Origin of the sequence: Blastopirellula retiformator, assembly GCF_007859755.1 — a bacterium.
GTDB classification, from domain to species: domain Bacteria; phylum Planctomycetota; class Planctomycetia; order Pirellulales; family Pirellulaceae; genus Blastopirellula; species Blastopirellula retiformator.
This window is the reverse complement of sequence record NZ_SJPF01000002.1, coordinates 866,623-924,293: the sequence shown is the minus strand read 5'-3', so window position 1 is coordinate 924,293 and position 57,671 is coordinate 866,623. Positions and strand designations below refer to the sequence as shown.

Here is a 57,671-nt window from a genome sequence, read left to right as displayed (position 1 = left end):
AAACGCTGGCCGATGCGATCGGGTTTCCGTTTCGCTATGTGCCGGAGCGTAAAGAGTACGCTCATCCGGCGCTGCTGACGCTGTGCACTCCGGACGGACGCATTTCTCGCTACATGTATGGCGTCGATTTTCCGCCGCAAACGCTTCGCCTGTCGCTGGTCGAAGCGAGCGAAGGGAAGATCGGCACGACGACCGACCGCTTTCTGCTGTTTTGCTTTCACTACGATCCAACCACCGGCGCCTATGGGCCGACGGCTGCGAATATTATGAAACTCGGCGGGGCGGCCATGTTGGTCGCATTGCTGGCGTATCTCGTTCCGTATTGGGCGGCCAACTATCTCCGCAAACGCAAACAAGCGGCGGAAGCGTCCGATCCGAACCTGCCCGTCCAAGAGAACATCTCTGTCACCACGCGCTAAAGCATGATGAATTTGCTCAGCACTTTATCCTTGTTGGCGGAAGCCGGCAGCCTGTTCTTCACGCCGTCGAACTCGGTGTTCGCGCCGGAAGTGGACAACTTGTTCGACCTGATCTACTGGATCTCGGCGTTCTTTTTCGTCTTGATCGTCGCGGTGATGGTCTACTTCGTCGTGATGTACCGTCGCCGTCCAGGACATTCGGTGCAGCCTTCGCCGTCGCACAACAACGTGCTGGAAATCACCTGGTCGGTGTTGCCGTCTTTTCTGCTGGTTCTCATCTTCGTGATGGGGTTCACCGGCTACATGAACATTCGCACGCCTCCGGATGACGCCTACGAAATCCACGTTTACGCCAAGAAGTGGTCGTGGCTGTTCCAATACCCCAACGGGGCGGAGTCGAGCGATCTGCACATTCCGGTCGGTCGTCCGGTCCGCTTCATCCTGGAATCGGAAGACGTGATCCACAACATGTTCGTGCCCGCTTTCCGCACGAAGATGGACTGCGTGCCGGGGCGTTATAATGAAATCTGGGTGCTGGCCGATCATTCGACCGGGACCGGCATCAAGGACGAAGATCACGAACCGACTTGGCTGTTCTGCGCCGAGTACTGTGGTCGCGATCACTCGAACATGAAAGCCAAAGTCTTCGTCCATGAGACCGGCGACTTCGACGCGTGGGTGGCGAAAGCCGCCAACCTGTACGAAGGCCGCACGATGGCCGAAGTGGGTGAACTGCTGTACAAGCGGAAGGGCTGCATCAGCTGCCATTCGATCGACGGAACGCGCAAGTCGGGGCCGTCGTTTAAGGGAGGTTTTGGTACCGCCCACAAAATGGCGGACGGCAGCGAAGTCGTCATGGACGAGAATTACATTCGTGAATCAATTCGGGACCCACGCGCCAAAGTGGTCGCCGGGTACGAGCCGGTCATGCCGGTCTTCCCCAGTTCGCGGCTGAGCGACAAAGACATCACCGCGATTTCCGAATTTATCAAGAGCCTTAAGTAACGAGATTTCCCATGAGCGTTGGCGCCACGCCAGATCGTTTTCAAGCCGCCGATGTCGACGGCGCCCATCACCGGGAAGACAACTACCTGTTGGCTTCCAGCGGGCTGGGTTCATGGTTGGTTACTCTCGATCACAAGCGGATCGGGGTGATGTACCTCATCGGCATCATGGCCTCGTTCTTCCTCGGCGGCATCTTCGCATTGGTGCTCCGGGCGGAGTTGTTCACCGGCCAGAAGCTCTTCCTGTCGGAAGACGCCTACAACCAGATGTTTACGCTGCACGGGGCGGTGATGACCTTCTTGTTCATCATTCCGAGCATCCCGGCGGCGCTGGGCAACTTTATGTTGCCGATCATGCTGGGGCAAAAGGACGTCGCGTTTCCGCGAATGAACCTGGCGAGCTTCTACCTGTGGATCATCGGCGCCGTCTTCTTCCTGTGTGCGATCGTCTTCGGCGGTCTCGACACCGGTTGGACGTTCTATACCCCGTACAGCATCACGACCAGCACCCGCGTCATCTTGGCGTTGTTGGGCGTGTTCGTGCTCGGCTTCAGCTCGATTTTCACCGGGCTCAACTTCGTGGTGACGATCAACACGATGCGTCCGCACGGAATGAGCTGGTTTAAGATGCCGCTGTTCCTGTGGGCCCTGTACGCCACGTCGATCATTCAGTTGCTCGCCACGCCGGTTCTCGGCATCACGGGCCTGCTGCTGATCGCAGAGCGTGCCCTGCGGATCGGTATTTTCGATCCGGAATTGGGCGGCGACCCGGTGTTGTTCCAGCACTTCTTCTGGTTCTACTCGCACCCGGCCGTGTACATCATGATTTTGCCGGCGATGGGGATCGTCAGCGAACTGGTCGCCGTCTTTAGCCGCAAGCATATCTTCGGTTACCGCTTTATTGCGTATAGCTCGATCGCGATCGCCTTGCTGGGCTTCCTGGTTTGGGGGCACCACATGTTCGTCAGCGGTCAGTCGCAACTGGCGGCGGTCGTCTTCAGCGGTTTGACCTTTAGCGTGTCGATTCCGTCGGCGATCAAGGTCTTTAACTGGCTGTCGACGATGTACAAGGGATCGATCAGCCTGGCGACGCCGATGTGCTACGCCTTGTCGTTCATCTTCCTGTTTACGATCGGCGGTCTGACCGGCCTGTTCCTGGGCGCCTTGTCGACCGACATTCAACTGCACGACACCTACTTCGTCGTCGCTCACTTCCACTATGTGATGATGGGCGGTACGTTGGTCGCGTTCGTCGGCGGCTTGTACTACTGGTGGCCGAAGATGTTCGGCGTGATGTACAACGAAAACGCGGGACGCTTGTTCTGCCTGATCGTCTTCCTGGGCTTCAACCTGACCTTCTTCCCGCAGTTCATCATGGGCTCGCGAGGAATGCCGCGTCGGTATGCCCGGTATGTCGAAGAATTTCAGATCTACCACCAGCTCTCGACGATGGGCGCCTTCCTGCTGGGGATCGGCATGGTCGGTGCGATCGCGGTGCTGATCTACTCGCTTTACCGCGGTAAGAAGGCTCCGGCCAATCCTTGGGGCGCCGCGACGTTAGAGTGGATGTGCAGCTCGCCCCCGTCGCTGCATAACTTTGAAGAGCCGCCGGCTGTCGGTGATCCCTACAATTACGACAATTTGCGTTACGATGAACGGGAAGGCGGATATGTCGTCGTGCCCGGAGCCGCAAAAAAAACGTCTAGCCACTGATGGAAACAAGCACGATGACGGTCGCTGAGTCGACGCACGAAGATGGTCACGGGCACGATCACCCGGAACACCTAGCGCATCATTTCCAATCGCCGCGTCAGCAATATGACGCCGGTAAGCTCGGAATCTGGATGTTCCTGATCACGGAAATCCTGTTCTTCAGTGGGATGTTTTGCGCCTACGCCGTTTACCGTTCGCTGCATCCGGAAATCTTTACCGATGCGGCCAAAGAGCTGAACACGATGCTCGGCGCGTTCAACACCGTCGTGCTGATCGTCAGCAGCTTTACGATGGCCTGGGCGGTTCGCGCCGCCCAGCTGAGCCAGAAGAAGCTGTTGGTGGTGTTGCTATGGCTGACGCTGATCTTGGCTGGCGTCTTCCTGGGCGTGAAGTCGATCGAATACGGCGAGAAGTTCCAGCATGGGCTCTACCCGGGCATGTTTAACCGCTTTGCCCAAGAGCAATACCCCGAAGCCACCAAGGCGGCGCTGAGCGTCTATGTCTCGACCGAAGCTCCGGCCCCCGCGGCTGAAGAAGGAGCCGAAGGAGAGGCCCATGGCGATTCGACCGCAACCGGTGAAGAAACGCACGAAGGCGAAGCGCACGGTGAGGAGCATGCTCATGACGATCACGAACATGACGAGCATGCGGAGCACGCCGAGGGTGACGGCCATCATGGCGGAGCGGAAGGCGTTCGCGACATTCACATTTTCTTCGGCATCTATTACATGATGACCGGGGTTCACGCGCTCCATATCATCGGCGGTATGGGAGTGATCGGCTGGCTGATCTTGCGTGCCCATCGCGGCGAGTTTAGCAGCGAGTATTTCGGACCGGTCGACTTCACGGGGCTGTACTGGCACCTTGTCGACTTGATCTGGATTTTCCTGTTCCCGCTTCTGTACCTGATTCACTAAACGGAAGATCGACGCGATGAGCGATCACGCACACTCCACTGACGATGCGCACGACGACCACGGCCTCGCTCACGTGATGCCGATGAGCACGCTGATCGGCACCTTTGTGGCGCTGCTGGTGTTGACTGGCGTCACGGTTGGAATTTACGAAATCGACTTTGGCGATATCGACATTTGGGTCGCCATGGGAATCGCCACGCTGAAGGCGACGCTGGTCGGCGTCTACTTCATGCACTTGCGGTATGAAAAGCCGTTCATCACCCTGTCGTTCGTTTTCTCGCTGGCCTTTGTCGCGTTGTTCCTTGCGATCACGCTGCAAGATACCTACCAGTACGAACCGCAGGTCGAAGCCCAGCACAATGCCCGCATTCTCGAGGCGGGCGAATAGCTTCGGCCGCACTCCCTTGCGGATTGAACGCCGATAGGAGTCCATTCCATGCTTAAGGATTCTTTTTCGGTTCTGCCGATGCGTCGCGAGATGTACCAGGCCCGGCTCGGGTTCCTGCTCTTCATCGCGACGCTGTCGATCTTCTTCGCCGCTAGTTTGGTCGCTTACCTGCTGGTTCGGTTTAGCGACACGTCGCAGCGGGCCGAGACCTACAGCAACGTTCCGGTTGGTCTGTGGGTGAGCACGCTGTTCATGTTCGGCGTCGGCTATTCGCTGCATCGCGCCGTCGCCGCGATCCGGTTCGAGAAGCAGGTCCTGTTTCGCCGCTGGCTGCTGTCTGCCGGCGGCCTCGCGATCGTGTTTCTCGTCTTTCAGGCGATCGGGCTATGTCGTCTCTTGGCCGAGCATCAAGCCCTGGGAGACAATGTGCAGATGTACGGACTGATGTTCGTGCTCATTTTTCTGCATGCGCTGCATGTGATTGGCGGTCTGGCGACCTTGGCGATGATCACCAACCGGGCTTGGCACGGCGGCTACGACCATGAAAGCTACGTCGGCGTCGCCATTTGCGCCGACTATTGGCATTTTCTCGACGCCGTGTGGGTCGTCATGCTGATCACGTTTGCGATCACTGGGTAACGCCGTTCTAGCCGCCGGCGATCGTTTCCAGGTCTTCCCACCGCTCCATCGCGGCCAGCACTTCGTCGCCGATGGCGTCGAGCCGCGTGGTGATCTTCTTGATCTCGTCAGGCGACTTTTGGTAGAAGGCCGGGTCGGCCATCGTCTCTTGCAGTTGGGCCTGTTCCGCTTCCAGAGCCTCGATCTTGCTGGGCAGCTTTTTTAGCTCTTGCTGCTCTTTGTTGGTCAGCTTGCGGGCTCGGCCGGCCTCTTTCTTGTCGGGCTCTTTGGCGACCGGTTTGGCGGGCGCCGATTTCGCCGCTTCTTCGATCCGTTTTAGCTGAGCGAGCCAATCGTCGTAGCCGCCGGCGTATTGTTTGACGACGCCGTCTCCCTCAAAGGCGATGGTCGACGTGACGACGTTGTTGAGGAAGCTACGATCGTGGCTGACCACGATCAGCGTTCCTGCGTAGTTGACGACCAGGTCTTCCAGCAGTTCCAGCGTGTCGGCGTCGAGGTCGTTCGTCGGTTCGTCGAGGATCAGCAGGTTCGACGGTTTGGCGAACAATCGAGCCAACAAGAGCCGGTTCCGCTCGCCACCCGAGAGATGCTTGATCGGGCGATGCGACTGTTCCGGCGTAAACAGGAACTCCTGCAGGTAGCCGATCACATGCTTCGATTTGCCGTTGATGTTGATGAATTCGTTCTCTTCGCCGATGTTCTCACGCAGCGTCTGCTCTTCGTTCAGGGCCGCATGCAGCTGATCGAAGTAAGCGATCTCGACCTTGCTGCCGACGGTGACGTCGCCCGAGTCCGGTTGCAGCTCACCCAGCAAGATCCGCAGCAGCGTCGTCTTGCCGACGCCGTTGGGGCCGAGCACGCCGATCTTGTCTCCCCGCATGATCGTGGTCGAAAAATCGCGGCAGATCACCAGGTCTTTGAAGGCGTGGCTGATGTTCTCGGCGTGGATCACCTTTTGGCCGGAACGATCGGCTTGTTGAACGTCGAACTTGACCGTGCCGACGCGCGAACGGCGGCTCTGGTATTCTTCTCGCAACTTTTTGAGGGCCCGGACGCGGCCTTCGTTGCGGGTACGGCGGGCTTTGATTCCCTGGCGAATCCAGGTCTCTTCGATCGCCAGCTTTTTGTCGAACAGGGCGTTCTGCTTTTCTTCCGCTTCCAGGGCCGCCTCTTTGCGAACGACATAGTCGCTAAACCCGCAGGCCCAACTGGTCAGGTTGCCGCGGTCGATGTCGACCACCCGCGTCGCCAGCTTTTTGGCGAACGTCCGGTCGTGGGTGACGAAGACGATCGTGCCGTCAAACGCCATCAGGAAATCTTCGAGCCACAGGATCGATTCGATGTCGAGGTGGTTCGTCGGTTCGTCTAACAGCAACACGTGCGGCTTGCTGGCAAGCGCCTGGGCGAACAAGGCCCGCCGTTTCTTGCCGACCGAAAGCTTGGCGAAGTTGGCGTCGCCGTCGAGCTTGGTCGCTGAAATCGCCTGCTCAACCCACTGGTGCTGGTTCCAGCCATCTTCCATGTCCAGCTTGTGCTGCAGCTGATCAAGCCGCTGGATCTCTTCGTCCGAGGCGCCTTGGGCGATTCGCTGGGTCAGGTGATGGTACTCGGCCAGCGTTTCGCCCATTTCTCCCAGGCCCGACGTGACCAGGTCGTAGACCGATTGGTCTTCGCCGGCGGTCGCCGTTTGCGAGAGGGTCGCCACGCGGACGTCAGGGCCAACGACAACGTCGCCCGAGTCGGTCGCTTGCTTGCCGGCCAGCATTCGCAGCAGCGTCGACTTTCCGGTTCCGTTGCGACCGACCAGACAGATCCGCTCCCCAGGCTCAATCTGCAGATTGGCTTGATCCAGAAGGGGGGCGGTGTGAAAGGAAATCGAAACGTCTCGAACAGAAATTAACGCCATTGCGGTCCTTCGAAAATCTCACTTATCGTCCGAATTTGATTGAACGCATCTTCGTCGACTAGAATAGGGCCTTCATCGGCCCACCCCAGCCTTCCGCATTCACCCCTTAAGGACGAATCATGCTCCGATACTTGTTGCTTTTCCTGGCGGCGATGACTCTTGCCAGCAGCTCGCTGGCAGCCGCAGAGCGACCCAATTTTATCATTATTATCGGAGATGACGTGGGGTGGAATGACATCGGCCCCTATGGACATCCTCATGTCAAAACGCCCAACCTGGATCGGATGGCGAAGGTGGGGATGCGTTTCGACGCGGCGTTCTTGACCTGCAGCTCCTGTAGCCCGAGTCGCTGCAGCATTATGACCGGTCGCTTTCCGCACAACACCGGCGCCGCCGAACTGCATATGCCGCTGCCGGCCGACCAGATCGTCTTCGCCGGATTGCTGAAAGAAGCAGGCTATTACACCGGGGCGGCCGGCAAATGGCATCTCGGCAAACCGGCCGAAGTGAATTTCGACCGCATCATGGGAGGAGGCCCCAGCGGCTGTGAGAATTGGGAGAAAATGATCAGCGAGCGTCCGATGGACAAGCCGTTCTTCTTCTGGCTCGCCTCGTTCGACGCCCATCGTCCCTACAAAGAAGGAACAATCGACCAACCGCATGGTCGTCAGGAGATCGTCGTTCCGCCGTTTCTGCCCGATGAGCCGCCGGTTCGCGACGACCTGGGGATGTATTACGACGAGATCTCGCGGCTGGACGACTACACTGGCAAGGTGATGGCGCTGCTCAAGAAGCAGAACGTGCTCGACAATACGTTTATCCTCTTCATGGCCGACAATGGACGTCCCTTCCCGCGCAGCAAGATCACGATCTACGACAGCGGCGTCAAGACGCCGTTCATCGTGCAGTGGCCCGGCCATGTCAAAGCGGGCGCCACGACCGACAGCCTGATCAGTTCGATCGACATCGCGCCAACCATTTTGCAGCTGGCCGGATTGCCGGTCGGTCCCAGCTTTCAAGGCAAGTCGTTCGCCCCGATCTTGGAAAATCCCAAGGCCCAGACCCGAGACTATGTCGTCTCGGAGCACAACTGGCACGACTACAAAGCGTTCGAACGCAGCGTCCGCTCGAAACAGTTTCTCTACATCTACAACGCATTGCCGCAACTGACTGGTTCGCCGCCGGCTGACGCGGTCAACAGTCCGACCTTTCAAACGATGCTGAAGTTGGAGGCCGAAGGGAAATTGCCTGCCGATCAACGTGGCCCGCTGGTGGCGCCGCGCCCGCAGGAAGAGTTGTACGAAGTCGTCGACGACCCGTATCAGCTAAAGAACCTGGTCGATGACCCGGCGTATGCGAAGACGCTGGCGACGATGCGGCAAGAGTATCAAGCGTGGAAGAACCGCACCGAAGACGAAATGACGGCCCAACTGACGCCGGACAAGTTCGATCGCCGCAGTGGTCAACGGCTTCCGGAGTTTCAGAACAAGAAGAAGCGACAACCGAAAAAGAAGTAGTCAGCTGCCTTACAGCTTCGGAATCGGCGTCGGGGGCGGAGCAGGAGCATTGCCGCGGCGTCGTGGGAAGCGCGTCGTGTCAAAGAACGAGGGAACCAGCTGGATGCCGAAACCGCGCTCCAGCTCCCACTTCGCTCGCGACGCCCAGGGCGTGCCGGGATGTTCGGCGATGATCTCGTTCAACAGCTCGCGCGAGTGTTCGATATCGGCCTTGGTGATTGACTCGGCCGATAGCTTGTTGACGGTGTCGAGCGACCAGCCGCGGAACTCATGTTTGGGAGTCGGCGGCTGGGGGACTCGCGGCGGATTCTTGACGAACTCGGTCACGTAGGCGCCATACTCGTAGGCCCGCACGCGATAGGCGAGCAGCTGCGCGTAGAGCAAATCGTAGTTCGCTTGCTGGCGAACGTTCGGCGACGCGTCACGCAGTGGCGCCGCTTTTTCGATCGCCGCGATCGCCTTGTCGAGGTAGTCGATATAGGTCAGCATCTTCGCCTGTTCCATGCGGACCTGCGTCGACAGTTGCTCGAAGTCGGCCGAGAAGAAGCGGCGGATCTCAATGACGTTGGCGACCGACGCTTCGTACGGGTTGAGGTCGTAGATCACCTTCGAGAGAACCGCCTGCAGCGGATCTTGCATCGCGTCCCGCATCTGATCGCGGCGGGGACGCAGATCGGGGCGATACGGTTCCATCGCGGCGACGTCATAGCGACGATCGTTCAGTTCGTTGATGTTCTTTTCTTCGCCAGGCAACATGAAGAAGATGCCGCCGGTCTCTTTGGCCAGCCGAACTTGCTCGTAGGGGCCATAACCGCTGGGCATGGCGTCGCGGCGAATGCCAAAGCCGTCGGTCTGCAACTGTTCGACGATCGCCGTTTCGGGACCGCGATCGATCGGCAGCAGATGAATGTTGCCGTTTTGCGGATCTTCCCAGCGAACCTGCGCCTCGGGATAGCCGAACATCGCTTCACGACCCAGAACGTAAACGCGGCTGTCGGCGCGGCGACAGGCTTGAATCGCCTCTTCCAGGTAGCGCTGATTGTTGTCGTCGTTTCCGCTTTCGTCGGTGACCAGCACGATCGCCAATTGCCGTTTCGAGATCTGGGCGTAGCGGCGATGGCGTTTGACCGCTTCCATAATCGCCTGGCAGGTCAGCTCTTCGCCGCTGGGGTCGACCGGCACTTCGGCGATCGCTTCGTCAATCTCTTCGCGATTGCTGGTCGGCGTGCGGGTATGCAGTTCAAACCCAGAGCCATAGCTGGCGACGCCGGTGGTTAGCGCTTCGTCCTTGGCGACGCCTACCAGGCCCAACTCGTCGTAGACCCGATGGATCCGCTGACGGATTTTCAGCTGGTCGTCCTTCATGCTTTCCGACTGATCAAACAGCCAGACGACGGCGACTTCTCCTTTGTCGAGCATCCAGACCAACTCTTGAGTCAGCCGGTCCATCGCTTCGTTGTAATCGCCGACCACGACGTTGGCGACGCCCTGCGTGCCGACCGGCAGCTCTTTCATCAGCGTGTCGTTCGGCTTGTTCAGCAGCTGCATTTCGACCTGCGTGACGTCGGGGCCAAGCATGTCTTCCAGCAGCTTCGTTTCCAACTGCGGCGCGGCCAGCGAAGCCGGCGCCATGCCGGAAAGTCCCGAGACCGCACTCGGCATCGACGTGATCGACATCTCGGTCGCCAGATGTTCTAGCTCATCCAGCTCGTCCTCCAAGGGACGTTCCAGCGGCTCTTCGACCACATCATCCAGCACCACGGCATGGTCGGCGCGATCGATGGGCGGATCAAACGTGACCAGCGCCAGCAGGATCACCAGCGACATGTGGAAGATCAACGAGGCGAGAAACGAGCTGCTCCCCTTTAGCAGATTGCCCGACGCCGGCTGAGCGTCCCCGAACTCGGGCACGTCGAGCGGCGGCTGGCCAGCCGGCATATGGATTGGTACAGGTGCCTGAGACATGAATTGCTAGTAGGCGTGGGGGGATTGCTAGGGGAAACTAAAGCTCCGCCATTAGTTATCTTACGGCGTAAAGCGGAATTCTCCAAAGGCTTTGTTTCTAATCGATTGCCCGGAAAGGAGCTGCGCCGATTTTCGGGGGGGCCGCATCGCTTCGCACGACGCGACTATTCGGTTTGCGCAAGAGAGAGATATTCCGTGGCTGCGGAAAAAGCGCAGGAGAGAAGTTGCCCAGCAAGATAGCCGGGCGACTGTCGCTGGCAAGCTACAGCTACAGCTTCGGCACCGGGATCTTGGGGGCGTTCTTCGAGTTCGGGAACTTGCTGCCGTCAAAGATCCAGGCCGAGAATCGGCAGCCAAAGCCGCGATTCAGCTCCCATTTGGCCCGTTCGGCCCACGGTGTGCCTGTGTATTCGTTCATGATCTCTTTGAGGAGCTCTGACGCCTGGGCGACGTCGTCGCCGGTCAAATCCTCGGCAAGAAGGCGCTTGGTGGTGCCGCGCTGCCAGGCGCGAAACTCATGCTTGGTCGACGGGAGCTTCGGCTGCTGCGGCGCTTGCTGGATGAACGCCGTCGCCGCCGCTCCATACTCGTAGGCCCGGGCACGATAGGTCAGCAACTGAGCGTACAGCAAGTCGTAGTTCGCCTGTTGGCGGTAAGAGGGAGATCCGTCCCGCAGCGGTTTCGCCTTCTCGACTTCGACGATCGCGCGGTCGAGGTACTGCACGTACGGTTTCAACTGCGATAGCTCGACCTTCACCTGCTCGACCAACTCGGGGAACTTGGTTGAGTAGCGGTGCCGGATTTGGACGATGTCGGCGACTTCTTTGTTGTACGGATTGAGGTCGTAGATCACCTTGCTCATCACGGTCTGAAGCGGATCTTTCAGCGCTTCGCGCATCAAATCGTCGCGCTGCCGCAAATCGGGGCGATACGGCTCCATCGCGGTGACGTCGTACTTGAAGTCCTTCAGCCCGACCAGATTGGTCTCTTCGCCGGGAAGCATAAAGAAGATGCCGCCGGTTTCTTTCGCCAGGCGGACTTGTTCGTACGGGCCGTAGCCGCTGGTGAGCGAGTCGTACCGCTTGCCGAAGCCGTCGGTCTGCAACTGTTCGATCAAGCCGGTCTCGGGGCCGCGATTGATCGGCAGCCAATGGACTTCGCCGGTGTTGGGGTTTTGCCACCGCACATGCGAGTAGGGATAGCCGAACATCGCTTCGCGTCCCATGGTGTAAACGCTGCACTCAGCGATCTTCGCCGTTTCGATCGTCTTTTCGAGGAGCTGTTTGTTCCCTTCCGGATCGCCGCTCTCGTCCGAAACGAGAATCACGGCCATCTTCCGCTTCGCCTTCTGGGCGTAACGTTTATGCCGTTCGATCACTTCCATCACGGCCGGCAACGTCATCTCTTTGCCGGAAGCGTCGACTGGAATGCTGGCGATCGCCGCGTCGATTTCTTTACGATCGCTGGTGGGCGCCTGGGTATGCATCTGAAAGTTGGCGCCGTAACTGGCGACCGCGGTGGTCAGCGCTTCGTCCTCTGAAGAGCCGACGATACCCAACTCGTCATAGACGCGGCCGATCCGTTCGCGAATCTTGGCCTGGTCGTCTTTCATGCTTTCCGATTGATCGAAGACCCACAGAACGACCACTTCTCCTTTGTCGAGCATCCAGACCAGCTCTTGGGCGATCCGGTCCATCGCTTCGCTATAGTCTTTCACGACCGCGTTGGAGGCGCCTTGGGCGCCGACCGGCAGTTCCTTCATCAAGGTCTCGTTCGACTGCGTCAAGACTTGGATGTCGACAAACGAGACGTCCGGAACGCTGTCGCCGTCCAGCAGTTCGGTCACCATCTCTGGCGCCGACAGGGATGCTGGCGCCGTGCCGGACATGCCGGCTAGCTCTTGCGGCAAACTGGCGACGCTCATCTCGGTCGCCAGATCGGTGATTTCCTGGAGCTCATCTTCCAATTGCCGCTGGAGCGGCAGGTCGACCGATTCCTCGAGTACGATTTCTCGCACGCCGTCGTCGGGCGTCGGGTCGAAGGTGAGCAAAGCGAGGATGACGACCGCCGCCAGGTGGAAAATCAGCGACGTCATGAACGAACTGCTGTCGCGGATGATTGCGCCGTAACTTCTTCGCGGCGTTCGCGTTGCGTCTTCGCTTGCCATGAGTATGGTCCAGAAAGGTCGACGACGGAAAAGCAGGTGGCAACGACTAGCTTAGGCGAGGGGAGGGAAAAAGTAAAGTTTCTAATTCTTTCGTTTTCGGCTGTCGCGCGCCGCTGGCCCAAAACCGGTTTCTAGGAATTGCTCTAGAACGGACTCCGCTGATTTGGTAATCGAGGTGACAGCGTTGGAAGTATTCGCCGCCAAACGGAGTAGGTCGCTGTGTCAATTGTCCGAAATCTCTTTGTCCTGGGGCTGATCGTCTGCGTCGGTTATTCGGGCTACGTGATTTATTTGACCCACTACGCCGGATTGAATTCGACGGAAGACGAGGCCAGCTACGACGAAGCGCCCCTCTTCGCGCCGCAGTCGTTCTCCTCGCTCGACAAACAGACGCCGCAGGCGCCGACGATCGTGCTGTCGACCAACCCGGCGCCGGAGATTTCGCTTCCCAGCGCCGCCGAAATCGCTCCGCCGACCATGACGGCCGCCAAGATTGAGACGCCGGAGACGACCGCCCAGCTTGCCGACGAACTGCCGAAATCGCCCCCCGTCGAAGGTTGGAAATCGCGGCCGACCGGCGAGCTTATCATGGAGGCGGAAAAGAACCTGACGGATGGAAAACCCTTTCTCGGCTACCGAATGTTGTCGACCGCCCTACAGCGAGAAGACCTCAGCGATGATCAGCGCCGGCAACTGTTGGCGACGCTGCAGCCCTTGGCGGACAAGATCGTGTTCGCCCCGCACAAACATCTGGCGCTGCCGGCCGTGACGGTCAAAGGGGGCGTCACGCTAGAAAAAATTGCGACAGAACGTCAGCTGCCGCTGTCGCTGTTACGCGCGATCAACGGACTGGAAGCGGAACAGCAGCCGGAAGCGGGCGACGCTTTGAAGGTGATCGACGGACCGCTAACGTTGCGTTTAGACGCCGATCGCAATGAGCTTACGCTGTGGACCGGCAGTGGTTTCGCCCGGTCTTTCGCCATCCACCAATTGCCGGCCGAGATTCAAAACGGTCGTAGCCAACTGCTGCGGACCGCCGACGAAGAGAAGACGACGCTGGCGGTCGCCGATGTGACGCTCTACGATAGCTCTGCCGAGTCGAGCGAACTGCCGTGGCAACAGTTGGTCGGTCTGCTCGACGACGAAACGACGCTGATCGTCTCTGGCGTTGACCCGGCTCCGGTCGAACCAATCGTGACCCAGCCGCCGATGAGCGAGGCCCAGGTCGTATCGGCGGAAATGCCCGCGAAAGAAACGACGGCGCCGGTTGAGGAATTCTCACCGGAAAGTGCGGCGCCGATTGACGCGCTGCGGGTCGAAGTCTTTTCGCCACCCAAGTCGATCGCCGTCGGCAAAGGCGCCAACTTCGGCTTGCGAATCGTCAACCTCAGTGATAAGCCGGCGCCCGACGTCTCGGCGATGATCTTCTTCTCGGAAGGGCTCGAGCCGATAAAGCTGGAAGGCGCCGAGGGACGACTGGCCGTTGGCCAGGCCGCTTTTCAGCCGATGACGCTTGCTCCGCGGGGGCATGTCGACCTGGAGATTCTCGCGACGGTCAACGAGCATGGCCGGCAGATCTATCGCGTCGAAGTTCGCTGCGACGCGTGGGAATCGCACCTGGTGTCGGAAGTCGCCGTGTCGGCGCTCAACGAAGCGCCGCAGCCGCCGAAGCTGGATCTGACCGAGAAGCCGCAGCTTGAGAACCCGTCAAAACGGTAACTTCCTCAAAACGGCAGCGAGCAGCCAAGCCCCGGATTGCTGATCGCCCGTTGGTAGAACTTTTCGGCCAGCGCGACGTCCTCGATCGCCAGGCCGACCGACTTGAAGATCACCACGCTATCTTTGTTGTTGCGTCCGACCGCTAGGTTGGCCAGCACGGCGCCCAGCTCGACCGGTTTGTCCCAGTCGAAATAGCCTTGCTCTTGGGCTTCGACAAAGTCGCCGGCTTCCAGTTTGCAGGCCTCGATCGAATCGCAGACGACGTTATCGGCCAACCGCAGCGCGTTGACGTCGAGTTCCGCCTTCTGCAGCCAGTTGCTTCCCATTGCGCAAACCAACGCGCCTTCGGCCAGTAGCGAACCGTCAAAGACCGGCGTCTTGCTGGCGGTGGCGGTGATGACCAGCGGCAAGTCTTCGACCGCTTCCCGCGGATCGTGCACCGGGATGATCTCAACTTGCAGTTGGTCGCTCATCCGGGCGGCGAACGATTGCCGCCGCGTCTCATCGCGCGAATACACGAAGGCCCGCGTCAGCGGATGAACCGCTTTGATCGCTTCCAACTGCGCTTCGGCCTGCCAGCCGGCGCCGAACAGCCCCATCTGCGTGATCGGGCCTGGCGCCAAATAGCGAGCCGCCACGCCGGTCGCTGCGCCGGTGCGCATCTGCCCCAGACGGTCGGCCTCGATCACTGCCTTGATCAAGCCCGATTCGCAATCGTACAGTCCGACGTGGAAGCGATGGCCGCTTTTGGTGGTGGCGTATTCTTTCCAGCCGGCGACGTTCAGGTAGCCGGCTGTCGCGCTCATCGAGTGGAGGACGAACCCCGAGGTTCGTGACCGCCGCCGCGGCACGTTCTCGGCGCCGCCGATCGCCAGTTGTTTCAGACACTCGTCGACCGCCTCCACGGCGGTCGACATGTCGAGGACCTGCGCGACTTCCGATTCGCGATAAAAGCGGGGCGCCATGGGGGCTCTCCTGCGGTTGCGTTACTGGCCGAGCGCCGAAATTCGCTGGAAGTCCTCCTTCAGCGACTTATACAGTCCTTGATATACCGGAAACGCCTCGTTGTAAATCTTCGCCGCTTTCCGATCGACGGACGTCTCGTTGACCACCTGGATCGTGGCGGCGCACGCTTCCTGGATATTCTTGTAGGCGCCGGCGCCGGTCGCGGCCAATAGCGCAACGCCGTAAGCCGGGCCTTGCTCGGCGTTGATCGTCACCACCTTCTTGCCGAAGACGTCGGCCTGAATCTGTCGCCAGAGCGGGCTCTTTGCCCCGCCGCCGCCGGCCCGAATCTGACGCACCGGCACGCCGAGGTCGGAGATGATCTCTAAGCTGTCCCGCAGCGAGTAGGCGACTCCTTCCATGATCGAGCGGGTCACGTGGCCGCGGGTATGACTGAGGGTCAGGCCAATGAAGCAGCCGCGGGCGTTGGGGTCGGCGTGCGGGGTTCGTTCGCCGGCCAGATAAGGCAGGGTGAACAACCCTTGGCTGCCGGGGGCGATGTCGACCGCTTCGGCGTTCAAGACGGAATAGGGATCTTGCTTGCCACGACCGCTCCGCAGATCGGCGCAGAGCCGCTGCACGAACCATTCGAGCGTGCCGGCGGCGCAGAGCGTGACCCCCATCATGTGCCACTTGCCGCGAACCGCATGACAGAAGGTATGCAGACGACCAGCCGGATCGATCGCGACTTCGTCACTATGAACGAACATCACGCCGGAGGTGCCGAGCGAACTGGCGAGAGTCCCCTGTTTCACAACACCGTTGCCAACCGCGTTGGCCGCACAGTCGCCGGCGCCGCCGACCACCACACAGTCGGTGGTCAGACCAAGACGCTTCGCCGCTTCGGCGGTCAGCGTGCCGGTAACTTCTTCCGACTCGTAGACCGTGCCAAGGATCGACTCGTCCAGTTCCAACTTCGAGAGAAGCCGCTTCGACCAACTTCGCTTCGCCACGTCCAATAGCAACATCCCGCTGGCGTCGCTCACCTCAGTGGCGTACTCGCCGGTCAGGCGGCGGCGGATTTCATCCTTCGGCAGCAGCACCTTCGCCAGACGCGCGTAATTGCGCGGTTCGTTGTTGCGCAGCCATAGGATCTTGGGGGCAGTGAAGCCGGTTAGCGCCGGATTGGCGACCATCTTGATCAGCTTGGCCCGACCGCCGGCTCGCTCTTCGATCTCGGCACATTCGGCGACGGTGCGCTGGTCATTCCAGAGCAGGGCAGGGCGGATCACCTGGTCGCTTTTGTCGAGGAAGACCGAGCCATGCATTTGCCCTGACAGGCCGATCGCTTTGACTTCGCCTGGGCGGGCCTTCGCTTCTTTCACGACGCGGCGAACCGTCTTAACCACCGCGTTCCACCAATCGTCCGGGTCTTGCTCGCTCCACATCGGTTTGGGGTGATGCAGCGGATAAGTGGCGGTCGACTCGGCGAGAATTTCGCCACCTTCGCGAATGGCGATCGTCTTGGTGCCGGAGGTGCCGATATCAATTCCCAGGTAGATGCTCACGAGAATTCCTTAGGGTGCGGGGCGTTGCGAATCAGCGATAAGAAGGGGGAATCCCATATTGTGTCTCATTTTTCTTCCGCCACCAACGGCGCCGGCAAGTTTTCTTTTTCGTGAAGATCAGCCAAAATTAAGCTCGCGGCCGCTTTGCAGGAAATCAACCCTTTGACCCATGGCGAATAGGCCGACTACGATGCTATTTGCACCATCCTCTTTCTCGTCCCTTTTCGATCGCGCCGCAACATGAGTCGCTTCGTCTGTTTCGCATTTTCTCTGATCACCTTGGGTTTTACGCTGGGTTGCCCCAAGCCAGAGCCGCCGGTGGTCGAACAGCCGCGGCCCGCGGGACCTTTCAAACTGCTGGTTCTGGATGACGCGCCGCTGGCCGAAGCGATCGAGCGAGAGTGGCAAGCGCGCGAAGAACGCTCGCTAGAGCTAGAGCAGTCGACCGCCGCGGAGCTGCTGAAGTCAGACAAGGTCGACGCCGATGCAGTGATCTACCCGCCGCAGTTGTTGGGCGAGCTGATCGCTCGCCAGTGGATCGAGCCGCTGCCTGCGGATTTGCTTGACAACGAGGCGCTCGACCTGGCCGACGTCTTTTCGTCGGTCCGGCGGATGGAGCTGGATTGGGGAAGTGAAACGTATGGCGTGCCGTATGGTTCGCAAACCTTGGTGCTGATGGTTCGGCCTGAGGTGATGGAGAAACTGGAGCTGGAAATTCCCGAGACGTGGGAAGCGTATCAGAACTGCGTCGACCGAATCGCGGCCAGCGAGTTCTGTACCGGCGACGCGCCGCAGTTCGCCGCGCCGACGCTCGAGCCGCTGGCCGAAGATTGGCGCGGCAAGTTGTTCCTCGCCCGTAGCGCCGCTTACGCCAAGAACCCCAGCAACTACGCCGTGCTATTTGGCCTGGGTTCGGTCGATCCGCTGATCTCGCAACAGGCGTTTGTGAAGGGCGCCACTGACCTGAAAAAAATCGCCCAGTCGATTCCGGCCGATTTGCAGGCCTTGTTGCCGGCCGAAGTGGGACAGCAATTCTTGGCCGGCAAGTCGGCCCTGGCGATTGGTTGGCTCTCGCCGAAGTCGCAAGCCAACGAAGACAAACTGGAGTTCACGCCTGACTTCGCCCCGATCCCCGGCGCCGCCAGCTATTGGAACCAACTGATCGAGACCTGGGAGGAGCGTCGCGGAGGTCGGGCAGAGTCGGTGCCGCTGCTAACGGCCAGCGGCCGGATCGGCTCGGTGTCGCGCAGTACGCACAACGCCCAAGACGCGGCCCTGGGGCTGATCTTGCTGTCGGCCACCGACTCGGCCACGCAGGTTTCTCCCGCTAGCGGGGCGACGACCGTCTATCGCAACACCAACATCGGCGGCATCACCCAATGGGTCGATCCGCGGCTCAGCTCCGAAGGCGCCAGCACCTACGGCGAAGCGGTCGCCCTGACGCTTAGCTCTGCCGAGGCGATCAACTTGAACCTGCCCGGCGCCGACCAATACCTGAAGGCACTGGACGCGGCCGTCACGGCGATCCTGGCCGGCGACGCAGCCCCGCAGGAGGCCCTCGAAAAGACCGCCATCGAGTGGAACGCGATCACCGACAAACTGGGCCGCGACGCCCAAAAGAAGGCGAACTCGGCCAGCCTGGGGTTGTAATTGCGGTCGATTGTGCCGCCGGTGCGTTTTATGCCGCTCGCGGCGCGAACCGGAAAGCCAGAAGCGGCGTCTAGCCGATGTGGGACCTAGACAGCCTGCGGGCGACCTACTAAAATCCGACAATCCAATTTGGGGCTGTAGCTCAGCTGGGAGAGCGCTGCGTTCGCAATGCAGAGGTCGAGAGTTCGAATCTCTTCAGCTCCACTTATTTTTTCTCGGCGATTTCTTGCTTTTCGCCGCTTGCTTCCAACGATTGAAACGCCAAATGCACGTTTCAATGCACGAATTGGAGAGCAAGCCATGCCACGGCAGCCAAAGCCCTTCTTTCGCAAGCAGACCAATAGCTGGTACTGCAGCATCGCCGGTCGGCAAATTTCGCTTGGGAAAGACCGAGAATCCGCCCATGCAAAATTCCACGAATTAATGGCCGATCGCGAGCAGGTCACGGCCGAGGTGACCACGCTTTACGAGCTATCACAGGCCTACCTCGATTGGTGTCAGGCGAACCGCAAACCGAACACCTACCAGCGTCATCGGTATTTCCTGAAATCATTTATCGGGTCAGTCGGCAAGCGGTTGCGCCCTTCCCAGCTGCGCATCCACCAAATTCGCAAATGGCATGAAGGTCTCGAAATTGGCACAACGACGCAGAACGATGCGGTAGGAATCGTGCAGCGAATGTTAAATTGGGCGGTTGAGCAAGAGTATCTCTCCTGCAATCCAATCAAGGGAATGAAGAAGCCGAAAAGAAGGCGAAGAGACGTCTTTTACACGCCCGAGCAATGGAAGTTGATTCGAGAGAATGTGCCCGGCCCGCTCGGCGACCTGCTCGACTTCCTCTACCTAACCGGCTGCCGCCCTATCGAAGCCCGGTCGATCGAGGCCCGCCATCTGCACGGCGATCTCGTTATCTTCCCTGCCGATGAATCGAAGGGAGAACACGAACCGCGGGTGATCTACCTGGTTCCGGACGCAAAAGCGATTCTCGATCGTCTGGCGAAGGATCATCCTGCCGGAGCCTTGTTTCGGAACCAGCGAGGTCGCCCTTGGACTATAGATTCGATCAAGTGCAAATTGACCCGCGTCAGCAAAACAGTCGGCTTCCGCGTGATCGCGTATGGCGCCCGGCACTCATTCGCGACGGAGGCCCTGACCAAGGGTGGCGTTGACCCGATCTCGGTTGCTCATCTCATGGGGCACAAAGATCCGACGATGGTTAGCAACGCGTGAAGAACAACTGCCGAACTCAGAGGCTTGTTGTGTAGTTCCATTTCGGTAGAACCTCGTCGTAAATGAGATTCAGGCGAGACTTCATTTCGTCGGTGATCTTCTGGCCGGTCTCGTACGCACGGCGGATCACATTGACGGTCGCTCGCAGTCCCGTTCGCGTGCTGGTTTGTCGCATCAAATCAACCACCGTAGCGAGTGAGTCAAACAGGCGGCCTGAGCAGGCCCGGCCGACATGCGCAAAGAACCGACGCTCAATCGGGGTGTACTTGCTGCAGTAGCTCGGCAGGTGAGCGACTCGAATCGGCAGCCCAGTCGATTGACTTAAACGCTGAAGGTAGTACTTGAAGAGGTGGCGATTGGCGGCGTTACTGCCACCACAATCACACAACAGCAAAATGCTCGTCGCCTCGGGATAGCATTGCCTGCCAATTCGGCTCCAGTACCAACGCAAACTGTCCGCGGCAAACTCACTGGTGTCATGGCTCAGGCCAAGGTTGATGTGCCCGACGTTTCGGCGGATGTCGTAAATTCCATGAGGGATCAACTTGCCGTCCGCCCAACTCGGGAAGTCATGGTCGAAAGCTTGCAGGGCGGCGGTGCCGTAAATCCTTCCCTTGCGATACAGGTGACCAAGGAATTCCTTAGCTTTGGTGTCGACGGAAAAGACAGGATTACCCTGGCGGTCGTACAGGTTTGTCAGTTCACCGATTCGATCAAACTGCTGCCCGCGATCGGGAGAGTGTCCCCCGGCAATGCCTTTTCGGATTTGCCGCAGGCCCAACCCGATCTCGCGATACCACGTCTTGACGGTGTTGCGATGGACCGGCGTCCCCGCAACGGTCACCCTTGTCGGCGGATTGAGCTGGAGTCTGGCTGGTGAAGACGGCGTCGGGATCATCAGGATCGCCAGCAGTTTGCAGATCCAATGAGTCAATCAGGTTGCTTTCAAGTCTGCTGTCGGAGTCGATTCTTTTTTTCGGCCGCCGCCGGGGCGACGAATCCGACCGGCAGCCGGATCTTCAGGGAGCTGCGCCATTTCGCGGATACCGCGCTCGATCGTGCTCCGGGAAACCCCCAGCAGTCTCGCGATGTAGCCAATGCCGCCGTGCCCCAGCCGCTGGGCTTCTAAAGCAGCAAATCGACGCTGATCCTTCTCTGAGAGCGTTGCAAAGTAGGCTTGGCTGCGCTGCTCGGTGGCTGCGTCAAGTTGATCTTTGAACTGAAATGTCATCCGTGACACCGTGCGAACGAGGAAAACTATCGAATGGCATTCAGCTTAGCCGATCGCTCCGAACTCGTCACTTGATGATCACGCGATGCTAACCGTCAAAGAAGTGGCGAGCGAACTGCGAGTTTGTATCGGCACGGTGTATAAACTGATCGCAACTGGCGAGCTTCCCTGCTACGAGTTCGTATCGTGCAAGCGGGTTTCGGAGAAAGACTTGCGAGCTTACATGGAACTACAAAGGAAGGAGGGAGTAAGAATACCGCGGGCCACGAAGCGGCATTTCTAACAGTGCGTTGAATAAGTTGACGTTTTCGTCGATTGGATAAACGGGGTGCCGCCATCTTCTTCTGGGGTAATGTTCGAATTGCCGTTTCGATGTTTTCTCGGGTTCGCGGTCGCCGCCGACGGACCAGCTTGTCAGTCAGTAATTCTAGACATGCGGCAGTTGCCACGTAATAATCCGTTTCTTGCCGCAGTCGCCTTCACGGCGTCAGGAACAGAATATTCCTTTTTCTAAATTGGACACGATGAACAACGGACTGCAAGCGGCCTTGGAATTGCATCAAGCGGGAGATCTCGCGTCTGCCGAGCGGGCCTATCGACAGATCTTGCAGGATGTACCAACGGATGCGAACGCACTTCATCTGTTGGGGTTGAATCTTCACGAACAAGGGAGAAGCCAAGAAGGGCTGGTGTTGGTGAAACAGGCTGTGGATTTGAAGCCTTCTGTCGGAGTCTTGCATAACAGTCTGGGGGTTCTTCAGATGGCGCTTGGCGACCTGCAATCTGCGGAATCGAGTTTTCGAAAAGCGGCGTCGCTTGACTCTGGCTGCGTCGAAGCAAAACGGAATCTCGCGGCGATCTCTGAAAGGCTTCGTCCAGCAAGCGCTCAGCAAGAAGCTGCGGCGCCATTGCGCACTCAGCGCGAAAGCACCGAATTGGAGGAGAAGATTCGTCGGTATCTGGCAGCCAATCCGCACAACGCCAATGCCTACGTTCAACTTGCACAGATGCTGAAGTCCCGCGGCGAACAACAGCCGGCCATTGAGATGTTGACCGAAGCGGTAAGGCGTTTTCCTGGGAACCGAGAGCTGAGAAGCCTGCTTGGCGAAGCGCTGGGCAACCTTGGGCGTCACGAGGAAGCCGAGGCCGTTTTCACGAAATTGGCGGAAGAACTTCCAGGCGACGCGATGGCTCATACGAACCTCGGCGTCAGCCAATTGGCGCAGGACCGTCTGCCGGAGGCGAGTGCAAGCTTGGAACAGGCGTGCCGGCTTGATCCACAGCACTTCCGAGCCCATTTTTTGTCAGGCGTCGCCAAACGGAAGGCCGGTAACGTAGATCAAGCAGAGACGAGTCTGTGCCAAGCTCTGAAATTGAATCCGGATTTCCATGAAGCTCGACTCGAACTGGCGTTCGTGCAAAAGTCGCGGGGCGACTACGAAGCATGCGCCAGGCTACTTCAAGAGATCCTGAAGATGGCGCCTTGTCATGCCCCGGCATTGCTGGAACTGGCGACGTGCTGTGAGATGCTGGGCGATGTCGAGCAACTCGTGCAAGCTTGCGTTAACGCGTTGCAAACCGATCCCAAGTTCGCTCCGGCGCACCTCTTGCTCGGTATGATTCTTTCCGCGCGGCTTGCTCCGGAGGTTCGAGCGAAACTTGATCTGGAAGAACGGGAAGAACTAGGCGAGAAGGCGCTTCGGCATTTGAGTGCGGCGGCCAGCTTTGCGCCCAGCGCAGAAGCTTTTGACGCCTGGGGCCGCGCCTTGATCCAATTGGGCCGCCACGCCGAAGCCTTGGAAAAGGTGCAAGAAGCAATTCGTCGGCAGCCTGATTTTGCGCATGCCCATGAGGCGCTGGGACGAATTTTCCTGGAGCAAGGCGCCGTCGACCAGGCATGCGCGAGTTTTTCTCGGGCGATCGAAATTGATCCTTTGCGAACCTTGTCGCAGTATGAACTGGCCCGCTCCGGGAAAACGCAAGACAAACCGCAGGCGATTCGCCAAATACAGGCTCTATTGCAGCAAGATCCCTTGTCGCTTCAGGATCAGGTGTTCTTGAATTTCGCACTAGGCGTACTTTTCGATGCAGTTCAAGACTACGACTCCGCTTTTGAGCATTACCAAATCGCCAATCGCCTGAAGAACGAAGATCCTCGAAAAAGAAGTCGAGAGGGCGACAGAGAAGGTGTACGAAAGTCAGATTGGGATCGAACTCTCGCTTTAAAGGAGACCTTTCATTCGAGCTTCTTTGGTGAACGCCCTCAGTTGGTAGGATCGGAAAGCGACTTGCCGATTTTCATCGTAGGCATGCCCCGTTCCGGTACGACGCTCGTTGAACAAATCCTCTCGAGCCACCCCGAAGTTTGCGGGGCAGGCGAGTTGATGGACATCACGGATTTAACCCTGTCGATGCCTCGTCGCTTGGGCGTTGACGTGCGTTACCCTCAGGCCGTGGAAAAGCTCGATGGGGTGTTGGTGAAAGAGATGGCGGAGTCCTATCTAGGCCAGTTGCGCAGTCGTAGCTCTGCAGCAAAGCGGGTTACCGACAAGATGCCGACCAACTTCCGGCATCTCGGGTTCGTGGCGATGCTTTTTCCTCGCGCCCATATCATCAACGTGCGGCGCGATTCGCGCGATGTCTGCATCTCTTGTTTCCGCCAAAACCTCGATTGGCCCTACTGTGACTTGGAGGCGTGCGCCCGCTACTACCGGCAATACCTCCGTCTGATGTCGCACTGGAAGGAGGCGACTCCCTTGAAAATCCTCGACATCCAGTACGAGGAACTGGTCGCCGATCCCGACCGCGTCAGTCGGCAGTTGGTCGAGTTCTGTGGTTTGCCTTGGGACGATTCCTGCCTTCGCTTCCACGCTTCGAATCGAGCTGTCCAAACGCCGAGTAAGTGGCAGGTTCGCCAGCCTGTTTATCATTCTTCGGTGGGGGCATGGAAACGCTATCAGAAGCATCTTGGCCCGCTGGAAGAGGTCCTCGCTGACAGGGGGTGATATTTCTGTCTCTGTCGCTTGGCAGGGTTTTGCCGGTTGGTCTAATTTTGATGTCCTGGCTGGTATTTTGCGTCGCACTGATACGTGTTGCGTCGACGAGCGTGTTTGTAAGGTGCTTGTATTTCAAGACTTGCGGCTTAACGGAAAGATGTTCTGGAAATAGTTGATTCCGAACATTGACTTTGCTAAGTTGTTGTGCACCCCCCCGTTTTGGAGAGCCAGCACCACCTTGCAGAAGATCGCGAGGGGCTTGAGCACACTCTATTTGACGGCCGGGGACTTGTCTTTTGAGTAACCCGCTTTGGTCTCTTGCGAGAGGGCTCTCGGCATGCGTCGGTCGATTCGTAGTTGGACGGAAACGCTTACGAAACTTGGGTTAAAGTGGCGCGACGAGCCCGCTTCTAGGCGTCGCAAGAAATTGCGTCATGTTCGGCAGGAACAGCTCGAAGTTCGCCAGATGCTGGCGGCCGATCTGGTCTCGGTGGAGGGCAACGATTCGTTGTCTACGGCGCAGACCGTTTCTCCGGTGGTGGACACGCAATATGAAATTGAGGGCTATCTCGGTGACGGTTCCTACACCTACGCCGATGTCGATATCTATGAGGTTTCGTTGACGGCGGGTCAGACCATTTCCGCCGATATCGACGCCTACTATCTCGACGATGGCAGCAATCTGAGCAGCCTCGACAGTTCGTTGTGGCTCTTGGATTCTTCAGGCAACTACCTCTACCTGAGCAATGACGATCAGGCTGCGAATGATTACGCAGCAGGAAGCGACAGCTATTTTTCTTACACGGCGACGTCGTCTGGAACCTACTATGTCGTCGTGACGGACAGCGAGAATTATTACTTCGATCCGTACTCGCCAGGCATGGGGTATTCCTTAACGTCCGGCGACTATCTGCTGCAACTGCTGGTCACCGATCCCCCTCCGCCGGACGCTCATGGAGATCAGATTTCCACCGCCCAGGCCGTCAGCCTGACTGCTGATGTTGTGACGGAAGTTAGTGGCGAAATCGGGGACGGTACCTATGGGAGTAAGGATGTTGACTTGTTTGCCGTGACGCTGGCGGCCGGCGAACGCCTTTCGATCGATATCGACGCCAACAATCTCGATGACGGCTCTAGTCTGAGCAACTTGAACAGCTATGTGCGCGTGTTCAACGCAGCAGGGTCGCAGCAGGCGGTCAACAACTACGGTTCCAGCGACAACGACTATGGTTCGACCGGCTCGGATAGTTACCTGTCATTCCTGGCCCCAGCGGCAGGCACTTACTACGTTGGCGTTTCTTCGAACTACAACCAGTCCTACAACGCCAACACGGCAGGCAGTGGGAGTAGTTCGACCAACTCCGCCGCCCTGGGCGAGTATCGGCTGCAGCTGCTCACCGCTGGTCCGCCCACGGCAGACGCGGAAGGCGATGATCTGACGAGCGCTTCGTCCGTCACGCTAACGCAGAACGTGCTGGCCGAAATCGACGCCCAAATCGGAGATGGTCTCTACCCGAGCCGGGACGTCGACCTGTTCGAGATCTCGCTCGAGGAAGGTCAGGCCCTCACGGTCGATATCGATGCGAGCTACCTCGATACCGGGGGGGGCTGGTACAGCAACCTCAATAGTTATCTTCGTCTGTTCGACGCCTCCGGCAACGAGTTGGCCGAAAACGGCTACGCCGTGAGCGACAACGACTATTACTACGGTTGGTCGTACGATAGCTACTTGCGATTCGTGGCTCCGTCGACCGGAACCTACTACGTCGGCGTCTCTTCCAGCTACAACTCGAACTACAATCCAAACTCCGCAGGCTCGGGAAACAGCTCGACCAGTTACGAAACGCTTGGCGCCTACCGGCTGCAACTGTTGGCCTCCGAACCGCTGACGGCCGATTCTGCCGGGGATGATCTGGCCAGCGCCGAATTGGTCACGCTCACGGAAAACGTGACGACCGAGATCGACGCAACCATTGGCGATGGATGGTACCCGTCGGCTGACGTTGATCTCTACCAAGTCACGCTCGACGCAGGTGATCGGCTGTTGGTTGACATTGACGCCAACTACCTGGACGGTGGCGCCTCGGGTAGCAGTCTGAACAGTTATCTGCGACTGTTCGACGCCTCCGGCAACCAGATCAGCTACAACGACAACGCCGTTAGCGACAACGATTCCAATTCCAGCGGCGACAGCTACTACATGCTGGTCGCTCCGTCGAGCGGGACGTTCTACGTCGGCGTCTCGTCGTACTACAACCGCTACTACACTCCCGGTTCAATCGGCAGCGGAACCGATTCGACCAGTTTGGCCGCTACCGGCGACTATCGCTTGCAGCTGACAGATCTTGGTCCGCCATCTCCTGACAGTGCCGGAGAAGATATCTCTACGGCGCAGATGGTCTCTTTGACGGAGGATGTTCCGGTCGAGTTGGATGCCGAAATCGGGGATGGCCTCTACTACTCGGCCGACGTCGATATGTACGCCGTTACGTTGACGCAAGGCCAACGCCTGGCGATCGACATCGACGCAAGCGTGCTGGACGATGGAACGTCGTACAGCACGCTCAACAGCTATCTGCGGCTGTTCGATTCTTCCGGCAATCAAATCGACTTCAGCGACTACGGAACCAGCGCGAACGATTTTTACTACACTGGCGGCGACGGCTATATTTGGCTGGTCGCTCCCAGCTCCGGCACGTTCTACGTCGGGGTATCGTCGTATTACAACCGCTACTACAACGCCACGACCGAGGGGACCGGCGGCACATCGACTTCAACGGCCGCTGAAGGGGAGTACAAGCTGCAGCTGCTGCTCTCGCCGGCGCTTCCGCCCGACGCTCCAGGCGAAGAGCTGACCACCGCCCAATCGGTCATCCTCACGCCCGATTCGCAGACGGAACTGGATGGCGCCGTGGGCGACGGCACTTATGGTTCGGCCGATGTCGATCTTTATGAAGTCACCCTCGCCGCGGGCCAGACGATCCACATCGATGTCGACGCGGTAACCCTGGACGACGGCTCAAGCCTCAGCACGCTCAACAGCTATATTCGAGTGTTCAACGCTTCGGGAACGCAACAGGCGTACAACAACAATTCCCAAAGCGCGAACGATTACAACTACTCCAACGACGCTTACCTAGAGTTTACGGCGCTGAGCGGCGGCGTTTACTACATTGGGATCAGTAGTTCGTACAACACCAGCTACGATCCCACGACTCTCGGCAGCGGAAACGCTTCGACCAACGCAGCGGCCCTTGGCGACTATAAACTGCAGCTCTTGGCGGAAACGCCGCCCACGCCCGATGCTGCCGGGGAAGAACTATCGACCGCAGAAACTCTGGCGCTCGATCCTTATGTGTTGACAGAAATTGACGCCGAGATTGGCGACGGAGCTTATTTCTCGGCCGATGTCGATATGTATGCCGTGACGCTGAGTCAGGGGCAGACCGTGAGCTTCGACTTGGACGCTTACTGGGATGACGACGGGAACACCATCAGTTCTCTCAACGGGTATTTGCGCCTGTTCGATTCGTCTGGCAACCTGCTGCAGTCCGACTCTTCGAGCCACAGCGACAACGACTATTCCTACAGCTACGGTTACTACGGGCCTTACTCTTACTACAACTACCAAGACGCATTTCTGACCTTTACCGCTGCGACGGCGGGTACGTACTACCTGGGGGTCTCTTCGCAGTACAACACCAGCTACGATCCGGAGACGACCGGGACCGGTTCGACTTCGACCAATAGTAGCGCCACCGGCGCCTACAAGCTGCAAGTTCTGACCGATGGTCCCGCTATCTCGGTCGACGACGTCTCGGTCGGTGAAGACGCTGGCACGTTGACGTTCACCGTGCGTCTGAACCCGCTCAGCGACGAGACCGTGACGGTCGACTACGCGACGGTCGATGGAACGGCAGTCGCAGGCAGCGACTACACGGCGACAAGCGGCACGCTGACCTTCGCTCCCGGTACGGCGAGTCAGACGGTGACCGTGACTATCGCCGACGATGGAGTGGCGGAAGATCCGGAATCATTCATCCTGCAGCTCTCGAACATCTCCTCCAACGCCACGCTGCTTGATAGTGGAGCGACGGGAACGATCGCCGATGCCGCTGGCGACGAGCTTGGCCGGGCTTTGGAAGTGAGCTTGACGCCTGAGGTTCCTGTCGAGTTGTCCGGTTCGATCGGGGATGGCACGTACGGCAGCGCGGACGTTGATCTGCATGCGGTGACGCTGGCGGCGGGGCAGACGATTCATGTCGACGTTGACGCGCTTCGGCAGGATGGCGACGGATCGGCGCTCAGTTCGCTCAACAGCTACTTGCGGATGTTCAATGCGTCGGGAACGCTGTTGAGCAGCAACTACGGAGGCATGAGCCCGAACGACTACAGTTCGTCGGGGGACGCTTATCTCTCGTTCACGGCGCCCACCGCGGGAACGTATTACATCGGCGTCTCGTCGGACTACAACACGAACTATAACCCGGCGATGGCCGGAAGCGGCCAGACATCGACGAGCACGGCGTCGATCGGCGACTACAAGCTGCAGCTACTAGCGGAGACGCCGCCCACGCCAGACGCGGCTGGGGAAGAGCTGTCGACCGCCGAGATTCTGACGCTCGACCCGTTCGTGCCGCAAGAGATTGACGCCGCGATTGGCGATGGCGCTTACTTCTCCGCCGATGTCGACTTCTACGCCGTGACGCTGACCGCTGGCCAAACCGTCAGCTTTGACCTGGACGCCTACCTGGACGATAGCGGCGCCAACGTCAGCTCACTCAATGGGTACCTGCGTCTGTTTGATTCGAGCGGCGCCCAGTTGGCATCGAATTCTTCTGGCCAGAGCGGCAACGACTACAGCAGCGGCTATTACTCCTACAATTACCGAGACGCCTTTTTGACATTCACCGCCTCAACGGCGGGTACGTATTACCTGGGTGTCTCTTCGCAGTACAACACAAACTACGATCCCGCCACGACCGGCACCGGGTCGAGTTCGACGAGTTCGTACGCCACCGGCGCCTACAAACTGCAGGTATTGGCGGATGGTCCGGCGATCACGATCGATGATGTTTCGGCAGGAGAAGACGCTGGCACGCTGACGTTCACCGTGCGACTGAACCCGCTCAGCGACGAGACGGTGACGGTTGACTACGCGACGGTCGACGGTACGGCGACCGCTGGCAGCGATTACACGGCGACAAGCGGGACGCTGACCTTCGCCCCCGGCACGGCCAGCCAGACGGTTACGGTGACCATCGCCGACGACGGAATCTTGGAGGATCCGGAATCATTCATCCTGCAGCTCTCGAACATCTCCTCCAACGCCACCCTGCTTGATAACGAAGCGGCTGGAACGATTACGCCAGAGCCAGGCGATGATCTTCTGTCCGCGCAGAATGTTTCCATCACGCCAGGCGTCGCCACCGAATTGAGCGGCAATATTGGGGACGGAACGTATGGAACGGCGGACATCGATCTGTATAAAGTCTATCTTTTTGCAGGCCAAACGCTTTCGATCGATATCGATGCACAGCAATTTGACGATGGTAGCCAGCTGAGTGACCTGGAGAGCTACCTGCGTGTGTTTAACGCCTCCGGCAGCCAGCTTCGCTATAGCTACGACAATGTGAGCCCGGACGACTACGCCTTTAGTGACGACGCCTATATTTCGTATTCGGTGACCGAAACCGGGATCTACTACATTGGGGTCTCGTCGGAATACAATCGATATTACACGCCTGGCACGCTCGGCAGCGGTCAGACTTCCGCCAATGCCGACGCGGTTGGCGACTACACTCTGCAGCTTTCCGCCACTCCGCGAGTTTTGACGATCGACGATGTCGAGGTCGGAGAGTATTCCGGTACCGTAACGTTCACGGTCGAAATTGATTATCCCAGTGATCAAGCGATCACGGTCGACTATGCGACGGTCGATGGCACGGCCGTCGCGGGTAGCGATTATGTGGCGGCCAGCGGCACGCTTACTTTCGCAGCCGGAAGCACCAGCCAGACGGTGACGGTGACCATCCTTGACGATAGCGTCCTGGAAGACCCCGAATCGTTCACGCTGCAATTGTCGAATCCGTCCGGCATTGTTCTAACGGACAGCGAGGCGACTGCGACGATTGGGGACGCCGCCGGCGATGAACTTGCCGAGGCGCTCGACGTCGAGCTGGTGGAAGGAGTCTGGACGACGATCACAGGCGAAATCGGAGATGGAACCTATGGCCAGCGGGACGTCGATCTCTATAAGGTGACCGTCGATGCGCACCATTTGCTGGTCGTCGATGTGGACGCTCGATATGACGACGCCACGGGATACGACAGTTCGGCGACGCTCAACAGCTATCTGCGCATCTTCGACGCCGCCGGCAATCAAATCACGTACAACAACGATGCTCAAAGCGGCAATGATTACCAGGGGGCTTCCGGATACGACGCTTTCTTGTCCCATGTAACGCTTGCCGCGGGTACGTATTACATAGGCGTTTCGTCCTCAAATAACAGCTATTACGATCCGGCGATGGCCGGGAGCGGTTCCAACTCCAACAGCTCATCCGCACAAGGGCCCTATACTCTGCAGCTGATGGACGCTGGCGCCGTGGCTCCGGATGCGTTGGGTGACGAATTGAGTACGGCGTTTGAGGTGGCGTTGCTTGAGAATGTCCAGTCCGAGGTCAACGGCGAGATCGGCGACGGTTACTATCTTGCGACCGACGTCGATCTGATTGAAGTGACGCTGGCGATGGGCCAAACGCTGACGGTCGACGTCGATGCGAACTACCTTGACAATGGCGTAAGTTCCAGCGGATTGAACAGCTACCTGCGAATCTTCGACGAAAACGGCAACCAAGTCGCATCCAACAATTACGGGACGAGCGCAAACGATTACGCTAGCGGAAACGACGCCTATCTCTCCTTCATCGCCACCGCGGCCGGTTCCTACTACGTCGGCATTTCGTCGAGCCAGAACACAAATTACGATCCGATGGCGATCAGCAGCAATACGATCGCGGCGAGTTCGACGGCAACCGGAACCTATACCGTTCAACTGCTCGCAAATACGCCGCCATTGCCGGACGCCGCTGGTCAGTTGCTAGCCGACGCCCAGTTGGTTGATCTTAGCGACCACCAACCACACGAAATTGACGCGAGTATTGGCGATAGTGAGTATGTTTCGGCCGACGCTGACCTCTATCAGGTCACCCTGTTCGAGGGGCAGACCTTGACGGTCGACATCGACGCCGTCCGGTTGGACAACGGCTCTACGCTTAGCTCGCTCAACAGCTATCTCCGCATATTCGATGCAAACGGCTACCAGCTGGCCTACAACTACAACGGAACAAGCGACAACGACTACTCGTCAAGTAATGATGGCTATCTGGAGTTCGTCGCCCCGTCGGCGGGAACTTATTACGTCGGCGTTTCCTCGGAATACAACCGCAACTACAACGCCGTCACAGGGACGAATGGGACGTACAGCAGCTCGAACGCCGCTATTGGCGATTACAAGTTGCAACTGCAAGCCAAAGACCGGGCATTGACGATTGATGACGTTCAGGTAGGTGAGTATTCCAGTACGGTGACCTTTACCGTCACTCTTGCGCCTGTGCACAGCGACACGGTCACGGTCGACTTCACCACCGCTGATGGCTCGGCGATCGCCGGCAGCGACTATGTCTCCACATCTGGCGCTTTGACGTTCGCCCCGGGCGTGTCGACGCAAACGGTGACGGTTACGATTCTCGATGACGGCGTCATGGAAGATCCAGAGTCGTTCTCGATACTCCTGTCCAATGCGGTTAATGCGACCATCGTCGACGGAGAGGGAGTCGCCACGATTGCTGACGCAGCTGGAGACGAGCTATCGCACGCGCTGGTTGTCGACTTGACGGACAATGTAACCGTTGAAGTCGAAGGGGAAATTGGGGATGGTTCGTATGGAACGGCAGACGTCGACTTGTATCAAGTTTCCTTGAAACTTGGACAAGACTTGCTGATCGACATTGACGCGTACCGTGATGATCTCGGGAACTACTTCAGCCCGTTGAACAGTTACTTGAGCGTCTTTGACGCTAGCGGTAATCTCCTCGCCTCGAACAACGACGCAAGCAGCGAAAATGACTATAGCATGTACAGCTATGGGGATAGCTATCTGTTGTTCACCGCACCGGCGGCGGGAACCTACTACATTGGCGTCTCGTCGACCTACAATCAAAACTACGACCCATCCTCGGCCGGTAGCGGACCCAACTCTTCGAGTAGCGCCGCCGTTGGGAGCTACAAGCTGCAACTGACGGCCAAGGGGCCCTTGCTGCGGATGGGCGACGTCGTCATCGATGAAACTGCGGGCAGCGTCACCTTTACCGTTACGCTAGATCCGACATCGGACGAGACGGTGGCCGTCGACTTCGCGACGGTCGATGGAACGGCGGTGGCGGGTAGCGACTATACGGCGACAAGCGGAACGCTAACATTCACGGCGGGAACTTCAACTCAGACGATTACCGTACCGATCCTGGACGACACTCTGGTGGAAGATCCAGAAGCGTTTTCGATTCAACTCTCCAATGCCGTCGGCGCAACAATTAGCGACGCTACGGCGACCGCGACGATCAATAGCGACGACCTGCCGCCGAGCGATACGCCCGGAGATAGTCTGGCCACGGCGCAGAGCGTTCTCCTGACTCCAGACGTGATGACGACGATCGAGGAGGAGATAGGCAACGGCAGCTACGTCGGCAAAGACGTCGACTTCTACGCGGTTACGCTAGCGGCGGGACAGACGATCTCGATCGATATCGACGCCCGGTATGACGACGATTATGGGTACATGGAGAGCCTGAGCTGGCTCAATAGCTATTTGCGAGTTTTCAGCGCGTCAGGAACGCAGCTTGCCGCGAACAGTAGCGGAACCTCCAGTAACGACTACTACTGGACCTACGGGGACGCTTACGTCTCGTTCACGGCGTCATCGACCGGCACCTACTATATAGGCGTGTCGTCGGCTTACAACACGAACTACGATCCGACGGCGCCCGGCAGCGGTTCGTCTGGAGGTAGCGAAGGTATCGGCGCGTATCGCCTGCAGTTGCTCGCAGATTCGAACGGGATTGCTCCCGAGATTGTTGTTGAGAATGAACAGGGGGGTGATGTCGCCAGCGGTGGGGCTGTCGTTGATTTGGGATCGGAGTACGCCGGTTCCGACTGGACGTACTCTTTTGTGATTCGGAATACCGGCACGAGTTCGTTGCAGCTAAATGAGCAAACGCTCACTTTACCGGCAGGATTCGAATTGGTGGAAATCTTCGACGCCGTCGTCGCGCCCAATGGCGATACGACCTTGACCGTCCGGATTCCGACGACGGCAGTAGCCAGCTATGCCGGAACGATTTCTTTTGCGACGAATGACTTCGACGAAGCCCTCTTTGAAATTGGCGTTGAGGCAAACGTTCTGGCCTTGCCGAACGCAGCCCCGGAAATCGGCCACCCGTTGCCGGAAATTCGGGTGGCGATGGGAACGGTATCGTCCGTTCTCAACCTGACGCCATATTTTACGGACGTGAACATGGTTACCGGCGACTACCTGACGTATAGCGTCGTCAGCAACTCGAATAGCTCGCTGATCACCACGGCCGTTGCCGATAGCGAATTGTCGCTTAGCTACGCAGCCGGCGAGTCGGGCGAATCTACCGTGGTGATTCGCGCAACCGATAGCGAAGGGTTGTACGTTGACGCGGCCGTCGCGGTTCGGGTTCTGCCCTTGGCAAATACAACCCCGTATTCAGTCGGCGAGTCCTACAACGTCGTTCACGATACGACGCTCGGTGTCAACGAAAACCGGGGCGTATTGATCAATGACCTTGATGTCGATGGCGATGTACTGACGGCATCACTTATTGGGGCGCCGATGCATGGGACGTTCGCCCTGAATGCCGATGGGTCGTTTGTCTATACTCCCGAGGAAGGATACGCCGGACCAGACTCGTTCACCTACCAGGCGTCAGACGGCACGACGGCGTCGGCGACAACGTTCGTGCAGTTGAACGTTGGGAATGATGCGCCGGTGGCGTTCAATGCCGCGTTTGAAACGAAAGCCGGCGTTTCGTTAACGATCGAATCCCCAGGCGTCGTTGATGACTCGTTTGGGTTGGGCCAGATCTCCGATTTGGGCCTATTGAACTACGCGGTCGATCAAGACAATGATGCGCTCGAAGCGACTCTTGTCGCCCAGCCTAGCAATGGCGCCGTTACGCTGAACGCGGACGGATCGTTCGTCTACGTTCCCAATCCGGGATTTGCCGGCACAGATACGTTCACTTTCCAAGCTGGCGACGGCATCGATCTCAGCAACGAGGCGACCGTCACGATTCACGTCGTGAATGATGCGCCAATCGGGGTTGCGGATTACTTCAGCGTGTCGCATGACTTGACGTTTGAGAGCGACATAAGCGTCTTGGCGAATGACGTTGACGTCGATTCCAGCGAGTTGACGGCAGAATTGGTCGCTGGTCCTGTACACGGCGTTTTGGTATTGGCGACCGACGGTACCTTTACGTATACGCCTGAATTTGGCTATGTCGGCGACGACTCGTTCACCTACGTCGCCAAAGACGCCTTTGGTCAAAGTCAAACGGTGACTGCGTCTCTGTCCGTCGTAAATCATCTGCCAGTCGCGGCAACGGACGTCTACTTTGTCCGTCATGACGCGACGCTCGCCGTTGATGCAGCTTCCGGCGTTCTGGCGAATGACTTGGACGCGGATACGGATGGACTCGCCGCGGCGCTTGTCGCAGCGCCTGCATCGGGCGCTCTAACGTTCGCTCCTGATGGTTCGTTTGAATACGTACCGGCCGCCGGCTTTGTTGGCGACGTATCATTCACCTACAACGTCTCCGACGGATTTGGAACTTCGCTCGAGTCAGGCGTCGTCACAATTCATGTCGTCAACACCTCTCCAGCGACCAGTGGCGAGAACTACTCGATTCATGCGGGCGAAACACTGACGGCTGACGCAAGCGCCGGCGTCTTAGCGAATGAAATTGACGCCGATGGCGATACGTTAATGGTCGAGATTGTCAGCGATGTGTTGCAAGGCTCGCTAACGCTACTTGGCGATGGTAGCTTCACCTACATGCCTGCCGCTAGCTATGTCGGTACGGATTCGTTCACCTACAAGGTTGGAGATGGCGTAACCTGGTCGGATCCGATCTCGGTGAATCTGGTCATCGCGAATCAAACGCCTGTTGCGACTGGTAATACGTATAGCTTGTCGCATGACGAAACTGTCACGATGGACGCCACTTTCTTGGGTGACGTAGCGTTCGACCTGGATGAAGGGGACAGTCTAACGTTCTCGAAGGTCCAAGGACCATCGCATGGGACGCTAACGCTAGCGGCGGATGGCTCGTTCGTCTACACGCCCACGGCTGGATACGTTGGGACCGACTCGTTCAGGTACCGGGTCTTCGACGGAATCGAATTTAGCGACGCAGCGACGGTCGAGTTGACGATTCAGAATTCGGCGCCGGTCGCGATCTCGAATAGTTACGTCATCCATCACAACGATGTTTTGACTATCGATGTGGCCAATGGTTTCTTGTCCAATGACAGCGATGCCGATGGGGATGTGCTGACCGCGTACGCCTACGGCGTTACCAGCAGCGAAGGAGCATTCTCCTATTCAAATGACGGCTCGTTCGTCTTTACGCCTAATTCTTACTTCAGCGGATGGGTAGATGTCGAGTATGTCGTCTCCGATGGCATCGAGTCATCGACAGGTACGATGTCGATTCTCGTGACTGATGAAGCGTATCAAACGAATCCCGACGAATATGCGACCCTGGTCGGAACGACGCTGAGCGTCTCGGCGGCGGATGGCGTCTTAGCGAACGACGTCAATCCGGACGGCGACTACTTTTCGTTCATGTACGTGTCGAACGTCGCGCACGGTACTTTGAACTGGCAAGGGGACGGTAGCTTTACCTATACGCCGTATACCGGCTTTGTCGGAATCGACTCATTCACGTACGAGATTTACGACTATTTCAGTTCCGCGCCGGCTTCCGTCACGGTGACGTTACATGTCTATGACGAGCCCTTGCTGGCGGTGGACGATGCCTTCCAGATTTCGCATGACGAGTCGATACAAGGAAACGTAGCCTCCAACGACTTCAATCAGGACGATGTGATGGTATCCGCCGTGCTGGTAAGCGATGTTTCACATGGGAGCTTGACGTTCGCCAGCGACGGAACGTTTGCGTATGTCCCGGATCCATCGTTTACCGGCACAGATTCCTTCCAGTACCAGCTTGACGATGGCGCGGAACTGACCAACGTTGCGACCGTTACGTTTAACGTCGGCAACCATGCTCCGACAGCTTCTGGGCAATATTTTTCGATCTTGCACGACACGGCGCTCGACATCATAGATCCGCTATTGACGAACGAGTCGGAAGACGCGGATGGTGATGCCCTTATGGCGGCGATCGTCGACCAAGCTGGTCACGGGACGGCGACGATAAATCCCGATGGTTCCTTTAGCTATTCACCTGAAACGGGCTATGTCGGATTAGACAGCTTTACCTATCAGGTGTCCGACAACTTCGCGTCAAGTGCGGCGGTTACCGTCTTTGTTAACGTCACCAATTCGACTCCGCTGGCTGGCGATGATCGATTCCTAGTTCCGCACGACGACAGTTTCACCTTCACTGTCGCCGACTTGCTTGACAATGATCGCGACGCCGACCAAGACCCGCTCACCATTACGATTACGTCGCAGCCAAGCAACGGAGCGTTGACGGATGATGGGAACGGCGGATTTACCTATGTTCCGGCAGCGGGATTTACCGGTCCCGACGCAATCACCTATCTAGTTAACGACGGAATCGCGGACAGCGAAGAGGCGACGATCACATTCCAGGTCGTCAACAGCGAGCCGATTGCGTTTGTTGACAAATACGCTACCGACCACGATACGGAATTGGTAGTTGCGGCGACGGAGGGACTGCTGGTCAACGATTTTGACGCGGATGGCGATGCTCTTGTCGTTTCGCTCGTCGAGGGACCTGCCAACGGGGTTCTGACGCTTGGCGCAGATGGTGCTTTTTCATATGTGCCGACTGCTGGTTATGCGGGGGAAGATTCGTTCACGTACAAAGTCGGTGATGGCGCAGCGGAATCGCTGGTAGTGACCGTGACGCTGGAAGTCGTTAACGATACGCCGGTTGCCCAGGACGATCTCTACTATGTCGGTCGAAATGAGGCGATCGTCATTTCCGCACCAGGGATACTGGTGAACGACGCTGGCTTTGAGGGAGAAGCCTACTCGATTGAGATCGTTAGTACGACGACTCATGGCGTGCTGACGAAGTATGGAGATGGCAGCTTTGACTATTCGCCTGATCAAGGTTACGTCGGGGAAGATTCGTTCGTCTATCGAATTTTCGACGGCATCAGCTACAGCGAACCGGCCACGGTAACGCTGGTGGTTGAAAACGATCTTCCAGTCGGAGGGACGGACGAGTTTTCCGTTAGCCATGACGAAACGTTGACCGCCGGAAGTCAAGGGGTCTTGGCGAACGACTATGATCTGAATGGCGACACTCTCACCGTCCAACTCTACTCGGATGTCGAGAACGGCGTCTTGACGCTTAACGGCGACGGTACGTTTACCTATACGCCTGATGCGGGGTTTGTGGGTGCTGATCGCTTCACTTACGTCGTTTCGGATGGCATCGACCAATCCGACCCGGTTCTCGTTTCGCTGGAGGTAACCAACAATGCTCCCCGATCAGCGGCGAAGAGTTATCGGGTTGAGCACGACCAAACTCTGACGGTTGATTCAAGTAGCGGTCTTTTTTCGGCTGTCATTGACGATGAAGGCGACTCGCTCACGTTTGTATCAGTAGTAAACCCGCTGTATGGCAACCTGACCGCAAGCAGCGATGGATCGTTCGTTTACGTTCCCAACGCAGGATTCACCGGTACCGATTCATTCGCCTATCGCATTTCCGATGGCGTTAACGAAGGCGAACTAATTCGTGTCGAGATTGACGTCGAAAATACGGCGCCGGTTGCCGGAGACGATCGGTTTTCCATCGGAAAGGGAGGTACGCTGGTCGTTGGCTTGGAACAGGGCGTTCTCGCGAATGATCGCGACTTTGACGATGACTCACTAGAAGTCTCGGTCATCGACGACGTGAAGAACGGCGAACTCACGTTCAACGCCGATGGGACTTTCGAATACGTACCCGACAGCGGTTTCGCTGGAACCGATTCGTTTACCTATCGCGTGTTCGATGGCGTCGAAAGCGTCGACCGCGTCGTCACCATCGATGTTGACGGAATTTTGGATGTCGTTGATCCGGTTCCCGTCGCTTACGGCGATTCTTACCAAACGAACCATGACGTCGACTTAGACGTCGGCTTTTCCAGTGGCGTCGCCACCAATGATCGAAACCAAGATCGAGATGATTTTGTGGTCGAGGTCGTGGATACGACCACGCATGGCTCGCTAACACTCAATACGGATGGCTCGTTTCTCTATTCGCCAACCGCAGGCTACACGGGCGGCGATTCTTTTTCGTATCGAATTGTCGACGAGAATGGAAACGTGAGCAACGTCGCAACCGTGATGATCAGCGTGCTCAATGTCGCACCGATTGCGACGCTGGCGAACTTCAGCGTTCATCAGGGAGGAGAGTTGACCGTGTCGGCGGAGCAATTGGCGTCGCACGGCTTTGATTTTGACGGAGACGAATTGACCGTCGTGACTTCCGGAAGCGCGTCCCACGGTGAGTTCGTCGCCTCGGGAGGTGGGTTTACCTATACGCCGGCGCCAGGCTTCAGCGGCTCGGAAACGTTTGGCTTTCAAGTCTATGACGGCGTAAGCTACAGCATTGCCGCCAGCATTTTCGTCGATGTCACCAATACCCGTTCTTTCGCTGCGGACAGAACGTATCAAACGCATCAAGGCGCTAAAATTGAAATTGGCGACCTTTTGTCGACGGCGGGCGATGCGGATGGAGACCCTTTGACCTTGGTCCTGGACCCCAATGTTCAGCCGCAAAATGGAACGATCTCTTTGGTCGGCGGAACGGTCGTCTATACGCCCAATGACGGTTTCGTCGGTCAAGACTCGTTCGCCTATCGCGTCAACGATGGCGCTGCCGATAGTCCTCGCTACCGAGCGTTCGTTAACGTGACCAACGAGGCGCCAGAGGTTCTCTCGGAGGAAGCCTACGTGGTGCATGGCGGATCGGTGTCGATTCCGCTCAGTTCCTTCGATCCGGATGACGCCCAAGGGAAACTGATCTACCAAGTCGTTTCCGGCGCCGAGCTACTCGGAGGTACGTTGACGCTGGGTAACGAGGTGACGGAAGATGGCGTTTCCGGTTTCCGGGGGGCAATTTCGTACCAGTCTTCCAATACGCAAGTCGGCGATGCGACCATTAAGGTGCGAGTCTGGGACGGAGCCGTTTGGAGTGAGGAGGCGATGGTGACCATTCATGTCACCAACGCTGCGCCGGTCGTTTCCGACATGAACTTCCGCGGCGAGCCCGGGGAAACTTTCTCCGGAAATGTTGGTGAGAGATCACGCGATGCCGATGGGGATGCGTTGACCTTCGCCATTGTTGACGACGCAGACGCTAACGAAAACGGGACGTTGACTTTCAACGCCGCCACCGGCGCGTTCACCTACAAGGCGGACGACGAGTACGTAGGGGCCGTTTCGTTTACGTATAACGCGACCGATGGGATCGCGGATAGCCAAACTGCGACGGTGACCTTTGTGGTTGGCGATTCCGTCCCGCTGGCGTTTAGCGATACGGTTACCCAACCGTATTATGCGGGCGGCTATTACGGCTTTAGCCTTTCGGATCTCGGCTTGGGATTTGACCCAGATGGCGATGAATTAACTTATCTCAGTGACGCTACCGTCACCGCGGAAGGGGAGTTTTTCCTATCGGAATCCGGCCACGTTACGTTCTCCGCGAATGATCCAAAGTTTGTCGGAACTGCGACCCTAGAGTTTCAAGTTACCGATGGGCGGCAAACTTCGAATACCGCCACGTTGACTCTGGTCGTGCGCAATAGCGGCCCCATGGCGAATGACGACTATTTCACCACTCGCCCCAATCAACAGTTGAGGATTAGTGGTACGGAACTCCTCTCCAATGACCGAGACCCGGATGGAGATGGGCTAACTCTGGTTTCGCCGACGCCGACGCTGGTTTCTGGCGAGGGAAGTCTTGTTTGGAACGCTTCCAAGAATCAGTTCGAATACCATGCGCCGGTTGATTTCGTCGGCACCGCTACTTTCACCTACGAAGTCTCGGATGGGATTCATGATCCTGAAATGGCGACCGTTTCAATCGAAGTGGTCAACAGCGCGCCTTGGGGTATGGGGCAAACGTATTACTTGACGACCAATCAATTCGTCGGGTTCAACCCGCGGACAAGCAACCCCACATTCGACATCGACGGAGACTCACTGCAGTTTATCTATTCCGAGGAGAACTCCTCCGAGTTCAAACTGCTTCAGTTCAATCCTTACGGTTACTATATCGATCCGGAGGCGCCAGGCGTATACGAGTTCACATTCTGGGTGTCCGACGGCTTCGCCAAGAGCGAGCCGATCGTAAATACCTTTGTCGTTTCGGATCCGCTGTCATTCACGATCGATGACGAAGAGAATTATGGGACCGTCACCGTCAACCAAAACGCCAGCGTCAACGTAACGGGGTCCTCAAACCCCGAAATCGTGAATACGGCGCCGATCGCTGTTGATGATGGGATTTACCGAATTCTCCACGATCGTGACTACTATTCGAATCAGTCTGCCAACTACGCTGCTGGTATTCCAGGCGGCGTTTCTCTGATAAGCAACGACTTTGATCCAGACGGAGATTCCCTGACCGTTACCATCCTTAACGTGACGCATGGCACGGCGACTATTCTGAATAGTACGATGTGGAATGGGCATTTCCATTTTGTACCGGAAGAAGGTTATGTCGGAACGGCGACAATTGAATACGAGATTTCCGACGGCCACGGGCACACCGACACGGCCACCGCTACGCTGCTGCTGGAGAACCATGCCCCAGTCGCCGAGGATGAGACCCTCAATTTTACGTACAACTCCGCTGCCACGACGACGGTTGAGTTCGCGCCGTATTACAGCGATCCCGACAACGATGAAATGACGATGGAGTTCGTTAGCTATTCTGGAGATGGAGAAGTTACCCCTAGCGGGGCAACCCCGAGCGGTGACGGATTTACATGGATCTCTGGAGTCGACCCAACGGGCAACAACGGCCCAACCTCCGCCTCGGGAACGTTGACGTATAAGGTGACCGATTCCGGCGGCTACGAAACCACGGCCAGCATCGCCCTGAATATGGCTTCGTCCTATCCGTCCGTAGATCCGACCTATGTTTATGCGAGGGACGACGAATTTGAGTGGAATGGCGGTACGTTGTTAGGCAATCTATACCACAATGATTGGAGCAAATACGGCGCAAAGGTGGTGAGCGTCACCCCCACCGACGGACTCACTTGGAGCGACAACGGCGCGTTCGAATTTACGCGAACCACGCCGTTTTTTGCTCCAATTACCGGCAGTTACACGATTGAGGACAGTAAAGGGAAACTGGCGAGCGCTTCCTTTACCATCAATCCGCTCATTCTCCTGGGAGGTGAAGTAGCCACGTTCGAAACCAGTTACGGTCAAATCTCCGTCCAGAACGAAGGTTATGGCTACAACACAGGAGGGAACGGCACCGGCAGTTTTTACGCCTGGTTGGACAGCAACGGAGACATTCAAATCCAGGCTGAGTCCGGCTCAAGCTTCATGGTGAGAACGGACGCTCATGCGAGCAGCGAAGAAACGCTTGTCGACTACGACGTCCATTGGCTGGGATCAGCCGACTTTCTGCGAATCGTTTCCGACGGCAGCATTTCAGGCGGATTGTCTGGTGCCAGCCATGTGGAGCTACACCTCGGATACGAATCCAACGACGACTACACGAACGAGGCGCTGGCCGATTTTGAAGGCACATTGACTGCAGAAACGGTTCGAATCTCGGCGACCGGTAGTATCGGCACAGTCAATGCATCCGATCGAGTGTTCTGGGCATCGGCTGGCGAGTCGATCGTTTCCGTGACTGCGGCGGGGGACATTGGCAGCGTCACTGCTGGGTATCAGAGCTATGATACGGATGAGATTTATTACATTGGCTCGGTGACGTCGAGTGGCGGCGACATTGGCGTTGTGGCGTCGGCGTCCGGAGATATTAACTCTGTTTCCGCAGCGGGCGAAATTGCCTCCGTCGATGCGGCTCGCGACGTTGGATCGGTTACCGCCGGTAAGGGTATCGGCGGTTCCGTCATAGGGCCGGCCAATGGTGGTTACTATGGGTATTGGTACGACATATACAGGTACCGTTATCCTTACGGTCCTCGCGGAGTTCACGCTGGACAAGACGTAACCGGGACGATCACCGCGGCTGATAGCATTCTCGCGGTCGTCGCCGAGCGTGACGTCAAGGGCGCCATAACCTCTTCATCAGGTTCCATCTACATCGTAACGGCCGAGTCCGGCGAGATCTCGCAGAGCGTCAAGGCTGAAGATAACATCGGCCAAGTGGTCGCCGGCACGTCAATTGAAGCGAAGATCGAGGCGACATCCGGCTCCATCGCCGCAGTCACCGCCGGTAGCGACATCGAGGGAGCCATCGCCGCCGGTGAGCACATCGGCTCGATCCGTGCAGGAGGCGATCTACGGGGCGCCGTCACCGCCACCAACGGCAATATCTTGTCGATCTCGATCGATGGTGAGATCGACAACTCCGGCATCACCGCCGGGCAATCGATTCGCTCGGTATCGGCGGTCGAAATCTCCGCCAGCGGAGGCATCAAGGCCGAAGCTGGCTTCATCGAGAACATTGCGTCTGAAGGAGGAATCTCCGGCGCGATTACCGCCGGCAAGTACATCGAGATTGTCTCCGCCGGAACGGTCTTCGCAGGAGACATTGACGGAGCGATCACCGCCAAGGCGGGCGGCATCGGCAAGGTAATCTCGGCTAGCGGCAGCATCAACTCTGGGATCGACGCCACAGGAGATATCGGTACGGTCACCGCCTACGAAAACATCGGAGGCGAGGTCAAATCGACCGGCTATATCCTCAGCGTCACAGCCGAAACGGGCGATTTGTCGAAGGGGGTTAGTGCCGCCGACGGCCTAGGTGACGTAACTGCCGGTCAAAGTATCCTGGGCGCCATCAAATCGGAAAATGGCGGCATTGAAACGGTGATCGCGGGGAATGATACGTATGGGGATATTACGGGGGATATCTACGCAAAACTGGGAATCAAAACGGTCGAGGCTCACGGAAACGTCACCGTGGATGAAGACGCGAGCATCATCGCGACCGAAACCGAGTCGCAGTTCTTAGATCGATTGCTAAATTCAATTGGCACGGACGACGATGTCGAGATATCCCCGCCGGAAAAGCCTGAACGGCCAACTGGCGCAACTTTGGGAGGCGAGATTTCTGGTGCCATAACCTCGAAGGCGTCGCTGGGCCAAATCAAAGCCGATGGCGAACTATCGGGTGACGTCGATGTCGCCGGCCAATTGGGGGCAATTACCGCACTGGGGGACATTTCAGGATCCGTGACCGTATCGGGCGGTTCTGCGAGTATCGCCACCTACGGGAGCGTCACGAAGTCCGTCACAGCGCACAACAGTGTTCTCATCAACGCCCTCGGCGAGGTAGCAGACGATATCACGGCTGAAAATGGCGTTGTCGGAATTTCCTCTGGCGGTTCCGTGAAGAACTCCGTTTCAGGAAAAAATGGCGTTCTGATTTTTGCCTGGGATGGCGTTGCTGGAGGGACAATCAGTTCGGCCGATAGCGTCGTGTCTATTCGAACGTATGGCGGAGTTACTTCCTCCATCGATGCTGGGAAGTCAATTGCAATTGGCGCTTTGCAGGACGTATCTGGAAATGCGACCGCTGTTGATGGTTCCGTATTCGTCTCCACGTTCGGCGACATTCGCGGAGCGATCGAGGCGTCTGAAGAGGCGAACCTGGCAACGTTTGGAGAGGTTGCGGCTTCGGTGAAAGCGGAGAAAATTAAGGCGATCGCCGGTTCGGTGTCGCAATCGCTGACGAGCGAAGAGTCAATTTTTCTCTTCGTCGAGGACTCCGTTTCAGCCGATGTTACGTCGACGATGGGAGACGTAATTATCGCGGCTGGAAGCGTTTCTGGCGAGATCACCGTCTCAGCAGTCGCCGGACGCGTCGCCATCCGTGCGTATGGAAACATCTTAGATGCGGAGGAGGGCACCGATCCGGAGTTCACCCCAGGCGAAGTCGCAGCCTATGTTACAGCCCGCAGGGATGTTACTGTTCGCGCGACGGGAGATATTTCTGGCTCTGCCTTTTCGCAGAAGGGAAACATTCAAGTCGTCGCGTTAGGTGATCTCAACGCTCGGCTGACGACCAATGGCACCGCATCATTCGTTCTCGCGACGTCCTATGGCGACGTCACTAAAGACATCAAATCGGCTGGTTCCGCGGCCGTCATCGCGTTGGGTGACGTCGACGGCGACTTGACGGTGGGAAGGGAGGTCGTCGTATCGGCTCATGGATCGGTTGCAGGTTCGATCGAAGCTGGGAGTAATGCAAGCGTCGATGCGCGGGGGAATGTAAGTGGTGACGTTTCGACCGGCGAAGGCTTGCTAGTTGCTTCCGGCAGGGTGGTCAGCGGTGATTTGATCTCGGGTGATTGGATCGATGTATTCGCACTTGAGGGAGTCGAGTCCTCTAAGATCGTCGGCACAGACGTGGTCGGAGTCGACACCTTTGGGGCTGTCAATAGCGACTCGATCGTTTCCGCGGGAAGCAGTGTGAGCGTTGCGGCTTCCGAGGGAGTCGACGCGACGATTCGCAGCGCCGGCAGCGTCGTCGTCCATTCAGGCGCGTCGATTTCGTCCTTGAAGATAAACGCGGAAGGTAGCGTGTTAGTCAATGCATCCGGGCGAGGGAGTCAGGGAGAGGGGGATGCTGGTGATCCTGGAAAGATCGATGGCGTTCTACTCCAGGTCGGTGGAGACACCAGTATTTTTGCAACCGGAGACATTGCGCTTGGCGCTGGCTCGGTCGCGGGCTCACTCAGCGCCTATACGCTAGGAAGCGTAAACGGGAACGGAGACCTGGGCGTCGCCAACGGAGCGTATCTATTCGCCGGTGACGAACTTAATGCCAAACTGGCGGTATCTGGCGGTCGCATCATCGGCGTAGGTGCCAATGCTCTCCAGGGTACATATGTGTCCAATGCCGGTGTTGACCTAGTCACCTATGGATCCGCTTCCAATCTCACGATTGATAGCGCTTTAGGTGACGTTAGCCTTATGGCCGCATTTGGAGTCGACGAAGCGGAAATTCACGCTGGAGGATCGGCGATCGTAACAGCCGCCGACTCGATCTCAGGCGATTTCAGCGCATCGCGTCTTGTCGACGTATGGGCCGGAAAAGACTTCAGTGGGACAGCATCGGGGGACCGAGAGGTTGGCGTCTACGTAGGTGGAAACGTCAGCGGAACGGTGTCGTCCAAATTTGGAGACGTTGGTGTCGTCGCTGTCGGAAGTCTAGAAGGGGACTCCGCAATCTCTGCGGAAGTAACCGCCCATCAAAGCGCAATCGTATCTAGTATCACCGGCGATGTGAGTGGCGCCGTGACGGCGATGCGGGGCGACGCGCTGGTATCCGCTGGCGGCGACGTCTCCGAAGCTATAAGCGCGGGGTCGGACATCGCCATTTGGGCCTACGGGGATGTGTCAGGCGCCGTTACCGCCAAAGGAAGCGTTTCGGTATTGTCATACGGGGATATTTCCGGGGACGTAACCTCCTCATCAGGCGGAGTATTCGTGGCTGGCGCCGACTCCATCCGCGGGGCCATATCTGGCAATTTCGGCGTTATTGCCGTTGCTGGCACGGGCCAGGTTTCGGGCAGCATCGACACGGCCAACGGGGCGGCGCTGGTCACCGGCCTGGACGTCACCGGCGATGTCACCGCCGGGACCGGAGTCCGGGTTGCGGCACAGCGGACGGTTTCGTCAACCGTTACGTCGATCGCCGCATCCGCATTTGTCACGGCCGGCGACAAAATTACAGGCAGCGTTTCGGCCGCACTCGACGTCTCAGCAATCGCCGTTGACAATATCGGCGCCTCACTAAACGCAGGCCTCAACGTTTCCGCCATCACGATGGGAAGTCAAGTAGGGAACGTTAGCGCCGGGGCATCTGCCTCTGTCGTTGCCGGGAGAAGCGTTTCTGGCAACGTCAACTCGGGCAGCGACTTGCTCGTCGCCGCCTACTCGACGGTCTCTGGGACCATCGATGCAGGCGACTTCGCAATCGTGTCCGGTTTGGGGGAGGTGTCCAGCGGCACGATCTCCGCTGGAGAAATCGCCTACGTTGAGTCAGGCGGGGCGATCCGATCCAACGTCTCGGGCGCTCAAGGGGTGACTATCTCTTCGCAGGGAAGTTTCCTCGGTGCGGTCGAATCGGGCCAGGACGCATACGTCGTCAGTGGAGGCTCACAAGCGGGCGCCGTGCATGCTCAGGGATCGGTCGTCGTCGCCTCCTTTGCCGCCAGCACGCTCTCCGTTCTGGCTGGCGAAGACGCGTACGTCTGGGCTTACGACAATTATCAAGGTAACGTCTATACCGGTGGAGACGCGCTCGTCGTCTCTCCCAAGAGCGTTCGCGGAAGCGTTCAAGCTGATGGAAGTGCGGCAGTCTACGCCATCGACTATGCTCTCGGATCTGTCTACGCCGGAGAGTATGCGACGTTAGTTTCGTTTGGGAGTGCGTTCGGCCCCTACGCCGTCTCTGGCGATCTCGGCAGCTACGCCTTCGTCGGCGGAGACTTCGGAGGCGTGGTAGAGTCGGATGCGGGTTCGGTCGCGTTAATCGCCATTGGCACGGTTACCGGATCGGTGACAGCTGCCGACAACGCCTATGTCTCGGTGACCGGCGATTTGATCGGTACCGTTTCCGCAGGCGACTATGTGCAGGTGATCGGCTTCGGCGAAGTCGATGTCGCTCTAGCCGCCGGCGCCGACGCGATGCTACTTAGTGAAGGGAATGTTCGGGCGACGCTCGAGTCGGGACGAGACTTCTACGTGATGGCGTATGGCGACGTAACTGGCTCCTATCACGCTCAGCGCGACGCCGCCATTCATACCTACAGTTCGTTTAACGGAATGCTAATCGCGGATCGCGACATTGGATTGGATCAAGCGAATCATTACGGAATCAACGGCCTGTGGGCGCGTGGCGATATCGAAGGGACGATCGTTGCGGGCCGCAACATTGGCACGAGCGATCCGTTCTATGCATACGATCTCGACGACAGCGAGAACTTCGATATTTTTAGCTACGGCGACATTAACGCCTCGATTCGAGCTCAAAATGCCGCACAGTTCTCCAGTGGCGGCAATATCGGCAACGTGGGTGCGGTCGGTTCGATTTCAGGACGCGTTGAAGCGACAAGTGCTATCGATAGTCTTTTTGCCGGTGGAAATATCGCCGCAGATGTAATCTCTCCCGGTATCCACTCGATTTCCGCCAACGACGCTACGTTCGCTGGGCTGCATCCGACACCAGATGTGCCCGAGTTGGTGCGGCAGTCAATCCTGGACAATTTTGCCGATCAGCTTTCCGAGGTTCTCGCTGATCGTCAACTGTTGGCCGCCGATATTGACGCGGCGATCGACCAGGCTAATGCCGAGAAGCAAGACCTCCTAGACGAGCTTTCTTCCGCCCGTTCGGAGGCGGAGAGAAACGTTCGCCAGCAGCAGGCGGAGGACGCGGAAGCGATCGCCGCCGCAAAGGTACGCAAGAAGAATGAAATCGATGAATCGGTCAAGTCGGAGATGGCGGAGATTGAAGCGATTCGTACTCAGATTGACAAGGATCGTTACGAAATCGGACATGTGATTGAACGTGGCAGGTCAGATCGTCTTTCCCAAACTGCCGACGAACGTGCCGTAGCGGAAAAAATGGAGTCGCAACTCGAAGATCGCGACAACAAAGTTGAAGAGTTCAAGCAGGAAGTCTTGGACGCCGCCGCCGCCGATGCCCAAGAGAGACAAGAGATCTTTGTAGAACTGAAAAAGGAACAAGCCCGGGAGGCAAGCAAATATGACCATTTGCGGTTTGATCTGCCCCCCTCGGATGGTACGGTGATGGGGGAACTCAATCGAATTTATGACTTTTTATCGTTCCAGATCTCGCTTAATCCCGCCGTCGCCGAATCGTCCATTGTTTGGGAAAATACGGCCCATTACGACTGGACGATTAGCCGCATTTATGTGACCGGCGGGACGGTGATCGCGGGGTATGTCGGCGTGCGCGACATTTCCGACGTCTTCCACACGCATGCCGCCCTCGATGGTCACGTCCAGTCGGTCGAAGAGCGGGTCCTAAAAGGGGTGACGGGGCCGATTGCGCTTGTTACGACCGCAACTGGAATTGCCGGGGCCGGAAAAATGGCCATCGGAAGCTACCGCTCATTCTCCGCGGCTCGCGCCTCGAAAGCCGCATCTCTCGCAAGAAACGCCCCCTGCAAGAACGGCTGCTCGACCCACCTCAGCTGTTTTGTTGCGGGAACGCCGGTCTTAATGAAGATCGATACGAGTATCTCCACCGACGAATCCACGTCTTGGGAATGGGCCGAGCCTGCCCTCTATGGCGGTTCCATCCTGTTGGGCGTCGGGCTCGTCATCGTTGATGATCGCCGCCGCCGTCGTCGTGCCAAAAGGCGTACGGAGAATTCTCCCGCGACCGACCAAGATTAATTTCCGAAAACCGCTTTTCTCATGTTAAAAAGAACGCCTGTTCCTTCGGAGACCGCCATGTCTTCTTCACCAATAGCTCGAAACGCCTCACCGCGAGTCCCCTGGCTCTACCTCGCCGGCTGCCTGCTCATTTTGGCGGGCGCGTTGCCGGCGATTTGGAAGTGGTCGACGCCGGCCGACGCCCAGGCGAATAATGTCGTCGCCGAAGACTCGTCGCTGCGCTTTCAAGACATTGAGACCGTCCGGGTTGGGCAGCGGGTCGTAACCGACGTCGCCGCGGCCGATCGCCCTTTAAAAACGTCGGTCGATCCAGCGACCTGGAAGCGGGTGACGATCGCCGCCGAAACCGTCGACGCCGCCGGGCACCCTGATCGGATCGTAGCGCAGACGCTCGCTTCGCCCGATTGGCTAGAGATCTGGGAAGTCAAACTGGGCGCCAAAATCCCGTTCCCGTTCGATCTGATCGAAATGGGAATTCCGCCCGAGACCGAAGGCGAAGTCACGGCGATCGATCCCTGCCCGACGATACCCGACGCGCCCGGCCAGGTCATCCTCTCCACGATCAGCCACCAAAACCACGACGTCTGGGAGCTCGACGTCGAGTCGGTCAGCGGCCAACGCGACACGCTACGTGCGACCGGCTTTCATCCCTTCTACAGCGTTGACCGAGACGATCATGTCCAGGTCTATCAGCTGAAGGAAGGAGAACTGCTGCAAGGCGCCGATGATCTTGTCACGCTGAAGTCGAAACGCAGGATCCCGGGCTACCACCAGGTTTTCAACTTTACGGTGGAGGCGGATCATGTCTATCGTGTTGGGCATCTGGGCGTGTTGGTGCATAATAATGTGCCTTGTGGTCCGGGTGGGACGCCAAAAGGAATTTCGAACGTTCCCGGCAAAGATTTTACGCCCAATCCAAGCATAACAAAGCCGTATTCACGCCCCAGAGGAGCTGGGCCAACTGCAGAACAGCGCAGAGCCGTGCAGGGAAAGCCATGTGTTGAGTGCGGCAAGGTTACGCCCAATCAAGTTGCTGACCATAAGGACCCGTTATCCGTTCAATATTATCGTGAGGGTAAGGTGGACGTCGCTAAACAATCGGCAGTAGACGCCGTTCAAGCACATTGTCCGACTTGTTCGGCGAGGCAGGGCGGGCTACTGTCAGCATTTGTCAAACGCATGAAGATTCTACTAGGATTGTGACGATGACTCCGTCGGAAACCGAAAGGCAGTGGGCTGTATGCGAACAATTCAGCGCCACGCCAATGCCATGTCCACTGAACCTCAAGGTGGGAATCGCACAAAACGTGCGAGAGGGTGTCGAGCCATTAAATGGTCTGCGGGTCAAACCCATTGGAGACACTACAGGATGGTTTATTTGGGCTGGCGAGTGGTCCGACGATCCTAGCTACTTTGTACCGCTCCATGTAGAGCATTTGGTTTCGTGGTGCCCACAAGTAATCCCCTATCTCCAACTTCCGATCGGCTGGCGTTTTCTACTTGCACCGTCATTTGAAGATGTATGGTTCGATCGAGAATTGGCGAAACAAGAAGAAAGTGACGAGACGGAAACAGAGTCTTGATCAAGCTTTGGGCTTCGTTGGCGTGCTGAAATGGACCCCAGTTTTCGGACCACTCAAACACGTCAAGTGCCAGTGACTGATGGTAACGGACGTCCAGTCAAGTTCGACGGTCTAGACGGCAATGTATTGGTCGATCGCAAGCTTGCCGTCACTACTTTTCCTAAGGCAAAACGACAGGCAATCAGGCAATCTGCGTCGCTTGAGGAAAATGGTCTGACTGGACGATGGGAAGTACCGAGCCATGCAGAAAGGAAGCGAGCACTCAGGATGTTTGAACAACTTGGAATAAAGAATATCAGCGTGGAGGTCGTGCCATGATTAACAGATCGCTTGCAACTGCCCTCATCGATGTGTGCGTTTTTTTGGGAGTGTCGGGCGACGATATCGTTGACCCAGATGAAGCGATTCGCCAACTAGAGAATATTGCGGCTTGTCTCAAGAGTTTGACAATCGATGAGCAAGATGAATTTTTGGCAATTTTAAGCCAATTGGCTACGGTCGCTCCATCATCAACTGACGCACAAGTTAGAAAGGAATTCTTGGAATCGCTTGGCGAAAATCTAGGCTTAACAGAGCCATTGTAGCGACTGCAGGCCGAGTCGAAAACATTTGGTTCTGGGATGGTAACCGTCCGGCCAACCGCACTATCAACGCATTCCGCGGCGGCTTCGCGCCAGTTTGAATTAATCGTCGTCTTGCTGGATCCGCCAGACGTGCTGCGGATTCGCTTGGGGTAGAGAGAACGCAATATCTTAACCATAACGAGCAGCTCATTGGTATTTTCACAATCGACTAGACATATGGCATTCGACCGATTTAATATTGGCTTTCGCTGTACCGAAGATCGATCTTCTGGAGACTTGTCGAGCATGGCAAGCGTCGACGAACCAACGGTTTGCTCGGTGTTGAAGAATCTTGGCGGAAAAACGTTTAACGATGGTCTCTACCGAGTACTTCGAGCTGACGAAGTTGAGGAAGCCACAGAAGCAGGATGTCTTGCTTTTCCCGAGTTAGCGCAACACATCACGGTGTTTGGCTATGATTGGCTAGGAAGGCAGTTTGCCGCCGATGCCGGACGACGATCGAAAGGAATGCCCCAAGTCTTGATGCTCGGATTTGGCACCGGGTCGGCGTTGCAAATCCCTGTCGACCCCATCGCGTTCCATAACGATGAGCTTGTCGACTACCCTGACGATGCTCTCGCGAAGCCGTTCTTTCTACAATGGCAAGCGGCAGCAAGAGCGAAGCTGAAGCATTATCAGTGCGCTGGTTACAAGGTGCCGCTTTTTCTTGGTGGCGCCGGCGACGTCGATAACCTGGAAGTCACCGATCTTTCGGTTTATTGGCACTTGTGCGGGCAGCTTCGCAATTAGGAGAAAAGGTCGCTAGAGGGGCGATCAATTTCCGAAATCGTTAAGTGAAAAATGGGCGATCCGCAACGGTAGTGAGGACTGATCATTGCGATCTGTATCAAATGTGGAACTAGGAAATCGCTTCCGTACGACCGGTGCGGCGAGTGTGCGTTTGATCCTCAGCTGGCCCGTGAAGATCTAGTGAAAAGCGTCTACCTTTCATCGGGACGTTACGGTTCTCAATTCGAGAAGGAAAAACATGACGACGAATTGAACAGTTACTCTGCTCAACTTCGATCCGGACTCAGTGTCGAGTATGATCAAGAGGAAATCGAACGATTGGACATGCAGTTGACGGAAGTCGAGGAACTTGATGACAAGCCGATCTTCAAATATCTGCTCCGATGTATTCTTGCCTGGAATTCTCTTGTTGCTGTTTCTAATTGGTGTGTTGGTCGTGCTGAAATGGCGATGATTTGGCGCCCCAAATGGAGACCGCCATGTCTTCTTCACCAATAGCTCGAACTCCCTCACCGCGAGTCCCCTGGCTCTACCTCGCCGGCTGCCTGCTCATTTTGGCGGGCGCGTTGCCGGCGATTTGGAAGTGGTCGACGCCGGCCGACGCCCAGGCGAATAATGTCGTCGCCGAAGACTCGTCGCTGCGCTTTCAAGACATTGAGACCGTCCGGGTTGGGCAGCGGGTCGTAACCGACGTCGCCGCGGCCGATCGCCCTTTAAAAACGTCGGTCGATCCAGCGACCTGGAAGCGGGTGACGATCGCCGCCGAAACCGTCGACGCCGCCGGGCACCCTGATCGGATCGTAGCGCAGACGCTCGCTTCGCCCGATTGGCTAGAGATCTGGGAAGTCAAACTGGGCGCCAAAATCCCGTTCCCGTTCGATCTGATCGAAATGGGAATTCCGCCCGAGACCGAAGGCGAAGTCACGGCGATCGATCCCTGCCCGACGATACCCGACGCGCCTGGCCAGGTCATCCTCTCCACGATCAGCCACCAAAACCACGACATCTGGGAACTCGACGTCGAATCGGTCAGCGGCCAACGCGACACGCTACGTGCGACCGGCTTTCATCCCTTCTACAGCGTTGACCGAGACGATCATGTCCAGGTCTATCAGCTGAAGGAAGGAGAACTGCTGCAAGGCGCCGATGATCTTGTCACGCTGAAGTCGAAACGCAGGATCCCGGGCTACCACCAGGTTTTCAACTTTACGGTGGAGGCGGATCATGTCTATCGTGTTGGGCATCTGGGCGTGTTGGTGCATAATAATGTGCCTTGTGGTCCGGGTGGGACGCCAAAAGGAATTTCGAACGTTCCCGGCAAAGATTTTACGCCCAATCCAAGCATAACAAAGCCGTATTCACGCCCCAGAGGAGCTGGGCCAACTGCAGAACAGCGCAGAGCCGTGCAGGGAAAGCCATGTGTTGAGTGCGGCAAGGTTACGCCCAATCAAGTTGCTGACCATAAGGATCCGTTATCCGTTCAATATTATCGTGAGGGTAAGGTGGACGTCGCTAAACAATCGGCAGTAGACGCCGTTCAAGCACATTGTCCGACTTGTTCGGCGAGGCAGGGCGGGCTACTGTCAGCATTTGTCAAACGCATGAAGATTCTACTAGGATTGTGACGATGACTCCGTCGGAAACCGAAAGGCAGTGGGCTGTATGCGAACAATTCAGCGCCACGCCAATGCCATGTCCACTGAACCTCAAGGTGGGAATCGCACAAAACGTGCGAGAGGGTGTCGAGCCATTAAATGGTCTGCGGGTCAAACCCATTGGAGACACTACAGGATGGTTTATTTGGGCTGGCGAGTGGTCCGACGATCCTAGCTACTTTGTACCGCTCCATGTAGAGCATTTGGTTTCGTGGTGCCCACAAGTAATCCCCTATCTCCAACTTCCGATCGGCTGGCGTTTTCTACTTGCACCGTCATTTGAAGATGTATGGTTCGATCGAGAATTGGCGAAACAAGAAGAAAGTGACGAGACGGAAACAGAGTCTTGATCAAGCTTTGGGCTTCGTTGGCGTGCTGAAATGGACCCCAGTTTTCGGACCACTCAAACACGTCAAGTGCCAGTGACTGATGGTAACGGACGTCCAGTCAAGTTCGACGGTCTAGACGGCAATGTATTGGTCGATCGCAAGCTTGCCGTCACTACTTTTCCTAAGGCAAAACGACAGGCAATCAGGCAATCTGCGTCGCTTGAGGAAAATGGTCTGACTGGACGATGGGAAGTACCGAGCCATGCAGAAAGGAAGCGAGCACTCAGGATGTTTGAACAACTTGGAATAAAGAATATCAGCGTGGAGGTCGTGCCATGATTAACAGATCGCTTGCAACTGCCCTCATCGATGTGTGCGTTTTTTTGGGAGTGTCGGGCGACGATATCGTTGACCCAGATGAAGCGATTCGCCAACTAGAGAATATTGCGGCTTGTCTCAAGAGTTTGACAATCGATGAGCAAGATGAATTTTTGGCAATTTTAAGCCAATTGGCTACGGTCGCTCCATCATCAACTGACGCACAAGTTAGAAAGGAATTCTTGGAATCGCTTGGCGAAAATCTAGGCTTAACAGAGCCATTGTAGCGACTGCAGGCCGAGTCGAAAACATTTGGTTCTGGGATGGTAACCGTCCGGCCAACCGCACTATCAACGCATTCCGCGGCGGCTTCGCGCCAGTTTGAATTAATCGTCGTCTTGCTGGATCCGCCAGACGTGCTGCGGATTCGCTTGGGGTAGAGAGAACGCAATATCTTAACCATAACGAGCAGCTCATTGGTATTTTCACAATCGACTAGACATATGGCATTCGACCGATTTAATATTGGCTTTCGCTGTACCGAAGATCGATCTTCTGGAGACTTGTCGAGCATGGCAAGCGTCGACGAACCAACGGTTTGCTCGGTGTTGAAGAATCTTGGCGGAAAAACGTTTAACGATGGTCTCTACCGAGTACTTCGAGCTGACGAAGTTGAGGAAGCCACAGAAGCAGGATGTCTTGCTTTTCCCGAGTTAGCGCAACACATCACGGTGTTTGGCTATGATTGGCTAGGAAGGCAGTTTGCCGCCGATGCCGGACGACGATCGAAAGGAATGCCCCAAGTCTTGATGCTCGGATTTGGCACCGGGTCGGCGTTGCAAATCCCTGTCGACCCCATCGCGTTCCATAACGATGAGCTTGTCGACTACCCTGACGATGCTCTCGCGAAGCCGTTCTTTCTACAATGGCAAGCGGCAGCAAGAGCGAAGCTGAAGCATTATCAGTGCGCTGGTTACAAGGTGCCGCTTTTTCTTGGTGGCGCCGGCGACGTCGATAACCTGGAAGTCACCGATCTTTCGGTTTATTGGCACTTGTGCGGGCAGCTTCGCAATTAGGAGAAAAGGTCGCTAGAGGGGCGATCAATTTCCGAAATCGTTAAGTGAAAAATGGGCGATCCGCAACGGTAGTGAGGACTGATCATTGCGATCTGTATCAAATGTGGAACTAGGAAATCGCTTCCGTACGACCGGTGCGGCGAGTGTGCGTTTGATCCTCAGCTGGCCCGTGAAGATCTAGTGAAAAGCGTCTACCTTTCATCGGGACGTTACGGTTCTCAATTCGAGAAGGAAAAACATGACGACGAATTGAACAGTTACTCTGCTCAACTTCGATCCGGACTCAGTGTCGAGTATGATCAAGAGGAAATCGAACGATTGGACATGCAGTTGACGGAAGTCGAGGAACTTGATGACAAGCCGATCTTCAAATATCTGCTCCGATGTATTCTTGCCTGGAATTCTCTTGTTGCTGTTTCTAATTGGTGTGTTGGTCGTGCTGAAATGGCGATGATTTGGCGCCCCAAATGGAGACCGCCATGTCTTCTTCACCAATAGCTCGAACTCCCTCACCGCGAGTCCCCTGGCTCTACCTCGCCGGCTGCCTGCTCATTTTGGCGGGCGCGTTGCCGGCGATTTGGAAGTGGTCGACGCCGGCCGACGCCCAGGCGNATAATGTCGTCGCCGAAGACTCGTCGCTGCGCTTTCAAGACATTGAGACCGTCCGGGTTGGGCAGCGGGTCGTAACCGACGTCGCCGCGGCCGATCGCCCTTTAAAAACGTCGGTCGATCCAGCGACCTGGAAGCGGGTGACGATCGCCGCCGAAACCGTCGACGCCGCCGGGCACCCTGATCGGATCGTAGCGCAGACGCTCGCTTCGCCCGATTGGCTAGAGATCTGGGAAGTCAAACTGGGCGCCAAAATCCCGTTCCCGTTCGATCTGATCGAAATGGGAATTCCGCCCGAGACCGAAGGCGAAGTCACGGCGATCGATCCCTGCCCGACGATACCCGACGCGCCNGGCCAGGTCATCCTCTCCACGATCAGCCACCAAAACCACGACNTCTGGGANCTCGACGTCGANTCGGTCAGCGGCCAACGCGACACGCTACGTGCGACCGGCTTTCATCCCTTCTACAGCGTTGACCGAGACGATCATGTCCAGGTCTATCAGCTGAAGGAAGGAGAACTGCTGCAAGGCGCCGATGATCTTGTCACGCTGAAGTCGAAACGCAGGATCCCGGGCTACCACCAGGTTTTCAACTTTACGGTGGAGGCGGATCATGTCTATCGTGTTGGGCATCTGGGCGTGTTGGTGCATAATAATGTGCCTTGTGGTCCGGGTGGCGTTCCAAACGGGACACGGTTGACGCAACGGGCGGATGAAATTCATTCAGTGCTTAACCATCGAGCCGCAAAAAATGGGCGCACTACCGCCGTTTTGGAAACATCGGGCGGGGACATCGTTGGGGGTGGTGTTCGCGACCTTAGTCCAGCTCAACGTGCGGCACTGAGACCCGGTGAAATAGCTTCAAAACTTACTGGTGAGCATGCCGAGATTACAGCACTTCAAGAGGCACTAAACAGGGGGCTCAAGCCAAAATCCATTGGAACATCTCGTGATTTTTGCGATGACTGCCTCAAGAAGTTGCAAGAGGCAGGTGCGAGGATTACCAGTCCAAGATCTGCTGTTTGGGATTGAGGGAAATATGGAATGTTATTTTTTGACCAAGTAGAACTGAAACGACGACTAGATTGCTTGTCAAGCCGTTCGCGAATGGCATTTGCTTTGGCTTGTGCTGAGCGGCTTTTGCCGTTTTATCACGCGTTTAGTGAAGTGCACGCTAACAATCGTTGGTCTTATCTGCGATCGATCGCAAATACTTCATGGGACCAACTTCTTAATAACGTGGTGATAGCGAAGCATGAGTTCTTGAGGGAGTATCCATCTCTAGCTCCAAATGATGACTGGCCAAAGTCCGAATTCACCTTGCTGGATCCACTTGCGGAGAATGCGGTACTGGCGCTGGGGTTGGCGTCTGAATGCTACTTTTCGGAATTTGGTGAGCCTGCTGTTTTGGCGGCGGAGCAGGCTTACGAGGCTGTAGACTATTTAGCTCAAAATACCGAATGTTTGGATTATCGGGAGACCGGTAGTGAGGAGGCGATTTTAAAATGTGATGTAGTGCAGGATGAACTCAAGCGACAAATCGATACTCTAGCGATGCTTGAAGGCACATCTGAAAGAGATGTAGATTATCAGAGTGTTATCGGCTTATTGCGAGAACAGGCCATTGGCTTGGAGGAGAAAATGAAAAGGGCTGCCCTGTCACTGGTCAAGGCCCAATAGTCCGTGAGCTATTGTCAAATGTCGTGTTCTTGAATGATTGAATAACGTGTAGAGAAAAGGGGGGCACGGCGATTGCGCCATGATGGGCAATCTGCGATAATCCGGCAAATACGTCTTGGCGATTTCGCGACGTCCGTTTCGCCGCCAGGCGTTCGCTTTGCAGGGAGGTCTTCCGCATGTCTTCTTCGGCCG

At 57.1% G+C, this 57,671-nt stretch carries 31 protein-coding genes and 1 tRNA gene (1 of these 32 running past the window's edge); 24 read left to right on the top strand and 8 right to left on the bottom strand.

Annotated elements, in window-relative coordinates:
- The 6 genes in view from Enr8_RS11055 to Enr8_RS11030 are tightly spaced (at most 48 nt apart) and all read left to right on the top strand, a layout consistent with a single transcriptional unit that may run on beyond the window.
- Positions 1-419, top strand: the 3' portion of a protein-coding gene (locus tag Enr8_RS11055; protein ID WP_146431387.1) for an SCO family protein. The gene continues 469 nt to the left of window position 1, outside the view; 419 of the gene's 888 nt are visible here — the last part of the coding sequence; the start codon falls outside the window, past its left edge; the stop codon is at positions 417-419.
- Between the two features lie 6 nt (positions 420-425).
- Positions 426-1,424 (top strand): cytochrome c oxidase subunit II, encoded by a 999-nt coding sequence (coxB, locus tag Enr8_RS11050; RefSeq protein WP_246120035.1) that lies wholly within the window; start codon positions 426-428, stop codon positions 1,422-1,424.
- A gap of 11 nt (positions 1,425-1,435) precedes the next feature.
- Entirely contained in the window at positions 1,436-3,136 is a 1,701-nt protein-coding gene (locus tag Enr8_RS11045; protein WP_186767574.1) for a cytochrome c oxidase subunit I, read from the top strand.
- 14 nt (positions 3,137-3,150) lie between these two features.
- The gene (locus Enr8_RS11040) at positions 3,151-4,053 is read left to right on the top strand and encodes a cytochrome c oxidase subunit 3 family protein (protein WP_246120034.1); all 903 of its coding nucleotides are present in this window, start codon (positions 3,151-3,153) and stop codon (positions 4,051-4,053) included.
- Positions 4,054-4,069: 16 nt separating this feature from the next.
- On the top strand, positions 4,070-4,441 hold the full coding sequence (locus Enr8_RS11035) for a cytochrome C oxidase subunit IV family protein (RefSeq protein WP_146431384.1): 372 nt from the start codon (positions 4,070-4,072) through the stop codon (positions 4,439-4,441).
- Between the two features lie 48 nt (positions 4,442-4,489).
- A complete protein-coding gene (locus tag Enr8_RS11030; RefSeq protein WP_146431383.1) occupies positions 4,490-5,080 on the top strand; it encodes a cytochrome c oxidase subunit 3 in 591 nt (196 codons plus the stop codon).
- Between the two features lie 7 nt (positions 5,081-5,087).
- Here the strand turns inward: Enr8_RS11030 and Enr8_RS11025 are convergent, their stop codons facing one another.
- Entirely contained in the window at positions 5,088-6,986 is a 1,899-nt protein-coding gene (locus Enr8_RS11025) for an ATP-binding cassette domain-containing protein (protein WP_146431381.1), read from the bottom strand.
- A gap of 119 nt (positions 6,987-7,105) precedes the next feature.
- Here Enr8_RS11025 and Enr8_RS11020 point away from each other — a divergent pair, with 119 nt between their 5' ends.
- The gene (locus Enr8_RS11020) at positions 7,106-8,503 is read left to right on the top strand and encodes a sulfatase family protein (RefSeq protein ID WP_146431379.1); all 1,398 of its coding nucleotides are present in this window, start codon (positions 7,106-7,108) and stop codon (positions 8,501-8,503) included.
- A gap of 9 nt (positions 8,504-8,512) precedes the next feature.
- Here the strand turns inward: Enr8_RS11020 and Enr8_RS11015 are convergent, their stop codons facing one another.
- Positions 8,513-10,468, bottom strand: a complete 1,956-nt coding sequence (locus Enr8_RS11015) for a vWA domain-containing protein (RefSeq protein WP_146431377.1) — start codon at positions 10,466-10,468, stop codon at positions 8,513-8,515.
- Between the two features lie 268 nt (positions 10,469-10,736).
- The gene (locus tag Enr8_RS11010) at positions 10,737-12,635 is read right to left on the bottom strand and encodes a vWA domain-containing protein (RefSeq protein ID WP_146431375.1); all 1,899 of its coding nucleotides are present in this window, start codon (positions 12,633-12,635) and stop codon (positions 10,737-10,739) included.
- 219 nt (positions 12,636-12,854) lie between these two features.
- Here Enr8_RS11010 and Enr8_RS11005 point away from each other — a divergent pair, with 219 nt between their 5' ends.
- Positions 12,855-14,354: a hypothetical protein gene (locus tag Enr8_RS11005; RefSeq protein ID WP_146431373.1), complete on the top strand. Its 1,500-nt coding sequence runs from the start codon at positions 12,855-12,857 to the stop codon at positions 14,352-14,354.
- A gap of 5 nt (positions 14,355-14,359) precedes the next feature.
- On the opposite strand, the gene Enr8_RS11000 is transcribed toward Enr8_RS11005, so the two are convergent.
- Together Enr8_RS11000 and xylB are read right to left on the bottom strand one after the other, a co-directional pair.
- Positions 14,360-15,319: an ornithine cyclodeaminase family protein gene (locus Enr8_RS11000; protein WP_146431371.1), complete on the bottom strand. Its 960-nt coding sequence runs from the start codon at positions 15,317-15,319 to the stop codon at positions 14,360-14,362.
- A 21-nt stretch (positions 15,320-15,340) separates the two neighbouring features.
- On the bottom strand, positions 15,341-16,867 hold the full coding sequence (xylB, locus tag Enr8_RS10995) for a xylulokinase (RefSeq protein ID WP_146431369.1): 1,527 nt from the start codon (positions 16,865-16,867) through the stop codon (positions 15,341-15,343).
- 240 nt (positions 16,868-17,107) lie between these two features.
- Here xylB and Enr8_RS10990 point away from each other — a divergent pair, with 240 nt between their 5' ends.
- The 3 genes from Enr8_RS10990 (at position 17,108) to Enr8_RS10980 (ending at position 19,747) form a co-directional block, all read left to right on the top strand.
- Positions 17,108-18,517, top strand: coding sequence for a type 2 periplasmic-binding domain-containing protein (locus Enr8_RS10990; RefSeq protein WP_146431367.1), 1,410 nt, complete (start codon positions 17,108-17,110; stop codon positions 18,515-18,517).
- 131 nt (positions 18,518-18,648) lie between these two features.
- Positions 18,649-18,721 (top strand) — tRNA-Ala (locus Enr8_RS10985).
- A gap of 96 nt (positions 18,722-18,817) precedes the next feature.
- The gene (locus Enr8_RS10980; RefSeq protein WP_186767573.1) at positions 18,818-19,747 is read left to right on the top strand and encodes a tyrosine-type recombinase/integrase; all 930 of its coding nucleotides are present in this window, start codon (positions 18,818-18,820) and stop codon (positions 19,745-19,747) included.
- 16 nt (positions 19,748-19,763) lie between these two features.
- Here the strand turns inward: Enr8_RS10980 and Enr8_RS10975 are convergent, their stop codons facing one another.
- Together Enr8_RS10975 and Enr8_RS10970 are read right to left on the bottom strand one after the other, a co-directional pair.
- Positions 19,764-20,645: an ISAzo13 family transposase gene (locus Enr8_RS10975; protein ID WP_146431365.1), complete on the bottom strand. Its 882-nt coding sequence runs from the start codon at positions 20,643-20,645 to the stop codon at positions 19,764-19,766.
- 36 nt (positions 20,646-20,681) lie between these two features.
- Positions 20,682-20,978, bottom strand: coding sequence for a hypothetical protein (locus Enr8_RS10970; protein ID WP_146431363.1), 297 nt, complete (start codon positions 20,976-20,978; stop codon positions 20,682-20,684).
- Between the two features lie 85 nt (positions 20,979-21,063).
- On the opposite strand from Enr8_RS10970, the gene Enr8_RS10965 reads away from it, so the two are divergent.
- From Enr8_RS10965 to Enr8_RS10905, 13 genes are all read left to right on the top strand, one after another.
- Complete coding sequence (locus tag Enr8_RS10965) at positions 21,064-21,261, top strand: helix-turn-helix domain-containing protein (RefSeq protein WP_146431361.1); 198 nt, start codon at positions 21,064-21,066, stop codon at positions 21,259-21,261.
- Positions 21,262-21,502: 241 nt separating this feature from the next.
- Complete coding sequence (locus Enr8_RS10960; RefSeq protein WP_146431359.1) at positions 21,503-23,983, top strand: tetratricopeptide repeat-containing sulfotransferase family protein; 2,481 nt, start codon at positions 21,503-21,505, stop codon at positions 23,981-23,983.
- Positions 23,984-24,401: 418 nt separating this feature from the next.
- Complete coding sequence (locus tag Enr8_RS10955; RefSeq protein WP_186767572.1) at positions 24,402-48,854, top strand: DVUA0089 family protein; 24,453 nt, start codon at positions 24,402-24,404, stop codon at positions 48,852-48,854.
- 57 nt (positions 48,855-48,911) lie between these two features.
- Positions 48,912-50,057, top strand: coding sequence for a polymorphic toxin-type HINT domain-containing protein (locus Enr8_RS10950; RefSeq protein WP_186767571.1), 1,146 nt, complete (start codon positions 48,912-48,914; stop codon positions 50,055-50,057).
- Between the two features lie 2 nt (positions 50,058-50,059).
- Positions 50,060-50,437, top strand: coding sequence for an immunity protein Imm33 domain-containing protein (locus tag Enr8_RS10945; protein ID WP_146431352.1), 378 nt, complete (start codon positions 50,060-50,062; stop codon positions 50,435-50,437).
- Positions 50,438-50,751: 314 nt separating this feature from the next.
- On the top strand, positions 50,752-51,021 hold the full coding sequence (locus Enr8_RS10940; RefSeq protein WP_146431350.1) for a hypothetical protein: 270 nt from the start codon (positions 50,752-50,754) through the stop codon (positions 51,019-51,021).
- A gap of 285 nt (positions 51,022-51,306) precedes the next feature.
- Positions 51,307-51,810 carry a T6SS immunity protein Tdi1 domain-containing protein gene (locus Enr8_RS25800; protein ID WP_222434845.1) on the top strand — a complete coding sequence of 168 codons (504 nt, stop codon included), beginning with the start codon at positions 51,307-51,309 and terminating at the stop codon, positions 51,808-51,810.
- A gap of 479 nt (positions 51,811-52,289) precedes the next feature.
- On the top strand, positions 52,290-53,435 hold the full coding sequence (locus Enr8_RS10930) for a polymorphic toxin-type HINT domain-containing protein (protein WP_186767570.1): 1,146 nt from the start codon (positions 52,290-52,292) through the stop codon (positions 53,433-53,435).
- Positions 53,436-53,437: 2 nt separating this feature from the next.
- Complete coding sequence (locus Enr8_RS10925; protein ID WP_146431352.1) at positions 53,438-53,815, top strand: immunity protein Imm33 domain-containing protein; 378 nt, start codon at positions 53,438-53,440, stop codon at positions 53,813-53,815.
- Between the two features lie 314 nt (positions 53,816-54,129).
- On the top strand, positions 54,130-54,399 hold the full coding sequence (locus tag Enr8_RS10920; RefSeq protein WP_146431350.1) for a hypothetical protein: 270 nt from the start codon (positions 54,130-54,132) through the stop codon (positions 54,397-54,399).
- Positions 54,400-54,684: 285 nt separating this feature from the next.
- Positions 54,685-55,188, top strand: a complete 504-nt coding sequence (locus tag Enr8_RS25795) for a T6SS immunity protein Tdi1 domain-containing protein (protein WP_222434845.1) — start codon at positions 54,685-54,687, stop codon at positions 55,186-55,188.
- A 467-nt stretch (positions 55,189-55,655) separates the two neighbouring features.
- Positions 55,656-56,831: a polymorphic toxin-type HINT domain-containing protein gene (locus Enr8_RS10910; RefSeq protein ID WP_146431348.1), complete on the top strand. Its 1,176-nt coding sequence runs from the start codon at positions 55,656-55,658 to the stop codon at positions 56,829-56,831.
- 12 nt (positions 56,832-56,843) lie between these two features.
- Positions 56,844-57,479: a DUF416 family protein gene (locus Enr8_RS10905; protein ID WP_146431346.1), complete on the top strand. Its 636-nt coding sequence runs from the start codon at positions 56,844-56,846 to the stop codon at positions 57,477-57,479.
- Here the strand turns inward: Enr8_RS10905 and Enr8_RS25790 are convergent.
- A partial coding sequence (locus Enr8_RS25790; protein WP_222434844.1) for a hypothetical protein occupies positions 57,466-57,671 on the bottom strand: 206 nt, incomplete at its 5' end. The two genes, Enr8_RS10905 and Enr8_RS25790, sit on opposite strands and share 14 nt — an antisense overlap.

Excerpts from the sequence above, each read along its gene's own strand:
- coxB (WP_246120035.1), top strand. The coding sequence starts at position 426 with ATGAATTTGCTCAGCACTTTATCCTTGTTGGCGGAAGCCGGCAGCCTG.
- Enr8_RS11045 (WP_186767574.1), top strand. The coding sequence starts at position 1,436 with ATGAGCGTTGGCGCCACGCCAGATCGTTTTCAAGCCGCCGATGTCGAC.
- Enr8_RS11040 (WP_246120034.1), top strand. The coding sequence starts at position 3,151 with ATGACGGTCGCTGAGTCGACGCACGAAGATGGTCACGGGCACGATCAC.
- Enr8_RS11035 (WP_146431384.1), top strand. The coding sequence starts at position 4,070 with ATGAGCGATCACGCACACTCCACTGACGATGCGCACGACGACCACGGC.
- Enr8_RS11030 (WP_146431383.1), top strand. The coding sequence starts at position 4,490 with ATGCTTAAGGATTCTTTTTCGGTTCTGCCGATGCGTCGCGAGATGTAC.
- Enr8_RS11025 (WP_146431381.1), bottom strand. The coding sequence starts at position 6,986 with ATGGCGTTAATTTCTGTTCGAGACGTTTCGATTTCCTTTCACACCGCC.
- Enr8_RS11020 (WP_146431379.1), top strand. The coding sequence starts at position 7,106 with ATGCTCCGATACTTGTTGCTTTTCCTGGCGGCGATGACTCTTGCCAGC.
- Enr8_RS11015 (WP_146431377.1), bottom strand. The coding sequence starts at position 10,468 with ATGTCTCAGGCACCTGTACCAATCCATATGCCGGCTGGCCAGCCGCCG.
- Enr8_RS11010 (WP_146431375.1), bottom strand. The coding sequence starts at position 12,635 with ATGGCAAGCGAAGACGCAACGCGAACGCCGCGAAGAAGTTACGGCGCA.
- Enr8_RS11000 (WP_146431371.1), bottom strand. The coding sequence starts at position 15,319 with ATGGCGCCCCGCTTTTATCGCGAATCGGAAGTCGCGCAGGTCCTCGAC.
- Enr8_RS10990 (WP_146431367.1), top strand. The coding sequence starts at position 17,108 with ATGAGTCGCTTCGTCTGTTTCGCATTTTCTCTGATCACCTTGGGTTTT.
- Enr8_RS10980 (WP_186767573.1), top strand. The coding sequence starts at position 18,818 with ATGCCACGGCAGCCAAAGCCCTTCTTTCGCAAGCAGACCAATAGCTGG.
- Enr8_RS10975 (WP_146431365.1), bottom strand. The coding sequence starts at position 20,645 with ATGATCCCGACGCCGTCTTCACCAGCCAGACTCCAGCTCAATCCGCCG.
- Enr8_RS10970 (WP_146431363.1), bottom strand. The coding sequence starts at position 20,978 with ATGACATTTCAGTTCAAAGATCAACTTGACGCAGCCACCGAGCAGCGC.
- Enr8_RS10965 (WP_146431361.1), top strand. The coding sequence starts at position 21,064 with ATGCTAACCGTCAAAGAAGTGGCGAGCGAACTGCGAGTTTGTATCGGC.
- Enr8_RS10960 (WP_146431359.1), top strand. The coding sequence starts at position 21,503 with ATGAACAACGGACTGCAAGCGGCCTTGGAATTGCATCAAGCGGGAGAT.
- Enr8_RS10950 (WP_186767571.1), top strand. The coding sequence starts at position 48,912 with ATGTCTTCTTCACCAATAGCTCGAAACGCCTCACCGCGAGTCCCCTGG.
- Enr8_RS10945 (WP_146431352.1), top strand. The coding sequence starts at position 50,060 with ATGACTCCGTCGGAAACCGAAAGGCAGTGGGCTGTATGCGAACAATTC.
- Enr8_RS10940 (WP_146431350.1), top strand. The coding sequence starts at position 50,752 with ATGATTAACAGATCGCTTGCAACTGCCCTCATCGATGTGTGCGTTTTT.
- Enr8_RS25800 (WP_222434845.1), top strand. The coding sequence starts at position 51,307 with ATGGCAAGCGTCGACGAACCAACGGTTTGCTCGGTGTTGAAGAATCTT.
- Enr8_RS10930 (WP_186767570.1), top strand. The coding sequence starts at position 52,290 with ATGTCTTCTTCACCAATAGCTCGAACTCCCTCACCGCGAGTCCCCTGG.
- Enr8_RS10925 (WP_146431352.1), top strand. The coding sequence starts at position 53,438 with ATGACTCCGTCGGAAACCGAAAGGCAGTGGGCTGTATGCGAACAATTC.
- Enr8_RS10920 (WP_146431350.1), top strand. The coding sequence starts at position 54,130 with ATGATTAACAGATCGCTTGCAACTGCCCTCATCGATGTGTGCGTTTTT.
- Enr8_RS25795 (WP_222434845.1), top strand. The coding sequence starts at position 54,685 with ATGGCAAGCGTCGACGAACCAACGGTTTGCTCGGTGTTGAAGAATCTT.
- Enr8_RS10905 (WP_146431346.1), top strand. The coding sequence starts at position 56,844 with ATGTTATTTTTTGACCAAGTAGAACTGAAACGACGACTAGATTGCTTG.